The organism is Erwinia sp. B116, assembly GCF_002865965.1.
Classification (GTDB): Bacteria; Pseudomonadota; Gammaproteobacteria; order Enterobacterales; family Enterobacteriaceae; genus Erwinia.
This window is the reverse complement of the sequence record NZ_JRZZ01000004.1, coordinates 26424-80901: the sequence shown is the minus strand read 5'-3', so window position 1 is coordinate 80901 and position 54478 is coordinate 26424. Positions and strand designations below refer to the sequence as shown.

51 protein-coding genes and 2 pseudogenes are annotated in these 54478 nt (G+C 59.6%); 23 read left to right on the top strand and 30 right to left on the bottom strand.

Features of this window, described 5'->3' with window-relative positions; translation table 11 throughout:
* Window positions 1-75: 75 nt before the first annotated feature.
* The 8 genes and pseudogenes from thiP to leuL all read right to left on the bottom strand — a co-directional run.
* Window positions 76-255, bottom strand: a pseudogene (gene thiP, locus NV64_RS23890) (thiamine/thiamine pyrophosphate ABC transporter permease ThiP); the annotation flags it as partial.
* Window positions 231-1217, bottom strand: a complete 987-nt coding sequence (gene thiB / locus NV64_RS04580; RefSeq protein ID WP_101505414.1) for a thiamine ABC transporter substrate binding subunit — start codon at window positions 1215-1217, stop codon at window positions 231-233. The pseudogene thiP and the gene thiB, both read right to left, overlap by 25 nt.
* Before the next feature lie 77 nt (window positions 1218-1294).
* Complete coding sequence (sgrR, locus tag NV64_RS04575; RefSeq protein WP_056235956.1) at window positions 1295-2959, bottom strand: HTH-type transcriptional regulator SgrR; 1665 nt, start codon at window positions 2957-2959, stop codon at window positions 1295-1297.
* Window positions 2960-3216: 257 nt separating this feature from the next.
* Entirely contained in the window at window positions 3217-3822 is a 606-nt protein-coding gene (gene leuD / locus NV64_RS04570; protein ID WP_056235959.1) for a 3-isopropylmalate dehydratase small subunit, read from the bottom strand.
* 9 nt (window positions 3823-3831) lie between these two features.
* A complete protein-coding gene (leuC, locus tag NV64_RS04565) occupies window positions 3832-5232 on the bottom strand; it encodes a 3-isopropylmalate dehydratase large subunit (RefSeq protein WP_056235961.1) in 1401 nt (466 codons plus the stop codon).
* Window positions 5232-6320: a 3-isopropylmalate dehydrogenase gene (gene leuB / locus NV64_RS04560; protein WP_056235964.1), complete on the bottom strand. Its 1089-nt coding sequence runs from the start codon at window positions 6318-6320 to the stop codon at window positions 5232-5234. Before leuB ends, leuC begins: the two co-directional genes overlap by 1 nt.
* Window positions 6320-7891 (bottom strand): 2-isopropylmalate synthase, encoded by a 1572-nt coding sequence (gene leuA / locus NV64_RS04555; protein ID WP_056235966.1) that lies wholly within the window; start codon window positions 7889-7891, stop codon window positions 6320-6322. The genes leuB and leuA overlap by 1 nt, the downstream gene beginning before the upstream one ends.
* A gap of 94 nt (window positions 7892-7985) precedes the next feature.
* Complete coding sequence (gene leuL, locus NV64_RS24455) at window positions 7986-8069, bottom strand: leu operon leader peptide (RefSeq protein WP_099753877.1); 84 nt, start codon at window positions 8067-8069, stop codon at window positions 7986-7988.
* Between the two features lie 722 nt (window positions 8070-8791).
* On the opposite strand from leuL, the gene ilvI reads away from it, so the two are divergent.
* The 19 genes from ilvI (at window position 8792) to lpxC (ending at window position 30581) form a co-directional block, all read left to right on the top strand.
* The gene (gene ilvI / locus NV64_RS04545; protein ID WP_056235973.1) at window positions 8792-10516 is read left to right on the top strand and encodes an acetolactate synthase 3 large subunit; all 1725 of its coding nucleotides are present in this window, start codon (window positions 8792-8794) and stop codon (window positions 10514-10516) included.
* A gap of 2 nt (window positions 10517-10518) precedes the next feature.
* Window positions 10519-11010, top strand: coding sequence for an acetolactate synthase small subunit (gene ilvN / locus NV64_RS04540; RefSeq protein WP_056235976.1), 492 nt, complete (start codon window positions 10519-10521; stop codon window positions 11008-11010).
* Between the two features lie 197 nt (window positions 11011-11207).
* Entirely contained in the window at window positions 11208-12227 is a 1020-nt protein-coding gene (gene cra, locus NV64_RS04535; RefSeq protein ID WP_056235979.1) for a catabolite repressor/activator, read from the top strand.
* 553 nt (window positions 12228-12780) lie between these two features.
* Window positions 12781-13239: a division/cell wall cluster transcriptional repressor MraZ gene (mraZ, locus tag NV64_RS04530; RefSeq protein WP_056235982.1), complete on the top strand. Its 459-nt coding sequence runs from the start codon at window positions 12781-12783 to the stop codon at window positions 13237-13239.
* A 2-nt stretch (window positions 13240-13241) separates the two neighbouring features.
* Window positions 13242-14183: a 16S rRNA (cytosine(1402)-N(4))-methyltransferase RsmH gene (gene rsmH, locus NV64_RS04525; protein ID WP_056235985.1), complete on the top strand. Its 942-nt coding sequence runs from the start codon at window positions 13242-13244 to the stop codon at window positions 14181-14183.
* Window positions 14180-14500: a cell division protein FtsL gene (ftsL, locus tag NV64_RS04520; protein WP_056235989.1), complete on the top strand. Its 321-nt coding sequence runs from the start codon at window positions 14180-14182 to the stop codon at window positions 14498-14500. Before rsmH ends, ftsL begins: the two co-directional genes overlap by 4 nt.
* 15 nt (window positions 14501-14515) lie before the next feature.
* Complete coding sequence (locus tag NV64_RS04515) at window positions 14516-16282, top strand: peptidoglycan glycosyltransferase FtsI (RefSeq protein WP_056235992.1); 1767 nt, start codon at window positions 14516-14518, stop codon at window positions 16280-16282.
* Window positions 16269-17756 (top strand): UDP-N-acetylmuramoyl-L-alanyl-D-glutamate--2,6-diaminopimelate ligase, encoded by a 1488-nt coding sequence (gene murE / locus NV64_RS04510; protein ID WP_056235995.1) that lies wholly within the window; start codon window positions 16269-16271, stop codon window positions 17754-17756. Before NV64_RS04515 ends, murE begins: the two co-directional genes overlap by 14 nt.
* Complete coding sequence (murF, locus tag NV64_RS04505) at window positions 17753-19114, top strand: UDP-N-acetylmuramoyl-tripeptide--D-alanyl-D-alanine ligase (RefSeq protein ID WP_101505413.1); 1362 nt, start codon at window positions 17753-17755, stop codon at window positions 19112-19114. Before murE ends, murF begins: the two co-directional genes overlap by 4 nt.
* Window positions 19108-20190 carry a phospho-N-acetylmuramoyl-pentapeptide-transferase gene (gene mraY / locus NV64_RS04500; protein WP_056236003.1) on the top strand — a complete coding sequence of 361 codons (1083 nt, stop codon included), beginning with the start codon at window positions 19108-19110 and terminating at the stop codon, window positions 20188-20190. The genes murF and mraY overlap by 7 nt, the downstream gene beginning before the upstream one ends.
* Before the next feature lie 2 nt (window positions 20191-20192).
* Window positions 20193-21509: a UDP-N-acetylmuramoyl-L-alanine--D-glutamate ligase gene (gene murD, locus NV64_RS04495; protein ID WP_101505412.1), complete on the top strand. Its 1317-nt coding sequence runs from the start codon at window positions 20193-20195 to the stop codon at window positions 21507-21509.
* On the top strand, window positions 21509-22729 hold the full coding sequence (gene ftsW / locus NV64_RS04490; RefSeq protein ID WP_056236010.1) for a cell division protein FtsW: 1221 nt from the start codon (window positions 21509-21511) through the stop codon (window positions 22727-22729). The genes murD and ftsW overlap by 1 nt, the downstream gene beginning before the upstream one ends.
* Window positions 22730-22732: 3 nt before the next feature.
* Window positions 22733-23791, top strand: coding sequence for an undecaprenyldiphospho-muramoylpentapeptide beta-N-acetylglucosaminyltransferase (murG, locus tag NV64_RS04485; protein ID WP_101505411.1), 1059 nt, complete (start codon window positions 22733-22735; stop codon window positions 23789-23791).
* Window positions 23792-23861: 70 nt separating this feature from the next.
* On the top strand, window positions 23862-25325 hold the full coding sequence (murC, locus tag NV64_RS04480; protein WP_056236015.1) for a UDP-N-acetylmuramate--L-alanine ligase: 1464 nt from the start codon (window positions 23862-23864) through the stop codon (window positions 25323-25325).
* Entirely contained in the window at window positions 25315-26235 is a 921-nt protein-coding gene (locus NV64_RS04475; protein ID WP_056236018.1) for a D-alanine--D-alanine ligase, read from the top strand. Before murC ends, NV64_RS04475 begins: the two co-directional genes overlap by 11 nt.
* A gap of 1 nt (window position 26236) precedes the next feature.
* On the top strand, window positions 26237-27079 hold the full coding sequence (gene ftsQ, locus NV64_RS04470) for a cell division protein FtsQ (RefSeq protein ID WP_056236022.1): 843 nt from the start codon (window positions 26237-26239) through the stop codon (window positions 27077-27079).
* Window positions 27076-28332, top strand: coding sequence for a cell division protein FtsA (ftsA, locus tag NV64_RS04465; protein ID WP_056236023.1), 1257 nt, complete (start codon window positions 27076-27078; stop codon window positions 28330-28332). The genes ftsQ and ftsA overlap by 4 nt, the downstream gene beginning before the upstream one ends.
* A 73-nt stretch (window positions 28333-28405) precedes the next feature.
* Complete coding sequence (gene ftsZ / locus NV64_RS04460) at window positions 28406-29560, top strand: cell division protein FtsZ (protein ID WP_056236026.1); 1155 nt, start codon at window positions 28406-28408, stop codon at window positions 29558-29560.
* A gap of 103 nt (window positions 29561-29663) precedes the next feature.
* The gene (lpxC, locus tag NV64_RS04455; protein ID WP_056236391.1) at window positions 29664-30581 is read left to right on the top strand and encodes a UDP-3-O-acyl-N-acetylglucosamine deacetylase; all 918 of its coding nucleotides are present in this window, start codon (window positions 29664-29666) and stop codon (window positions 30579-30581) included.
* 54 nt (window positions 30582-30635) lie between these two features.
* On the opposite strand, the gene NV64_RS04450 is transcribed toward lpxC, so the two are convergent.
* Window positions 30636-31145 carry a DUF721 domain-containing protein gene (locus tag NV64_RS04450; protein ID WP_101505410.1) on the bottom strand — a complete coding sequence of 170 codons (510 nt, stop codon included), beginning with the start codon at window positions 31143-31145 and terminating at the stop codon, window positions 30636-30638.
* 21 nt (window positions 31146-31166) lie between these two features.
* On the opposite strand from NV64_RS04450, the gene secM reads away from it, so the two are divergent.
* The 3 genes and pseudogenes from secM to NV64_RS04435 form a co-directional block, all read left to right on the top strand.
* Window positions 31167-31670 carry a secA translation cis-regulator SecM gene (gene secM, locus NV64_RS04445; RefSeq protein ID WP_101505409.1) on the top strand — a complete coding sequence of 168 codons (504 nt, stop codon included), beginning with the start codon at window positions 31167-31169 and terminating at the stop codon, window positions 31668-31670.
* A gap of 72 nt (window positions 31671-31742) precedes the next feature.
* Complete coding sequence (gene secA / locus NV64_RS04440) at window positions 31743-34448, top strand: preprotein translocase subunit SecA (protein ID WP_056236036.1); 2706 nt, start codon at window positions 31743-31745, stop codon at window positions 34446-34448.
* A gap of 131 nt (window positions 34449-34579) precedes the next feature.
* A pseudogene (locus tag NV64_RS04435) lies at window positions 34580-34857 on the top strand (transposase); the annotation flags it as partial.
* Window positions 34858-35031: 174 nt separating this feature from the next.
* Here the strand turns inward: NV64_RS04435 and gbpA are convergent.
* The 15 genes from gbpA to NV64_RS04360 form a co-directional block, all read right to left on the bottom strand.
* The gene (gbpA, locus tag NV64_RS04430; RefSeq protein WP_101505408.1) at window positions 35032-36543 is read right to left on the bottom strand and encodes an N-acetylglucosamine-binding protein GbpA; all 1512 of its coding nucleotides are present in this window, start codon (window positions 36541-36543) and stop codon (window positions 35032-35034) included.
* Window positions 36544-37048: 505 nt separating this feature from the next.
* Window positions 37049-37837 (bottom strand): A24 family peptidase, encoded by a 789-nt coding sequence (locus NV64_RS04425; RefSeq protein ID WP_101505407.1) that lies wholly within the window; start codon window positions 37835-37837, stop codon window positions 37049-37051.
* The gene (gene gspM / locus NV64_RS04420; RefSeq protein ID WP_101505406.1) at window positions 37830-38300 is read right to left on the bottom strand and encodes a type II secretion system protein GspM; all 471 of its coding nucleotides are present in this window, start codon (window positions 38298-38300) and stop codon (window positions 37830-37832) included. The genes NV64_RS04425 and gspM overlap by 8 nt, the downstream gene beginning before the upstream one ends.
* A complete protein-coding gene (gene gspL, locus NV64_RS04415; protein ID WP_056236048.1) occupies window positions 38297-39370 on the bottom strand; it encodes a type II secretion system protein GspL in 1074 nt (357 codons plus the stop codon). The genes gspM and gspL overlap by 4 nt, the downstream gene beginning before the upstream one ends.
* A gap of 4 nt (window positions 39371-39374) precedes the next feature.
* Window positions 39375-40391, bottom strand: coding sequence for a type II secretion system protein GspK (locus tag NV64_RS04410; RefSeq protein ID WP_101505405.1), 1017 nt, complete (start codon window positions 40389-40391; stop codon window positions 39375-39377).
* Entirely contained in the window at window positions 40388-40954 is a 567-nt protein-coding gene (gspJ, locus tag NV64_RS04405; RefSeq protein ID WP_101505404.1) for a type II secretion system minor pseudopilin GspJ, read from the bottom strand. The genes NV64_RS04410 and gspJ overlap by 4 nt, the downstream gene beginning before the upstream one ends.
* The gene (gene gspI / locus NV64_RS04400; protein WP_056236057.1) at window positions 40951-41313 is read right to left on the bottom strand and encodes a type II secretion system minor pseudopilin GspI; all 363 of its coding nucleotides are present in this window, start codon (window positions 41311-41313) and stop codon (window positions 40951-40953) included. The genes gspJ and gspI overlap by 4 nt, the downstream gene beginning before the upstream one ends.
* Window positions 41310-41798 (bottom strand): type II secretion system minor pseudopilin GspH, encoded by a 489-nt coding sequence (gene gspH / locus NV64_RS04395; RefSeq protein WP_056236061.1) that lies wholly within the window; start codon window positions 41796-41798, stop codon window positions 41310-41312. Before gspH ends, gspI begins: the two co-directional genes overlap by 4 nt.
* Complete coding sequence (gene gspG, locus NV64_RS04390; protein WP_056236065.1) at window positions 41798-42265, bottom strand: type II secretion system major pseudopilin GspG; 468 nt, start codon at window positions 42263-42265, stop codon at window positions 41798-41800. The genes gspH and gspG overlap by 1 nt, the downstream gene beginning before the upstream one ends.
* 6 nt (window positions 42266-42271) lie before the next feature.
* On the bottom strand, window positions 42272-43477 hold the full coding sequence (gene gspF, locus NV64_RS04385; RefSeq protein ID WP_056236068.1) for a type II secretion system inner membrane protein GspF: 1206 nt from the start codon (window positions 43475-43477) through the stop codon (window positions 42272-42274).
* 1 nt (window position 43478) lies between these two features.
* Window positions 43479-44933, bottom strand: coding sequence for a type II secretion system ATPase GspE (gene gspE / locus NV64_RS04380; protein WP_056236070.1), 1455 nt, complete (start codon window positions 44931-44933; stop codon window positions 43479-43481).
* The gene (gspD, locus tag NV64_RS04375; protein ID WP_056236392.1) at window positions 44930-46870 is read right to left on the bottom strand and encodes a type II secretion system secretin GspD; all 1941 of its coding nucleotides are present in this window, start codon (window positions 46868-46870) and stop codon (window positions 44930-44932) included. Before gspD ends, gspE (NV64_RS04380) begins: the two co-directional genes overlap by 4 nt.
* 23 nt (window positions 46871-46893) lie before the next feature.
* Window positions 46894-47427, bottom strand: coding sequence for a type II secretion system protein N (locus NV64_RS04370; protein WP_082502337.1), 534 nt, complete (start codon window positions 47425-47427; stop codon window positions 46894-46896).
* Window positions 47424-47966, bottom strand: a complete 543-nt coding sequence (locus NV64_RS04365) for a hypothetical protein (protein WP_056236076.1) — start codon at window positions 47964-47966, stop codon at window positions 47424-47426. The genes NV64_RS04370 and NV64_RS04365 overlap by 4 nt, the downstream gene beginning before the upstream one ends.
* Before the next feature lie 251 nt (window positions 47967-48217).
* Window positions 48218-48727: a cytochrome b gene (locus tag NV64_RS04360; protein WP_056236079.1), complete on the bottom strand. Its 510-nt coding sequence runs from the start codon at window positions 48725-48727 to the stop codon at window positions 48218-48220.
* 234 nt (window positions 48728-48961) lie between these two features.
* On the opposite strand from NV64_RS04360, the gene mutT reads away from it, so the two are divergent.
* On the top strand, window positions 48962-49354 hold the full coding sequence (gene mutT, locus NV64_RS04355; protein ID WP_056236081.1) for an 8-oxo-dGTP diphosphatase MutT: 393 nt from the start codon (window positions 48962-48964) through the stop codon (window positions 49352-49354).
* A 33-nt stretch (window positions 49355-49387) separates the two neighbouring features.
* Here mutT and yacG read toward each other — a convergent pair whose 3' ends face one another.
* The 6 genes from yacG to ppdD form a co-directional block, all read right to left on the bottom strand.
* Window positions 49388-49591, bottom strand: coding sequence for a DNA gyrase inhibitor YacG (gene yacG, locus NV64_RS04350; protein ID WP_101505403.1), 204 nt, complete (start codon window positions 49589-49591; stop codon window positions 49388-49390).
* A gap of 10 nt (window positions 49592-49601) precedes the next feature.
* On the bottom strand, window positions 49602-50345 hold the full coding sequence (zapD, locus tag NV64_RS04345; protein ID WP_056236088.1) for a cell division protein ZapD: 744 nt from the start codon (window positions 50343-50345) through the stop codon (window positions 49602-49604).
* A gap of 4 nt (window positions 50346-50349) precedes the next feature.
* Window positions 50350-50961, bottom strand: coding sequence for a dephospho-CoA kinase (gene coaE / locus NV64_RS04340; protein ID WP_056236090.1), 612 nt, complete (start codon window positions 50959-50961; stop codon window positions 50350-50352).
* Window positions 50962-51160: 199 nt separating this feature from the next.
* Window positions 51161-52360: a protein transport protein HofC gene (gene hofC / locus NV64_RS04335; protein WP_101505402.1), complete on the bottom strand. Its 1200-nt coding sequence runs from the start codon at window positions 52358-52360 to the stop codon at window positions 51161-51163.
* Window positions 52361-52503: 143 nt separating this feature from the next.
* The gene (gene gspE, locus NV64_RS04330; protein WP_101505401.1) at window positions 52504-53907 is read right to left on the bottom strand and encodes a type II secretion system protein GspE; all 1404 of its coding nucleotides are present in this window, start codon (window positions 53905-53907) and stop codon (window positions 52504-52506) included.
* Window positions 53904-54350, bottom strand: coding sequence for a prepilin peptidase-dependent pilin (gene ppdD / locus NV64_RS04325; protein WP_101505400.1), 447 nt, complete (start codon window positions 54348-54350; stop codon window positions 53904-53906). Before ppdD ends, gspE (NV64_RS04330) begins: the two co-directional genes overlap by 4 nt.
* Between the last annotated feature and the right edge of the window lie 128 nt (window positions 54351-54478).

Sequence of the window (54478 nt, the reverse complement as noted above, 5' to 3'; positions counted from 1 at the left end):
AATTGCGGTTAACGGCCATCGCGCGGCTAAAGAGGCGTTTTTGTCGGGGCTGAGCGAGTTCGATATCAATCATGAGAAGGAGAAACCGAGCACGTGCCACAGATAGCGGTCCTGCAGCATGCCCCGCCAGTCGGTGGCCGGAGCGCTGAACCACAGCGCGCCAAAGGCCAGCAGCGCCACGGCAACCAGCAGCGTGGCCGCCAGGCCGCCGGGCAGCAGCCAGCCGGGGATCAGCGGCTGACGGCGCGTTGCCATGCGCTAATCCAGCCGCTGCGCTGGCTGGCAACGTCCTGCGGGCTGTACTGCAGTGAGGTTTCCGGTACCGGCAACGTTTTGAAGGCGTCCGGCAGTGCGGTCTGCGCCGCCGGGTACATCCAGTTGCCGGTGGCGATGGTCTGCTGGAAGCCCGGCGTCAGGATAAACTGCATAAACTGCTGCGCCAGCTTCGGCTGCGGGCTGGCCTTCAGCTGACCGGCCACTTCAACCTGCAGATAGTGCCCTTCACTGAAGTTCGCCGCCGCATACTGGGTTTTCTTCTCTTCGATCAGGTGGTAAGCCGGAGAGGTGGTGTAGCTGAGCACCATATCGGCTTCCCCTTTCAGGAACAGGCCGTAGGCTTCGCTCCAGCCCTTGGTGACGGTGACGGTTTTCTGCGCCAGCTTCTGCCAGGCGGCGGGGGCGTCGTTGCCATATACCTTTTGCATCCACAGCAGCAGGCCAAGGCCCGGCGTGCTGGTGCGCGGATCTTCGTAGATCACCTTCAGCGGCCGATCGCTCTCCACCAGCTCTTTCAGGCTCTTCGGCGGATTTTGCAGTCTGGTTTTGTCATAGACAAAAGCGAACCAGCCGTAGTCGAATGGTACAAAGGTGTCGTCGTGCCAGCCGCCGGGCACGGTACTGGCGGCGGTATCCACGTTGCTGGCGGTAAACAGGCCGGTCTTTTGCGCCGCTTCCAGCAGGTTGTTATCCAGCCCCAGCACCACGTCGGCCCTGCTGTTCTTTCCTTCCATGCGCAGGCGGTTAAGCAGCGAGACGCCATCCTCCAGCGCAACAAATTTCAGCTCGCAGCCGCACTCCGCTTCAAAATTTTTCTTCACCGCGGGTCCCGGGCCCCACTCTGCGGCAAACGAGTCGTAGGTGTAAACCGTCAGGGTCGGTTTTGCCGCAAGGGCGGGCAGGGAGAACAGCGCCAGCAGAGGTAAGATTTTTTTCAGCACCAGAGGTTCCTTTATGTGTGGCGGTCTGCCCGCAGACCGCAGAGTGTAGTGACTTCAGCCAGGTAACGAAAGCGCGATTATGCGTCAGGTGGCGCAAACCAGGCGGACTTAAAGTCAAACCAGCCGAGGGTGTTCATCCGCACCCCGCGCATGCTGCGCTGACCGTGCAGCAGCAGCCAGTGGTGGAACAGCGGATGAATATAGTTATCGGCGACCAGCTGTCGGCTCCAGTCGGCCAGATCGAGTTGCTTATCGCGCCACTGCCGTGCGTCCTGCTGCCAGTCGCGGGGCACGCAGTGCTGCAGCAGCGGGATCTCATACAGCAGGGAGAAGACCGAAAATTCCAGCGGCAGGGTGAAGTTGGCGCTGCCCAGCCACAGATCGCTCTCCGCCTCGCCGTTATGCCACGCCTCGTAACCGATCTCCCGCGTGATCAGATCCACGCCGTGGGATGCCAGGATCGGTCGCAGCGCGCTGGCGATCCCCAGATGTTCGATATGATCGCTGTACCAGGTGATAGTCAGCGAGGTCAGCCCTTCGGGTTTTTCCGCCGTGGCCATGTCAAGGCGGTGGTGCCAGCGCGGCAGCAGACCATAGGCCGGGAACCAGTAGCGCTGATAGCCGATGCTGTTCTGACTGAGCAGCGCGATCGGGTTGAAGATGGTGCCGATCCAGCGGCGCAGCTGTTCGTTCTGCCCCCACGCTGAACGCTGGTCAAACAGCAGAAAATAGCAGCCCTCTTCCAGCCGGCTCTCTTCCGCCGATTTCTGATCCTCGCCGTCGCTCTGCAGCTTGACGCCGGAGTAGACCAGCTCGTCGCTGATCTCCGGCAGCACCCAGATGTTGACCTCGTCAATCAGCGCCCGGTAGCCAAAGTAGTCGTCAAAGGCGGCAATGCGCAGCTGGCTGTGCTGGTTGCGTTCCACCGCGTAGGCACCGGTACCCACCGGCTGGCGGGCGAAGTTGCGCATAAACGGCCACTCTTTCGGCAGGATCATCGCGCTGACGCTGCCCAGCAGCCAGGGCAGCCAGCGGTCCGGCTGATGCAGATGGATATCCAGCGTCCATGGCGTGCCGGACTCAATGCGTGCCAGATGGCTGAAGAGCGGCTGGTTCAGCAGCCGTTCCAGCGTGCTGGTGACGTCCTCCATCTGCAGTTCGCGGCCGTGGTGGAAGTGGATCGCCGGGCGCAGGTAGAAACGCCAGTGCAGCGGTGCCAGCTGCTGCCAGTGGTGCGCCACGTCCGGCTCGATTTCCCCGTTTTCCTCGTTTATTTTGGTCAGCCCGCTGAAGATCTGCCGGGCGAGGTGGGTTTCCGAGCGCCTGAGCGGCGTGCCGGGCAGCAGATTGAGCAGCGGGCGATAGTAAAGGACGCGCAGGATATGTTTCCCCTGGCGGAAGCTGCGGCCGAGATGCGACAGCAGCATCTGGCGCACACGGTTTTTATCCCCCACCAGCTGTACCAACTGGTCGATGCGATCCTGTTCCAGCAGATCTTCCGCCCGCTGCTGCTGCAGCGCCAGCCCGGTATAGAGGAAGTTCAGCCTGGAGCGCTTGCCGCGCCCGGCCTCCGCCTGCCACTCCAGCCAGCCGGCCGCCTGCATGGCGTTGAGCAGGTTACGCATATGGCGGCGGGAACAGCTGAGCTGCACGGCCAGATCGCTGAGGGTGGTCTCCTGCGACTGGCCGTCGCAGCTCTGCCACAGGCGAATAAACTGCTGCTGCAAACGCGGTGAGGACATAAAAGGGGAACTCCGGGTTGAAAGCCGTCTGTTTTTTGTTCCCTGTATTATGGCGATAATGGCGACAGATGGAAGAGCGGGAGGCATTCTGATGAATGGCGCTCTGACATCCGCTAGATCGCCCGGTACCGGCCTGCAGCAGGAATCGGGTTTTTTCTGAGTATGGTGCTTTTCACCAGCCAGCGGGCCTGACGGCCCGCTGGCTTTTTTATGGCGCAATCTGCTGCCCGGGGCGGGCGGCAGAGCAACGGGCGGACTTAACGCAGAAACGCCGGCTGGTTTTGCTCGTAGCGGGCGATGGCATCATCGTGCTGCAGCGTCAGGCCAATTGCATCCAGCCCGTGCAGCAGGCAGTGGCGGCGGAAGCTGTCGATTTCAAAGCGATAAGCCCTGTCACCGGCCAGCACCTGCTGGTTTTCCAGGTCGACGGTAAACTGTACGCCCGGCTGCGCGGCAACCATCTGAAACAGTTCGTCGACCTCGGCTTCGCTCAGCGTCACCAGCAGCAGCTGGTTATTGAACGAGTTGTTGGCAAAGATATCGGCAAAGCCAGAACCGACGATCGCCTGAATGCCGTAGTCGGTCAGCGCCCAGGGCGCGTGTTCGCGTGACGATCCGCAGCCAAAGTTTTCGCGGGTCAGCATGATGCTGGCACCGCTGAACGCCGGCTGGTTCAGAATGAAGTCCGGGTTGGGCACCTGGCCTTCGGCATCGCTGTAGCGCCAGTCAAAGAACAGGTTGCGGCCAAAGCCGGTGCGGGTCACCATCTGCAGAAACTGCTTGGGGATAATCGCGTCGGTATCAACGTTGGCCAGGTCCATCGGCAGCACCACGCCGGTGTGCTGAGTAAATTTTTTCGCCATGTTTTGTCCTTACGCCAGTTCGCGAATATCAGCAAAGTGGCCGGCCACCGCTGCTGCCGCGGCCATCGCCGGGCTGACCAGATGAGTACGGCCGCCGCGCCCCTGGCGTCCTTCAAAGTTGCGGTTGCTGGTGGAGGCGCAACGCTCGCCCGGATTGAGGCGATCGTTGTTCATCGCCAGGCACATTGAGCAGCCCGGCAGACGCCACTCAAAGCCGGCGTCGATAAAGATCTTATCCAGCCCTTCGGCTTCCGCCTGCGCTTTTACCGGGCCGGAACCCGGCACCACGTAACCCTGAACGCCGCCGGCGATCTTATGTCCTTTGACCACCGCCGCCGCGGCGCGCAGATCTTCAATGCGTGAGTTAGTGCAGGATCCGATAAAGACCTTATCGATCTTCACTTCGGTCAGGCGCACGCCGGGCTGCAGATCCATATAGGCCAGCGCCTTCTCAGCGGAAGCGCGTTCCACCGGATCGCTGAACGAGGCCGGATCGGGGATCGGATCGCTGACGGCGATCACCTGGCCTGGATTAGTACCCCAGGTAACCTGCGGCGCGATGCCGGCGGCATCCAGCGTGACCACCTTATCAAACGTTGCACCCTCGTCGGTCCTGAGCGTACGCCAGTACGCCACCGCCTGCTCCCACTCCGTCTCTTTCGGCGCAAAACGACGTCCTTTAACATAGTTAAAGGTGGTGTCATCCGGCGCCACCAGGCCCGCCTTCGCGCCCAGCTCAATCGCCATATTGCACAGCGTCATGCGGCCTTCCATGCTCAGGGCGGCCACCGCCTCACCGCAGAATTCGACCACGTGGCCGTTGCCGCCGCCGCTGCCGGTTTTGCCGATAATCGCCAGCGCGATATCTTTCGCGGTGATGCCGGGCGCCGTTTGTCCGCGCACTTCCACCTTCATGGTTTTCGCCCGCGCCTGTTTCAGCGTCTGGGTGGCCAGCACGTGCTCCACTTCCGAGGTGCCGATGCCGAACGCCAGCGCGCCCAGCGCGCCGTGGGTCGAGGTGTGGGAATCGCCGCAGACGATGGTCATGCCGGGCAGTGACAGCCCCTGTTCGGGGCCCATTACGTGGACGATGCCCTGAAACTGATGGCTGAGGTCAAACAGCTGTACGCCAAAGGCCTCGCAGTTTTTGATCAGCATCGACATCTGGATCCGCGCCATCTCGCCGCTGGCGTTGATATCCCGCGACTGGGTGGAGACGTTGTGATCCATGGTGGCAAAGGTTTTAGACGGCTGACGCACCGGGCGTCCGTGCGCGCGCAGGCCGTCAAACGCCTGTGCTGAAGTCACCTCATGAACGAGGTGACGATCGATATAAATCAGCGGCGTTTCACTGGGTGCTTCGTGCACGACATGCGCGTCAAACAGCTTCTCGTACAGTGTTTTCATAATTATGCTTCGCGAATAAACCGGGCAATCACATCGCCCATTTCATCGGTGCCGATCGCCGTGCCACCGCCGGCCAGATCGCCGGTACGGTAGCCCTCTGCCAGCGCGCGGTTAATCGCCTGCTCAATGGCGTCCGCGGCGTCGGCAGCATTCAGGCTGTAGCGCAGCAGCAGTGCCAGCGACAGGATCTGGGCAATCGGGTTAGCGATATTTTTACCGGCGATATCTGGCGCGGAGCCACCTGCCGGTTCGAACAGGCCAAAGCCCTGCTCGTTCAGGCTTGCAGACGGCAGCATGCCCATCGAGCCGGTGATCATCGCACACTCGTCAGACAGAATGTCACCAAACAGGTTCGAGCACAGCACCACGTCAAACTGCGACGGTGCCTTGATCATCTGCATGGTGGCGTTGTCGATATACATATGCTCCAGCGCCACGTCCGGGTAATCCTTCGCGATTTCGGTGACGATCTGACGCCAGAGGATCGAGGACTGCAGCACGTTGGCTTTATCGATCGAGGTCACTTTATTGCGGCGCTTGCGTGCCGACTCAAAGGCGATACGCGCAATCCGTTCGATCTCAAAACGGTGATAGACCTCGGTGTCGAAGGCGCGCTCGTGCATGCCGCTGCCTTCACGGCCCTTCGGCTGGCCGAAGTAGATGCCGCCGGTCAGTTCACGCACCACCAGGATATCGAAGCCCTTATCGGCGATATCGCGGCGCAGCGGGCAGAAATCTTCCAGCCCTTTATACAGGCTGGCCGGGCGCAGGTTGCTGAACAGCTGGAAGTGCTTACGCAGCGGCAGCAGCGCGCCGCGCTCCGGCTGCTCTGCCGGCGGCAGGTGTTCCCACTTCGGGCCACCGACGGAACCAAACAGAATTGCATCTGCCTGCTCACAGCCCTTAACGGTGGCTGCCGGCAGCGGCTCGCCGTGACGGTCGATGGCGATGCCGCCAACGTCATATTCGCTGGTGGAGATGCGCATACCGAAGCGCTGGCGAACCGCGTCCAGTACTTTACTGGCCTGCGCCATCACTTCCGGGCCGATGCCGTCACCGGGTAATACTGCGAGATGATAAGTCCTGGACATTATTCCACCGCTTCCTTCTGATCCTGTTGAGTCGATTTACGCTGCAGTTCCTGCTCGACCTGACGTGCGCGCCAGATATTGTTCAGTGCGTGAACCATGGCTTTAGCCGAGGATTCGACGATATCGGTCGCCAGACCTACGCCGTGGAACTTACGGTCGTTGTACTGCACCACGATATCGACCTGGCCCAGCGCGTCTTTACCGTGGCCTTTGGCCGTCAGCTGATAGCTGACCAGCTCGGCGTCAAAGTCGGTGATGCGGTTGATCGCCTGGTAGACGGCGTCGACCGGGCCGTTACCGGTGGCGGCTTCGGTTTTCTGCTCATCGCCGCAGCCCAGCTGAACGGTGGCGGTGGCGATGACGCTGGAGCCGGACTGCACGTTAAAGGTGTCCAGCTTGAAGTATTCCGGCTCTTCCGACTGTTTGTTGATAAAGGCCAGCGCTTCCAGGTCATAATCAAACACCTGGCCTTTCTTGTCGGCCAGCGCTTTGAACGCCTCATACAGCGCGTCCATATTGTATTCAGACTCGTCGTAGCCCATCTCTTCCATACGGTGTTTTACCGCCGCACGGCCGGAGCGGGAGGTCAGGTTCAGCTGCACCTGCTTCAGGCCGATCGATTCCGGGGTCAGGATTTCGTAGTTTTCACGGTTCTTCAGCACGCCGTCCTGGTGGATACCGGAAGAGTGTGCGAAAGCGTTGGAGCCGATAATCGCCTTGTGCGCCGGGATAGGCATATTGCAGATCTGGCTGACGGTCTGGCAGGTGCGGTAGATCTCCTGATGGTTAATGCGGGTGTGCACGTTCATCAGCTGACCACGGGTTTTAATCGCCATGATGGTCTCTTCCAGCGCACAGTTACCGGCGCGCTCGCCCAGACCGTTCATTGCCCCTTCAATCTGGCGGGCACCGGCGTTGACCGCGGCCAGCGCGTTACCAACCGCCATGCCCAGGTCATCATGGGTATGCACGGACAGAATCGCTTTATCGATGTTCGGCACGCGGTCGCGCAGGGCGCTGAAGATGTTGGCGTACTCGTAAGGCAGGGTATAACCGACGGTATCAGGGATATTGATGGTGGTGGCACCGGCGTTGATCGCCGCTTCCACGACGCGGCACAGATCGTCAATCGGGGTACGGCCGCCGTCTTCGCAGGAGAACTCCACATCGTCAGTGTAGTTACGCGCGCGTTTTACCATCTTCACGGCACGCTCGATTACCTCGGGCAGGGTGCTGCGCAGTTTGGTGGCGATATGCATCGGCGAGGTCGCCAGGAAAGTGTGGATGCGGTAAGCCTCCGCCACGCGCAGCGCTTCATAGGCGGCGTCGATATCTTTTTCCACACAGCGTGCCAGGCCACACACCCGGCTGTTTTTAATCTGGCGGGCGATGGTCTGCACCGATTCGAAGTCGCCCGGCGAAGAGACCGGGAAGCCGACTTCCATCACGTCCACACCCATGCGTTCCAGTGCCAGGGCAATCTGCAGCTTTTCTTTCACACTCAGGCTGGCCTGTAACGCCTGCTCGCCGTCGCGCAGAGTGGTATCGAAAATAATGACTTGTTGGCTCATTGGATAGTTCCTTGTCTTGTCTGCTTCGCCGGTTGCCGCGAGCATAAAAAAACCCGCGCATTGGCGCGGGTTTCTTAGGTTTTGCAAGTCTGAATCAGTGATTGATTCCGCCCACAAGTCTACCGCGCAAAGAGGATGCGTTTAGTAGTAGACCGAGTAGGCGGGTGGAACGAATCATTGGCTCAGACCTCGTAAATTCACAGTGGCTTTATTGATACCTGATAAGGGCGGGGGCTGTCAACTTTCATCACCCTACAATGAGTGCGTGGTGCCGGGCGGGTAAAGAAAATTATTCTGGAGATAGCGCAGGCATCAGAAGAATAGCGAAAGTCGCCAGCGGTTGGGGAAAAATCAGCGGCGGTTTCCTGGCGTGATGGCGGTCTTTTTGTTGATTTATGTTTATGATTTTTAATGCTATTGTTTATTTTCAACCTGAGGGTTGAGAGCCTGATAGTTTACTCTCATTTGGAGATTTATCTCACTGTCTGGTTGAATGCCAGCAGATTAAACTAAAAAAAACCGTCAGTCAGAATGGCCCACCGTGGTTTTACCAGTGCACGGATTTAATAACAAAACGATCGCGCTGAAAAATAACCGCCTTACAGTACTTTTCGCTTTTATTACGCCGCAATCTCAGTGTTATTGTCGATGACAGGGGTAACGCGGCAGAGCCTTACTCACACTATTCCGCACGGTGGGCAGGGTTTGACGTTTGCCTGCCAACTTTTCTACGGTTATGGTATTTGCCATAACCTCAAATCTGAGGCGTCACCCTGTACCTGGATTATGGAAATGAGTTCCATTTTTTCAAGCAGATAAAAAAACAGGTTTTGACCTTATCTGCAGGCCAGACAGTGCCGAACCCAGATAAATCAGTACCTTGAAAGCCTGGAGGCAAAAATGGAGATGTTGTCAGGAGCCGAGATGGTGGTCCGATCGTTGATCGATCAGGGCGTAAAACATGTATTCGGCTATCCCGGCGGAGCGGTCCTTGATATTTATGACGCTCTGCAAACCGTTGGCGGCGTGGATCACATCCTGGTTCGCCATGAACAGGGTGCCGTACATATGGCGGACGGCTATGCCCGCGCCACCGGCGATGTCGGCGTGGTGCTGGTCACCTCTGGCCCGGGTGCGACCAATGCGATTACCGGCATTGCCACCGCCTATATGGACTCCATTCCGATGGTGGTGCTGTCTGGCCAGGTGATGTCCAGCCTGATTGGCTACGACGCCTTCCAGGAGTGCGACATGGTCGGCATTTCCCGTCCGGTGGTTAAGCACAGCTTTATGGTGAAAAGCGTCGAAGAGATCCCGACCATCATGAAGAAGGCCTTCTGGCTGGCGGCCAGCGGCCGTCCTGGCCCGGTGGTGGTGGATCTGCCAAAAGATATGATGAACCCGGCCAACAAGCTGCCTTACGTCTGGCCGGATGCGGTGAGCATGCGCTCTTACAACCCGACCACTCAGGGCCATAAAGGGCAAATCAAACGCGCCCTGCAAACGCTGCTGAACGCGAAGCATCCGGTGATTTACGCCGGCGGCGGCGTGATTAACGCGGCCTGCCATGATGAGCTGCGCGAGCTGGCCGAGAAGCTTAACGTGCCGGTGACAACCTCACTGATGGGGCTGGGCGCGTTCCCTGGCACCCACCGTCAGTGCGTGGGCATGCTCGGTATGCACGGCACCTATGAGGCCAATATGACCATGCACAACTCCGACGTGATCTTCGCCGTCGGCGTGCGCTTTGATGACCGTACCACCAACAATCTGGCGAAATACTGCCCGAATGCCACGGTACTGCATATCGACATCGACCCGACGTCGATCTCGAAAACCGTGGCCGCGGACGTGCCGATCGTCGGCGATGCGAAACAGGTGCTGCAGCAGATGCTGGAGCTGCTGGCGCAGAGCGATGTTAAGCAGAACTACGACAGCCTGCGCGACTGGTGGCAGAGCATTGAGCAGTGGCGCGCCCGTCAGTGCCTGGAATTCGATCGTACCAGCGATAAAATCAAGCCGCAGGCGGTGATTGAAACGATCTGTCGCCTGACCAACGGCGAGGCTTACGTCACCTCTGACGTTGGCCAGCACCAGATGTTTGCCGCGCTCTACTATCAGTTTGATAAACCGCGTCGCTGGATCAACTCCGGTGGCCTCGGCACCATGGGCTTTGGCCTGCCAGCTGCGCTGGGTGTGAAGCTGGCGCTGCCGCAGGAAACCGTGGTCTGCGTGACCGGTGACGGCAGTATCCAGATGAATATCCAGGAGCTCTCCACCGCGCTGCAGTACGGCATTCCGGTGCTGGTGCTGAACCTCAACAACCGTTTCCTCGGCATGGTGAAACAGTGGCAGGACATGATCTACTCCGGCCGCCATTCGCAGTCCTACATGGAGTCGCTGCCTGACTTCGTGCGGCTGGCAGAAGCCTATGGTCACGTCGGCATCTCGATCACCCGCCCGGACGAGCTGGAAGCGAAGCTGACCGAGGCGCTGGAGCAGCTGGGCCGCGAGCGGCTGGTATTTGTTGATGTCAACGTCGACGGGACGGAACACGTCTACCCGATGCATATTCGCGGTGGCGGTATGGACGAAATGTGGCTGAGTAAAACGGAGAGGACATAAGTATGCGTCGTGTATTATCGGTTCTGCTGGAAAACGAATCCGGCGCATTGTCCCGCGTGGTGGGTCTGTTCTCCCAGCGCGGCTACAACATTGAAAGCCTGACCGTCGCCCCGACCGACGATCCAACCCTGTCACGCATGACCATTCAGACCGTCGGCGATGAGAAGGTGATCGAGCAGATCGAAAAGCAGCTGCACAAGCTGGTGGACGTGCTGCGCGTCAGCGAGCTGGGCCAGGGCGCGTTCGTGGAACGTGAAATCATGCTGGTGAAAATCCAGGCCAGCGGCTACGGCCGGGAAGAGGTCAAGCGCAGCGCCGAGATCTTCCGCGGTCAGATCGTTGACGTCACGCCGTCGCTTTATACGGTTCAGCTGGCCGGCACCAGCGACAAGCTGGACGCCTTCCTCAGCACCGTGCGTGAAGTGGCCGAAATCGTTGAGGTGGCCCGCTCCGGTATCGTTGGCGTTTCACGCGGCGAGCGCATTATGCGCTGAAGCGCGGTTTCCTCTGCGTTAAAGCGAACTAACCCGGCGAAATGCCGGGTTTTTTTTATTTTTTTACTTAAAGCACTCGTCGCCGGTGAAAAGCGGTTGCCCGCCAAACTTTTCTGCGGTTAGATGTATTAATGTGTTATCCATAGCCGTAATGTGGCTATTTGCCGCCGTTACCGCGTCTGAAGTGTGGGGTTAGAGTGAAACTGGATGAAATTGCGCGCCTCGCGGGTGTTTCGCGCACGACGGCCAGCTACGTCATAAATGGCAAGGCGAAGCAGTATCGTGTCAGCGATAAAACCGTTGAAAAAGTGATGGCGGTGGTGCGGGAGCACAATTACCACCCCAACGCGGTGGCTGCAGGCCTGCGTGCCGGGCGTACCCGCTCGATCGGTCTGGTGATCCCCGATCTGGAAAATACCAGCTATACCCGCATCGCCAACTATCTTGAGCGCCAGGCGCGCCAGCGCGGCTATCAGCTGCTGATCGCCTGCTCAGAAGACCAGCCCGACAACGAAATGCGCTGCGTGGAACATCTGTTACAGCGCCAGGTGGATGCGATTATTGTCTCCACGTCGCTGCCGCCGGAGCATCCGTTTTATCAGCGCTGGATCAACGACCCGCTACCGATTATTGCGCTGGATCGCGCGCTGGATCGTGAGCATTTTACCAGCGTGGTCGGTGCCGATCAGGACGATGCGCAGGCGCTGGCCGCCGAGTTACGTAACCAGCCGGTGAAGTCGGTGCTGTTCGTGGGCGCGCTACCGGAGCTGTCGGTCAGTTTCTTACGCGAAATGGGCTTCCGCGACGCGTGGCAGGGCGATGAACGCCCGATCGATTTTATCTACGCCAACAGCTTCGAACGCCACGCGGCGGCGGCGCTGTTTGAGAACTACCTGCAGGATCACCCGATGCCGGAGGCGCTGTTCACCACCTCGTTTGGCCTGCTGCAGGGCGTGATGGACGTGACGCTGAAGCGGGAAGGGCGGCTGCCGCAGGATCTGGCGATCGCTACCTTTGGCGACCATGAGCTGCTCGACTTCCTTGAGTGCCCGGTGCTGGCGGTAGGCCAGCGCCACCGCGACGTGGCTGAACGGGTACTGGAACTGGTGCTGGCCAGTCTGGATGAGCCGCGCAAGCCGAAACCCGGCCTGACGCGAATTCGCCGTAATCTTTATCGCCGCGGCCGTTTAAACCGCAAGTCCCCGTCCGGGCAATAGTTCCCCTCCTCTCAGGGCAGCTGCGGCTGCCTTTGTTTTCGCTCACTATTACTTTTTGTTACCTATTTTATCGGCAACCCGTTCCTATTAACTCTGCTGCAACCGGTTACGTGCATTTTTAGTAAATATAGGTATAAACAGGTAAAAGAAAGTCATTTCCGGCGCGGCTGAATGGACACAAAATATATCCGCTGCCCGCCTCCGCCCTTGCCGCTGAGGCCTGCTGCCATAAGGCTGGGCAAATTTTAAGAAAACACCTAAAATGCCGCCTGGGTCGCAAAGCCGGAGATCTCATTTTTATCCGATTAAACTGGCATAAATTTGAGCAATCGTCCGCTGCAGACGAATTTCCTGCCACTATTCATTAGTTTATTTTTATGTGTTGAGCCGGTTAAGGCTTTTTTTAACTAATTCGGCATTTTCTGTTTTGCAGAAATAATGAAAATGAGCCAGGCCTGCGGCTTGACAATGTTTTCCTCCCCTTCGTAAACTCTTTTGGTGGGAATTTGTGGTGTAAAGTGGAGTTCCGGGGCGATGGGGGACTAAAACGGGCATGTTCCGTGGGGCAACGCTAGTCAATCTCGACAGTAAAGGGCGGCTTGCCGTGCCAACGCGCTATCGCGAAACGCTGATCGGGGAATCTGAAGGGCAAATGGTCTGTACCATTGACCTCCATCAGCCATGTCTGCTGCTTTACACCCTGCCCGAATGGGAAATTATTGAACAAAAGCTCTCTCGCTTATCCAGCATGATCCCCGCTGAACGGCGCGTTCAGCGTCTGTTACTCGGGCATGCAAGCGAATGCCAGATGGATAATGCAGGTCGCTTACTGCTGGCGAACACCCTTCGTCAGCACGCGAACCTGACCAAAGAAGTGATGCTGGTTGGACAGTTCAACAAATTTGAACTGTGGGATGAACAGACCTGGTATCAACAAGTCAGGGAAGATATTGACGCAGAGCACACCTCTCAGCAGGCGCTGTCTGAGCGGTTACAGGATTTGTCACTATAGTCATGCAGGATAATTTTAAACACACCACCGTGCTGTTAGACGAGGCGGTAAACGGCCTCAACCTGAAGTCTGACGGGATCTACATTGACGGCACCTTCGGGCGTGGCGGTCACTCACGCCTGATCCTCTCCCAGCTGGGCGAGCAGGGCAAACTGTTCGCTATCGACCGCGATCCGCAGGCGATTGCCGCCGCGGCTGAGATTACCGATCCGCGCTTCAGCATTATCCACGGCCCGTTTTCTGCGCTGGCGGAGTACATGGAAGAGCGCGGTTTGTCCGGCAAGATCGACGGTATCCTGCTGGATTTAGGCGTCTCTTCGCCGCAGCTGGATGACGCCGAGCGCGGCTTCTCGTTTATGCGCGACGGCCCGCTGGATATGCGTATGGACCCGACCCGCGGCCAGTCTGCCGCCGAATGGCTGCTGCAGGCTGACGAAAGCGATATCGCATTTGTGCTGAAAACCTTCGGCGAGGAGCGCTTTGCCAAACGTATTGCCCGCGCCATCGTTGAACGCAATCGCGAGCAGCCGATGACGCGCACCAAAGAGCTGGCCGATGTGATTTACGTTGCCACGCCGGTGAAAGACAAATTTAAGCACCCTGCCACCCGCAGCTTCCAGGCCATTCGAATCTGGGTCAACAGCGAGCTGGAAGAGATCGAGCGGGCGCTGAAGGGCGCATTAACCGCGCTGGCACCCGAGGGACGCCTGTCGGTGATCAGCTTCCACTCGCTGGAAGACCGCATTGTGAAGCGCTTTATGCGTGAACAGAGCCGCGGGCCGCAGGTGCCACATGGCCTGCCGATGACTGAAGAGCAGCTAAGCAAGCTGGGCGGGCGTTACCTTAAGGCGCTGGGCAAAATGATGCCGGGTGAAGCGGAAGTCGCTGAGAACCCACGCGCGCGAAGTTCCGTGCTGCGCATTGCGGAGAGGACCTCAGCATGATCGGTAATGAGCGGCACAGCCTGCCCGGCGTGATCGGCGGCGATATCCTTCGCCACGCTAAGATCCCGCTGATCCTGCTGATCGCGGTGCTGGTTTCCTCAGTGCTGGTGGTGACCACCGCTCATAAAACGCGCCTGCTGACCGCGCAGCGCGAACAGCTGGTGCTGGAACGCGATGCGCTGGATATCGAATGGCGCAACCTGATCCTGGAAGAGAACGCCCTGGGCGATCACAGCCGGGTGGAACGCACATCAACGGAGAAACTTCAAATGCAGCATGTTGATCCTTCGCAGGAACACATTGTGGTTGAACAATAAGGAAATCCGGACTCAATGAGAGCCGCAACCAAGACGCAGAAGTCGAAACGCACGGAAGATCAGGCCAGCTTTGTTAGCTGGCGTTTTGCGTTGCTGTGTGGCTGTATTTTACTGGCGCTGGTCGGGCTGTTGGCCCGCGCGGCGTATCTGCAGGTGATTAATCCTGAACGGCTGGTGCGTGAAGGTGACATGCGTTCGCTGCGCGTGCAGGCCGTACCGACCTCACGCGGCATGATCAGCGATCGTGCCGGCCGCCCGCTGGCGGTCAGCGTGCCGGTTAACGCCATCTGGGCCGATCCGAAGGAGCTGCACCAGAAGGGCGGCGTGACGCTCGACAGCCGCTGGAAAGCGCTGTCGGACGCGCTCTCCATTCCTCTCGACCAGCTGGCCGCCCGCGTCAATGCCAACCCTGACGGGCGCTTTGTCTATCTGGCCCGTCAGGTCAACCCGGCGATTGGCGACTACATCAAGAAGCTCAAGCTGCCGGGCATCTATCTGCGTGAAGAGTCCCGTCGCTACTACCCGGCCGGTCAGGTGACCTCTCACCTGATCGGCTTTACCAATATTGATGGCCAGGGCATTGAAGGCGTTGAGAAGAGCTTCGATAAGTGGCTGACCGGCCAGCCTGGTGAACGTACCGTGCGTAAAGACCGCTACGGCCGCGTAATCGAGGATATCTCCTCCGTTGACAGCCAGGCGGCACACAACCTGGCGCTGAGCATTGACGAACGCCTGCAGGCGCAGGTGTACCGTGAACTGAACAACGCGGTGGCCTTTAACAAGGCTGAATCGGGTACCGCGGTGCTGGTTGATGTCAATACCGGCGAAGTGCTGGCGATGGCCAACAGCCCGGCCTACAACCCGAATAATCTCACCGGCACCACCAAAGACGTGATGCGTAACCGCGCGATCACCGACATCTTCGAACCGGGTTCGACGGTTAAGCCGATGGTGGTGATGACCGCGCTGGAGCGCGGCGTGGTGCGTGAAAACAGCGTACTGAACACCGTACCTTACCGAATTAATGGCCACGAGATCAAAGACGTGGCGCGTTACAGTGAACTCACCCTGACCGGGGTGCTACAGAAGTCGTCTAACGTCGGGGTTTCTCGGCTGGCGTTAGCGATGCCCTCCAGTGCGTTAGTAGAAACTTACTCTCACTTTGGCCTGGGCAAAGCGACCAATTTGGGGTTGGTCGGAGAAAGCAGTGGCTTATATCCTCAAAAACAACGGTGGTCTGACATAGAGAGGGCCACCTTCTCTTTCGGCTACGGGCTAATGGTAACGCCGTTACAGCTAGCGCGAGTCTATGCAACCATTGGCAGCTATGGCATCTATCGCCCGCTGTCGATTACCAAAGTTGACCCGCCGGTGGCGGGTCAACGCGCCTTCCCGGAAGCCACGGTGCGCACCGTCATGCACATGATGGAGAGCGTGGCGCTGCCGGGCGGCGGCGGCGTAAAAGCGGCGATTAAGGGCTATCGCATCGCGATTAAAACCGGTACCGCGAAGAAGGTCGGGCCGGACGGCAAGTACGTGAACAAATACATTGCTTACACCGCCGGCGTAGCGCCGGCCAGCAATCCTCGTTTTGCGCTGGTGGTGGTGATTAATGATCCCCAGGCGGGTAAATATTACGGTGGTGCGGTTTCTGCACCGGTATTTGGCGCGATTATGGGCGGCGTGCTGCGCACCATGAACGTCGAGCCGGATGCTCTCACCACCCCGGAAAAGAACGAGATTGTAACTAACAAGAAAGAGGGATCGAGTGACCGATCGTAACCTGCGCGACTTACTGGCTCCATGGGTGCCTGGTCTGCCAGCGCACCCGCTGCGTGACATGATTCTGGACAGCCGCGCGGCGGCTGCCGGCGATCTGTTTGTGGCGATTAAAGGGCACGCGGCAGACGGCCGCCGTTTTATCCCGCAGGCCATTGCTCAGGGCGTGGCGGCGGTGCTGGCCGAAGCGGAAGGCGCGGCCAGCGATGGCGATGTGGTTGAGATGCACGGCGTGCCGGTGATTTATCTGGCCCAGCTCTCCCAGCGCCTGTCTGCCCTCGCCGGGCGCTTTTATGACCAGCCGGGCGATAAACTGAAGCTGGTGGGCGTTACCGGGACCAACGGGAAAACCACCACCACCCAGCTGCTGGCACAGTGGGCGCAGCTGCTGGGAGAAACCGGCGCGGTGATGGGCACCGTCGGCAACGGCCTGTACGGCCAGCTGACGCCGGCGGAGAACACCACCGGCTCTGCGGTCGACGTGCAGCATCTGCTGGCGTCGCTGGCAGAACAGGGGGCGACTCTGGCCGCGATGGAGGTCTCCTCTCACGGCCTGGTGCAGCACCGCGTGGCGGCGCTGCCGTTTGCCGCCGCTGCCTTTACCAACCTCAGCCGCGATCACCTCGACTATCACGGCGATATGGCCGGCTATGAAGCCGCCAAATGGCTGCTGTTTGCCGAACACCAGGTCGGCCAGGCGATTATCAACGCCGACGATGAAGTGGGGCGCCGCTGGCTGAGCAAGCTGCCGGATGCGGTAGCCGTCACTATGGAAGATAACCTGCAGCCGGGCTGTCATGGCCGCTGGCTGAAGGCCACCGCCGTGGACTATCACGACGGCGGCGCGACCGTCGCCTTCAGCTCAAGCTGGGGCGACGCCACCATTGAGAGCCGCCTGATGGGCGCCTTCAACGTCAGCAACCTGCTGGTGGCGCTGGGCACCCTGCTGGCGCTGGATTACCCGCTGGCAGCGCTGGTGGCGACCGCCGGCCAGCTGCAGCCGGTGACCGGGCGGATGGAAGTCTTCAGCGCCCCCGGCAAACCGACGGTGGTGGTTGACTACGCCCATACGCCGGACGCGCTGGAAAAAGCGCTGGCGGCGGCACGCCTGCACTGCACCGGTAAACTCTGGTGCCTGTTTGGCTGCGGCGGCGACCGTGATAAAGGCAAGCGTCCGCTGATGGGGGCGATTGCCGAACAGTTTGCTGACGTGGTGGTGGTCACCGACGATAACCCGAGAAGCGAAGATCCGGCGGCGATTATCGCCGACGTGCTGAGCGGCCTGCTCGACCCCGGCCGCGCGCTGGCGATGCCGGGGCGCGCGCAGGCGGTCACCCACGCGGTGATGCAGGCGCAGGAGGGCGATATCGTGCTGGTGGCCGGTAAAGGCCATGAGGATTATCAGATCGTCGGCAGCCAGCGCTTTGACTACTCCGACCGCGCTACCGTAGCGCGGCTGCTGGGGGTGCTGGCATGATCGCCATTACCCTGCAACAGCTGGCAGAGATCGCCGGTGGCACGCTGCAAGGCGGCGACCTGAGCGTCAACGCGGTGACCACCGACACGCGTAAAGTGACCGCCGGCTGCCTGTTTATCGCCCTGAAGGGCGAACGCTTCGACGCCCATGACTTCGCCGCTGATGCGGTGAACGCCGGTTCGGCGGCGCTGCTGGTGAGTAAGCGCTTACCCGTTTCCGCCTCACAGGTAGTGGTGGCCGACACCCGCATTGCCCTCGGGCAACTGGCGGGCTGGGTTCGCCAGCAGTCCGCTGCCCGCGTGGTGGCGCTGACCGGCTCTTCCGGCAAAACCTCGGTAAAAGAGATGACCGCCGCGATCCTGCGCCAGTGTGGTGAAACCCTCTACACCGCCGGCAACCTGAATAACGACATCGGCGTGCCGCTGACCCTGCTGCGCCTGACCGCCGAACATCAGTACGCGGTGATCGAACTGGGTGCCAACCACCAGGGCGAAATCGCGTACACCACCGAACTGACCCGCCCGGAAACGGCGCTGGTCAACAACCTCGCCGCTGCGCATCTGGAAGGGTTTGGCTCGCTGGCTGGGGTGGCGAAAGCGAAGGGCGAAATCTTTAACGGCCTGCCGCTGCACGGCACCGCCATTCTCAACGCCGACAGTAACGACTGGCCACACTGGCAGGCCGGCCTGCAGGGTAAAACGGTATGGCGCTTCTCGCCGGACGCGCAGGCCGACAGCGATTTCTACGCCAGCGAGGTGCGTTTTTCGCCGCGCGGCACCCACTTTACGCTGCACAGCCCGCAGGGCGAGGTGGCGATTACGCTGCCGCTGCCGGGCCGCCATAACATTGCCAACGCGCTGGCCGCTACCGCACTGTCGCTCTCTGTCGGTGCTCCGCTCAGCGCGGTGCAAAGCGGGCTGAGCCAGCTGCAGGCGGTGCCGGGGCGGCTGTTCCCGATTGTTCTCAATGAACAGCAGCTGCTACTGGATGACAGCTACAACGCCAACGTCGGCTCCATGACCGCCGCTGCACAGGTGCTCGGTGAGATGCCGGGCTACCGCGTGCTGGTGGTGGGCGATATGGGCGAGCTGGGGGATGAGGCCGCCGAGTGCCACCGTCAGGTGGGGGAAGCGGCGCGTCTGGCCGGGATCGACAAAGTATTGAGCGTGGGCACGCTCAGCCGTGGCATCAGCGATGCCAGCGGCGTGGGTGAACATTTCAGTGACAAAGCCGCGCTCTCAGCCCGCGTCAGCGAGCTGCTGGCACAACATAAAACGATGACCGTATTAGTGAAAGGTTCCCGCAGTGCCGCGATGGAACAGGTAGTACACAGCTTACAGGAGAAAGGCACATGTTAGTCTGGCTGGCCGAGCATCTGGTCTCTTTATATTCCGGCTTTAACGTCTTTTCCTATCTGACGTTTCGCGCAATTGTCAGCCTGCTGACCGCGCTGTTTATCTCACTGTGGATGGGGCCGCGGATGATTGCCCGCCTGCAGCAGATGTCCTTTGGCCAGGTGGTGCGCAACGATGGCCCGGAGTCGCATTTCAGCAAGCGCGGCACGCCGACCATGGGCGGCATTATGATCCTCTTCTCGATTACCGTCTCGGTGCTGCTGTGGGCCTATCCCTCTAATCCGTACGTCTGGTGCGTGCTGTTTGTGCTGGTTGGCTACGGCATCGTCGGCTTCGTCGACGACTACCGCAAGGTGGTGCGCAAGGATACCAAGGGGCTGATTGCCCGCTGGAAATACTTCTGGCAGTCGGTGATCGCGCTGGCGGTGGCGTTTGCCATGTATGCCATCGGCAAAGATACCCCGGCTACCCAGCTGGTGGTGCCGTTCTTTAAGGACGTGATGCCGCAGCTTGGCCTGCTCTACCTGCTGCTGACCTACTTTGTGATCGTCGGCACCAGTAACGCGGTCAACCTGACCGACGGGCTGGACGGTCTGGCGATTATGCCGACGGTATTCGTTGCCGCCGGCTTTGCGCTGGTGGCCTGGGCGACCGGTAACGTGAAGTTCGCCGAATACCTGCACATCCCTTACCTGCGCCATGCCGGCGAGCTGGTGATCGTCTGTACCGCCATCGTCGGGGCCGGGCTGGGCTTCCTGTGGTTTAACACTTATCCGGCGCAGGTGTTTATGGGTGATGTCGGTTCACTGGCGCTGGGCGGCGCGCTGGGCACCATCGCCGTGCTGCTGCGCCAGGAGTTCCTGCTGGTGATCATGGGCGGGGTGTTTGTGGTGGAAACGCTGTCGGTGATCCTGCAGGTCGGCTCGTTCAAACTGCGCGGCCAGCGTATTTTCCGCATGGCGCCGATCCATCACCACTATGAGCTGAAAGGCTGGCCGGAACCACGAGTCATCGTGCGCTTCTGGATTATTTCACTGATGCTGGTGCTGATTGGCCTGGCAACGCTGAAGGTGCGCTAATCATGGCTGACTATCAGGGTAAAAAAGTGGTCATCATCGGGCTGGGGCTGACCGGCCTCTCCTGCGTTGATTTCTTTTTAGCGCGGGGAGTCACTCCCCGCGTGATGGATACCCGTGTCGTGCCGCCGGGGCTGGAGAAGCTGCCGAAAGGAGTGGAGCGCTGGCTCGGATCGTTAAATGACGACTGGCTGCAGAACGCTGACCTGATCGTCGCCAGCCCTGGCATGGCGCTGGCGCACCCGTCGCTGGCGGCGGCACAGGATGCCGGCGTGGAGATCGTCGGTGATATCGAGCTGTTCTGCCGCGAAGCGCAGGCGCCGATCGTGGCGATCACCGGCTCTAACGGCAAAAGCACCGTTACTACCCTGGTGGGCGAGATGGCGAAGGCGGCGGGCTGGCAGGTCGGCGTGGGCGGCAATATCGGCCTGCCGGCGCTGACCCTGCTGACCCAGCCGGCACAACTCTACGTGCTGGAACTCTCCAGCTTCCAGCTGGAGACCACCTCCAGCCTGCAGGCGGCCGCGGCGACCATCCTCAACGTCACCGAGGATCATATGGATCGCTACCCGCTGGGGATGCAGCAGTATCGCGCCGCCAAGTTACGTATTTATGACGGTGCCGCGGTCTGCGTGGTCAACGCGGACGACGCGATGAGCATGCCGGTACGCGGTGCCGATCCGCGCTGCGTCAGTTTCGGCGTCGACGTCGGTGACTACCACCTCAACCGCCAGCAGGGCAGCGTCTGGCTGCGCGCGCGCGGGGAGAAAGTGCTGGATACCGCCGAGATGCACCTGGTCGGCCAGCACAACTACACCAACGCGCTGGCCGCGCTGGCGCTGGCCGACGCCGTCGGCCTGCCGCGCGCCAGCAGCCTGAAGGCGCTGACCACCTTTGGCGGGCTGCCGCACCGCTTCCAGCTGGTGCATGAACACAACGGCGTGCGCTGGATTAACGACTCGAAAGCCACCAACGTCGGCAGCACCGAAGCCGCGCTGAATGGTTTACAGATTAAGGGCACCCTGTGGCTACTGCTGGGCGGGGACGGCAAAGCTGCCGACTTCAGCGCGCTGACCCGCTATCTGCAGGGGGATCGCGTGCGCACCTTCTGCTTTGGCCGCGACGGTGCTGAACTGGCCGCGCTGCGCCCGGAGATTGCCACCCGGACCGACACGCTGGCTGAAGCGGTGCAGCAGATTGCCTCTCAGGTTCAGCCTGGCGATATGGTACTGCTGTCGCCGGCCTGTGCCAGCCTCGATCAGTTTAAGAACTTTGAACAGCGTGGCGACCTGTTCGCTCAGCTGGCGCGGGAGGCAGGCTGATGCGCGTACCGGGTCTGAGCTTCGCAGGATACCTGGCCGGTGGCCTTACCAGCCGCATAAAAGGCTGGGTGATGGGCACGCGGGAGAGCGACACCAACTCGATGGTGTTGTATGACCGCACGCTGCTGTGGCTGACCTTTGGCCTGGCGATCGTCGGCTTTGTAATGGTGACGTCGGCATCGATGCCGGTCGGGCAGCGCCTGAACGACGACCCGTTCTACTTTGCCAAGCGCGATGCGTTCTACATCCTGCTGGCATTCGGCATGGCGCTGGTCACCCTGCGCATCCCGATGGATTTCTGGCAACGCTACAGCAACGTGATGCTGCTGGTGACGGTGGCGATGCTGCTGGTGGTGCTGCTGGTCGGTAGCTCGGTTAACGGCGCATCGCGCTGGATCGCACTTGGCCCGCTGCGTATTCAGCCCGCCGAGCTGTCGAAACTGTCGCTGTTCTGTTACCTCGCCAGCTATCTGGTGCGCAAGGTGGAAGAGGTGCGTCAGAACTTTTGGGGCTTCTGTAAACCGATGGGCGTGATGGTGGTGCTGGCGGTACTGCTGCTGGCGCAGCCCGATCTGGGTACGGTGGTGGTGCTGTTCGTCACCACGCTGGCGATGCTGTTCCTGGCCGGAGCGAAACTGTGGCAGTTCCTGGCGATTATCGGCTCGGGAATTTTTGCGGTTTGCCTGCTGATCGTGGCCGAACCTTACCGTATGCGCCGCGTCACCTCATTCCTCGATCCCTGGGAAGATCCGTTCGGCAGCGGCTACCAGTTAACCCAGTCGCTGATGGCCTTTGGCCGCGGCGAATTCTGGGGGCAGGGGCTGGGAAATTCGGTGCAAAAACTGGAATATTTACCGGAAGCGCACACCGATTTTATCTTCTCCATTCTCGGTGAGGAACTGGGTTATATCGGTGTGGTTTTGGCGTTGTTAATGGTATTCTTCGTCGCTTTTCGCGCGATGTCCATCGGACGCCGCGCTTTAGAGATCGATCAGCGTTTTGCCGGCTTTCTCGCCTGCTCAATTGGCGTGTGGTTCAGCTTCCAGGCGCTGGTTAACGTCGGTGCCGCGGCCGGGATGTTGCCGACCAAAGGCCTGACGTTGCCGCTGATCAGTTACGGTGGTTCGAGTCTGATTATTATGTCGACCGCCATCGTGTTTTTGTTACGTATTGATTATGAGACGCGTCTGGCCAAGGCCCAGGCGTTTACGCGAGGGTAGTCGATGAGTGCAAAGCGACTGATGGTGATGGCTGGCGGAACCGGCGGGCACGTGTTCCCCGGGCTGGCGGTAGCACACCATCTGATGGCGCAGGGCTGGCAGGTACGCTGGCTTGGAACCGCTGACCGGATGGAAGCGGATTTAGTGCCAAAACACGGAATCGACATTGATTTTATTCGCATCAGCGGCCTGCGCGGCAAAGGGCTGAAGGCCCAGCTGATGGCGCCGCTGCGCATCTTTAACGCGTGGCGGCAGGCGCGGGCGATCATTAAGGCCTGGCAGCCGGACGTGGTACTGGGCATGGGTGGCTACGTTTCCGGCCCCGGCGGGCTGGCGGCGTGGAGCTGCGGTGTGCCGGTAGTGCTGCATGAGCAGAACGGCATCGCCGGGCTGACTAACAAGTGGCTGGCAAAGATTGCCACCAAAGTGATGCAGGCGTTTCCCGGAGCCTTCCCGCATGCCGACGTGGTTGGCAACCCGGTGCGCACCGACGTGCTGGCGCTGCCGCTGCCGGCCGAACGGCTGGCCGGGCGCAGCGGCCCGACCCGTGTGCTGGTGATCGGCGGCAGCCAGGGGGCACGGGTGCTCAACCAGACGCTGCCGCAGGTCGCCGCGCTGCTGGGTGAGCAGATTACCCTGTGGCACCAGGTCGGCAAAGGATCGCTGGACAGCGTCAACGCCGAGTACCAGCGGCTGGGCCAGAACGGCCATCGGGTGGCCGAGTTTATTGACGATATGGCCAGCGCCTATGCCTGGGCTGACGTGATCGTCTGCCGCTCCGGCGCGCTGACCGTCAGTGAGGTGGCCGCCGCCGGCCTGCCGGCGATCTTCGTGCCGTTCCAGCACAAAGACCGTCAGCAGTACTGGAACGCGCTGCCGCTGGAGCAGGCCGGCGCCGCCAGAATTTATGAACAGCCGCAGTTCACCGCGGCAACCGTGGCGGATACGCTGGCGGGCTGGGATCGGGTCACGCTGCTGCAGATGGCTGAAAAAGCCCGCGCGGTGGCGATCCCCGACGCAACAGAGCGCGTGGCAGCTGAAGTCAGTAAGGCCGCGCGCTAAACAGATTATGCAGGGGTCAGGCAGGCCTGGCCCGTAATACAGGTGCGGTGACGCACCAGCAGGCGAAGAGATGAATACACAACAACTGGCAAAACTGCGTTCTATCGTGCCCGAGATGCGTCGCGTCCGGCACATCCACTTTGTTGGCATCGGTGGTGCCGGCATGGGCGGTATTGCCGAAGTGTTGGCCAACGAAGGCTATGAAATCAGCGGTTCCGACCTGGCGCCGAACGCGGTAACCCAGCATCTGGCCGGCCTTGGGGCGACCATCTATTTTAACCATCGCCCGGAGAACGTCAGCGACGCCAGCGTGGTGGTGGTTTCGACCGCGGTGTCTCAGGACAACCCGGAAGTGGTGGCGGCGCGTGAAGCGCGTATCCCGGTAATCCGCCGCGCCGAGATGCTGGCCGAACTGATGCGCTTTCGTCACGGTATTGCCATTGCCGGCACCCATGGCAAAACCACCACCACCGCACTGGTTTCCGGCATTTATGCCGAGGGCGGTCTGGACCCGACCTTTGTCAACGGCGGGCTGGTGAAGGCGGCCGGCACCCACGCGCGTCTGGGCAGCAGCCGCTACCTGATTGCGGAAGCCGATGAGAGCGATGCATCGTTCCTCCATCTGCAGCCGATGGTGGCGATCGTCACCAATATCGAAGCCGACCATATGGATACCTACCAGGGCGACTTCGAGGTGTTAAAAACGACGTTTATCAACTTCCTGCACAACCTGCCGTTTTATGGCCGTGCGGTGCTCTGCGTTGATGACGAGGTGATCCGTGAACTGATCCCGCGCGTTGGCCGGCAGATCACCACCTACGGCTTTAGCGATGACGCCGACGTGCGGGTCGAGAACTACGAGCAGCGTGGGGCACAGGGCCACTTTACCCTGGTACGTCATGACAAGCCGCTGATGCACGTGACGCTGAACGCGCCGGGGCGTCATAACGCGCTGAACGCGGCGGCGGCGGTGGCGGTGGCCACCGAAGAGGGCATTGAGGACGAAGATATCCTCAGCGCGCTGCTGAGCTTCCAGGGCACCGGACGTCGCTTTGACTTCCTCGGCGAGTATCCGGTTGAGAACGGTAAGGCGATGCTGGTTGATGACTATGGCCATCACCCGACCGAAGTGGACGTGACGATCAAAGCGGCACGCGCCGGCTGGCCGGATAAGAATCTGGTGATGATTTTCCAGCCGCACCGCTACACGCGTACCCGCGACCTGTATGACGACTTCGCTAACGTGCTGTCGCAGGTCGACGTGCTGCTGATGCTGGACGTCTATGCCGCCGGCGAAGCGCCGATCCCGGGCGCCGACAGCCGCTCGCTGTGCCGCACCATTCGCGGCCGCGGCAAAGTTGACCCGATTCTGGTCTCTGACCACGATGCGGTGCTGGAGATGCTGTTGCCGAAGCTGACCGGCAACGATTTGATTCTGGTGCAGGGGGCGGGCAACGTTGGCCGCATCGCCCGCACGCTGTCTGAACTAAAATTAACGTTGCAGAACAACGGTGAGGAACATCATGGCGGATAAAATAGCGGTATTGCTGGGCGGCACCTCGGCCGAGCGTGATGTGTCACTGTTATCCGGTGCGGCGGTAACCGCCGGTCTGCAGGAGGCGGGCGTTAACGCCCATCCGGTGGACATCCGTGATTTCCCGGTGACGCGTCTGAAGGAAGAGGGCTTTACCAGAGCCTTTATCGCGCTGCACGGTCGCGGCGGAGAAGATGGCACCCTGCAGGGGCTGCTGGAGTACCTGGCGATCCCCTATACCGGCAGCGGCGTGATGGCTTCGGCGATCACCATGGACAAGCTGCGCACCAAATATCTGTGGGCCGGCTGTGGCCTGCCGATCGCCCCCTACGTGGCGCTGACCCGTCAGCAGATGGACGCGGGCATCAGCGGCGAGCTGGAAACGCGCATCGCCGCGCTGGGCCTGCCGCTGTTTGTTAAGCCGAGCCGTGAAGGCTCCAGCGTCGGCATCTCACGGGTCAATCAGGCCACGGAGCTGCCGGCGGCGCTGGCGGAAGCCTTCCGCCACGATGACGAAGTGCTGGTCGAAGCCTTCCTCAGCGGCCCGGAGTACACCGTAGGCGTGATCGGCGACGAAATTCTGCCGTCGATCCGCATCCAGGCCGCCAGCGAGTTTTACGACTATCAGGCGAAATATATCTCTGACGAAACCCAGTACTTCTGCCCGTCAGGGTTGAATGCGGAGCAGGAAGCGGAGCTGAACAGCCTGGTGCTGGCCGCCTGGCGTGCGCTGGGCTGCAGCGGCTGGGGCCGCGTAGATGTGATGATGGGTGGCGACGGACGTTTCTACCTGCTGGAGGTCAACACCTCTCCGGGCATGACCAGCCACAGCCTGGTGCCGATGGCGGCGAAACAGGCCGGGCTGAGCTTCTCGCAGCTGGTAGCGCGCATTCTGGAGCTGGCCGACTGATATGTCTCAGGCGGCTCTGAACGTTCGTAACCGGGAAGCGCAGGAAAAAAAGGCGCGTACCGGGCGCAGTAACGGCACGCGGCTGGCGGGGATCCTGTTCCTGCTGATGGTGGTTGGCGTGATGGCGGCGGGGGGCGTAGTGGTGCTGAAGTGGATGAACGATGCGTCCCGGCAGCCGCTGTCAAAGCTGGTGGTCACCGGCAAGACGCACTACACCACCAACGATGATATTCGCCAGGCTATTTTGTCGCTGGGCGAGCCCGGCACCTTTATGTCGCAGGATGTCGACATCATCCAGCAGCAGATCGAACGTCTGCCGTGGATCCAGCAGGTGAGCGTGCGCAAGCAGTGGCCGGACGAATTAAAGATTCATCTGGTTGAATATGTCGCCGTTGCACGGTGGAATGATGTGCATATGGTTGATGCTGAAGGCAAATCGTTCAGCGTGCCGGCCAGCCACCTCGGCAAAGAGAGTCTGCCGATGCTGTACGGCCCGGAGGGCAGCGAGTCCGAGGTGTTAGCCGGCTATCACGAGATGCGCGACGTGCTGGCGGCCAGCAAATTTACGCTTAAGGCGGCCTCAATGACCGCCCGGCGATCCTGGCAGCTGGTGTTGAGTGATGACACCCGCCTGGAGTTAGGGCGCAACGAGGATATGAAGCGCCTGAAGCGCTTTATTACCCTGTACCCGACGCTGCAGCAGCAGGGGCAGGCAGAAAATACGCGTATCAACTACGTTGACCTGCGTTACGACTCTGGCGCGGCAGTAGGATGGACACCGATAATTACTACGAGTGCTGACGGCGAACAGCAGCAGACTCAGGCACAGGCTAAACAACAATGATCAAGTCGACGGACAGAAAACTGGTAGTTGGACTCGAGATTGGCACCGCGAAGGTTGCCGCCCTGGTAGGGGAAGTTCTGCCCGATGGCATGGTCAATATTATCGGGGTGGGCAGCTGCCCGTCTCGTGGCATGGATAAAGGTGGCGTGAACGACCTTGAGTCGGTGGTGAAGTGCGTGCAGCGCGCCATCGATCAGGCGGAGCTGATGGCGGATTGCCAGATTTCCTCGGTCTACCTCGCATTATCGGGTAAACACATCAGCTGCCAGAACGAAATAGGGATGGTTCCTATTTCCGAAGAGGAAGTAACCCAGGAAGATGTCGAGAACGTAGTGCACACTGCCAAATCGGTACGCGTGCGCGACGAGCACCGCATTCTCCATGTGATCCCGCAAGAGTACGCCATCGACTATCAGGAAGGGATCAAAAATCCGGTGGGTCTGTCCGGCGTGCGCATGCAGGCTAAGGTGCACCTGATTACCTGCCACAATGATATGGCGAAGAACATCGTGAAAGCGGTGGAGCGCTGTGGCCTGAAGGTCGATCAACTGATCTTTGCCGGGCTGGCGTCCAGCTTTGCGGTGCTGACCGAAGACGAACGTGAGCTGGGCGTCTGCGTGGTCGACGTCGGCGGTGGCACCATGGATATCGCCGTCTACACCGGCGGCGCACTGCGTCATACCAAAGTGATCCCTTATGCGGGCAACGTGGTGACCAGCGACATCGCCTACGCTTTTGGTACGCCGCCGACGGATGCTGAAGCGATTAAAGTGCGCCACGGCTGTGCGCTCGGGGCTATCGTCGGTAAAGATGAGAATGTTGAGGTGCCGAGCGTCGGTGGCCGGCCTCCACGCAGCCTGCAGCGTCAGACGCTGGCGGAAGTGATCGAGCCACGCTACACCGAACTGCTTAACCTGGTGAACGACGAGATCCTGCAACTGCAGGAGCAGCTTCGCCAGCAGGGCGTTAAACACCACCTCGCGGCCGGCATCGTACTGACCGGCGGCGCGGCACAGATTGAAGGATTAGCGGCTTGCGCGCAGCGGGTGTTCCACACCCAGGTGCGTATCGGACAGCCGCTGAATATCACAGGATTAACGGATTACGCGCAGGAGCCTTACTACTCGACGGCGGTAGGCCTGCTGCATTACGGAAAAGAATCTCACCTCAGCGGTGAGGCGGAAGTTGAAAAAAGAGCCTCAGTGGGTAACTGGTTCAAAAAAATCAACAGCTGGCTGAGAAAAGAGTTTTAATTTTTACTAAAGGCGATCATGCTAGAGCAATGCGTGATCTCCAGGCGTACAGGCACATAAACGGAGAGAAATTATGTTTGAACCAATGGAATTAACCAATGACGCGGTGATTAAAGTCATCGGCGTCGGCGGCGGCGGCGGTAATGCCGTAGAGCATATGGTGCGTGAACGTATTGAAGGCGTAGAGTTCTTCGCCGTAAACACCGACGCTCAGGCACTGCGTAAAACGGCCGTTGGCCAGACCATTCAGATCGGTAACGGGATTACCAAAGGTCTGGGTGCCGGTGCCAACCCGGAAGTGGGCCGTAACTCGGCTGAAGAAGATCGTGAAGCACTGCGTCAGGCGCTGGATGGCGCGGACATGGTGTTTATCGCCGCAGGTATGGGTGGCGGCACCGGTACTGGTGCAGCTCCGGTCGTGGCTGAGGTGGCTAAAGAGCTCGGTATTCTGACCGTCGCGGTGGTGACCAAGCCGTTCAACTTCGAAGGCAAAAAGCGCATGGCGTTTGCTGAACAGGGGATCGCCGAGCTGTCCAAGCACGTTGACTCACTGATCACCATCCCCAATGACAAGCTGCTGAAGGTGCTGGGCCGTGGTATTTCACTGCTGGACGCTTTTGGCGCGGCCAACGACGTGCTGAAGGGCGCGGTGCAGGGTATCGCCGAGCTGATTACCCGTCCGGGTCTGATGAACGTCGACTTTGCTGACGTGCGCACCGTGATGTCCGAAATGGGCTACGCGATGATGGGCTCCGGGGTCGCCTGCGGTGAAGACCGTGCGGAAGAAGCCGCTGAAATGGCGATCTCCAGCCCGCTGCTGGAAGATATCGACCTTTCCGGCGCGCGTGGCGTACTGGTCAACATCACCGCCGGCTTCGACCTGCGTCTGGATGAGTTCGAAACCGTGGGTAACACCATCCGTGCCTTTGCATCGGATAACGCGACCGTGGTGATTGGTACTTCACTGGATCCGGAAATGAATGATGAACTGCGCGTCACCGTGGTGGCAACCGGCATCGGCATGGACAAACGTCCAGAAATTACCCTGGTCACCAACAAGCAGTCTGCACAGCCGACCATGGATCGCCGTTACCAGCAGCACGGTATGGCACCGCTGCCGCAGGAACAGAACCCGGCGGCCAAAGTGGTCAACGACTCTGCTACCCAGACTAACAAAGAGCCTGATTATCTGGATATTCCGGCCTTCCTGCGCAAGCAGGCGGACTAAGAATTTCCTGATAGTAGGGAATTTGCACTCTTTGTGCTAAACTGTTCGCCCGCCAGTAAGCTAAACTGGTGGTCGGATGGTAATTTTTTTGCGAGATAATGCGATGATCAAACAACGGACATTAAAACGTATTGTTCAGACGACCGGCGTCGGTTTACACACCGGCAAAAAAGTCACGCTGACGTTACGCCCTGCGCCGGCTAACACCGGGGTCATCTATCGTCGCACTGACTTGAATCCACCGGTTGATTTCCCGGCTGATGCCAAATCCGTGCGTGATACCATGCTCTGTACTTGCCTGGTCAATGAGCATGACGTGCGTATTTCGACAGTCGAACACCTGAACGCCGCTCTGGCAGCACTCGGCATCGATAATATTGTGGTGGAAGTTAACGCGCCTGAAATCCCGATTATGGATGGCAGCGCCGCGCCCTTTATCTATCTGCTGATGGATGCCGGCATCGAAGAGCTGAACAGCGCGAAGAAATTTGTGCGCATCAAACAACCTGTCCGGGTTGAAGATGGCGACAAATGGGCTGAACTGACCCCGCATAATGGTTTCTCACTGGATTTCACCATTGATTTTAACCATCCTGCGATCGACGCCAGCACCCAGCGCTACCGTATGGACTTCTCTGCCGAAGCCTTTACGCGCCAGCTCAGCCGTGCTCGTACTTTCGGTTTTATGCGCGACATTGAAGCGCTGCAGTCGCGTGGTCTGTGCCTGGGTGGCAGCTTTGACTGTGCCATCGTGGTCGATGACTACCGCGTGCTGAACGAAGACGGCTTACGCTTCGAAGATGAGTTCGTGCGCCACAAAATGCTCGACGCCGTTGGCGACCTGTATATGTGCGGCCACAACATTATCGGTGCACTGACGGCGTTTAAGTCTGGCCATGCGCTGAACAATAAACTGCTGCAGGCGGTTCTGGCGAAGCAGGAAGCCTGGGAATGGGCAACGTTCGAAGACGAAGCTGAACTTCCGGTGACGTTCAAGGCACCTAACCTGGTTCTGGCCTAAGCCAGAACCGGTAGTATCTGGTGACTGACACAGGCTGTGTGGTCAACGGGTAAATTAACGACTGGTTGAGCGGGTACTCTCTCCGGCCAGCGAGGCCAGTCGTTCTAAAATCTTCTTCAGTTTTTCCGGGCTGTTACTGGCCACCGCACGCAAACTTTCCGCACTCTGCTCCGTCATCTTTCTCAGCACCGGTTTTTCTTCGGTAGTCGCCTGAGCGCTGTTTTCTTGCACGGTTTTAAGCCCTTTTGAGGCCAGCGACGGATTAATCCTGATGTCGATTGCCGTCAATGATGGTAATATTTGCGCACGTAAAGCTGATAACAGACTGGCCTGTTCATAGCGTAAGCGCATCAGCCAGCTGGCATTAGCCGTTTCGATCACCAGAATCCCCTGACGGAAGTTGGCCACGCGGCACCATGGGTGCAGCTGAGCGGGCAGAACCCCCTGAACGGCGCGATTCAGCTTATTCAGGGCGATGGCACGCTGCTGCACATGTTGCAACACGCTCTGCTCCTGGGCGAGATCGAAAAAACTTTCAATTGATTGTGGGCGACTATCACGCATAGTTAGCTCCGGCGGAACACAGTGATCGGTATTCTGAGTCGTTGGCGACAATTTGGCAGACGTTACTTCTGGCCACATCTCCTGCTGGGGATGGTCGCGGCCAGTCTCGGCCTGCCGCAGGCGTCCGCACACGACCACACTACTTTATCAGAAACCTCGTCGCGCAGCCTGAATATCAGCAGCGTGGCGCGCAGCCACCATCTGGCGCTGCTGCAGGAGAGCGTCCGCCGCCCCAGCTTTAACGTTGATTACTGGCACCAGCACGCGATCCGCACGGTAATCCGCCACCTCTCGTTTACGCTGACGCCGTCGGTTTCTCCGGCCACCGTTGCTGAACGGCCGCTGGAAGCCCACAAGCTGGCGCTGCTGGATACCTTAAACGCCTTACTGACCCACGAAGCGCGGCCGCCGGTGATTATCCGTCGTACCGCCGAGCGCGAAGTCTCCGTTTCCTCTCTGCATCATCCCGGCCTCTGGCTGGCGCAGGTTCGCGGCATCCGTGCCGGACCTGCTTCTCTGGTTTAACTCACCCAAACGATCGTTAACCCCTTTTGAGTGACCGTCGCACATCGCGATGGCAGAGAGAATCTATCTATTATGATTAGCAAATTATTGACCAAAGTCTTTGGCAGCAGCAATGACCGTACCCTGCGCCGTATGCGCAAAGTAGTTGAGCAGATCGGCAAGATGGAGCCGGATTTCGTCAGGCTGACGGATGAAGAGCTGCAGGCTAAAACCAACGAATTCCGTGCCCGCCTGGAGAAAGGCGAATCGCTGGAGAGCCTGATCCCGGAAGCCTTCGCCACCGTGCGCGAAGCCAGTAAACGCGTGTTCGGCATGCGCCACTTCGACGTGCAGCTGCTGGGCGGTATGGTACTGAACGACCGTTGCATCGCCGAAATGCGCACCGGTGAAGGTAAAACCCTGACCGCTACCCTGCCTGCCTACCTGAATGCCCTGAGCGGCAAAGGCGTGCACGTGGTGACGGTCAACGACTATCTGGCCCAGCGTGACGCCGAAAACAACCGTCCGCTGTTCGAGTTCCTTGGCCTGAGCGTCGGCATCAACCTGCCGGGCATGCCGGCACCGGCCAAACGTGCCGCCTACGCTGCTGATATTACCTATGGTACTAACAACGAATACGGCTTCGACTACCTGCGCGATAACATGGCGTTCAGCCCGGAAGAGCGCGTACAGCGCAAGCTGAACTATGCGCTGGTGGATGAGGTTGACTCCATTCTTATCGATGAAGCGCGTACCCCGCTGATCATCTCCGGCCCGGCGGAAGACAGCTCCGAGCTGTATATCAAGGTTAACAAGATTATCCCTAACCTGATCCGTCAGGAAAAAGAAGACTCCGACAGCTTCCAGGGCGAAGGCCACTTCTCGGTGGATGAGAAATCACGCCAGGTGCACCTGACCGAGCGCGGTCTGGTGGCGATTGAAGGGCTGATGGTCAGCGAAGGCATCATGGAAGAGGGCGAGTCGCTCTACTCGCCGGGCAACATTATGATGATGCATCACGTGACCGCCGCGCTGCGCGCCCACGTGCTGTTCACCCGCGACGTAGACTACATCGTCAAAGACGGCGAAGTGATCATCGTTGATGAACACACCGGCCGTACCATGCAGGGCCGCCGCTGGTCTGACGGCCTGCATCAGGCGGTGGAAGCCAAAGAGGGTGTGGATATCCAGAACGAGAACCAGACGCTGGCCTCGATCACCTTCCAGAACTACTTCCGCCTGTATAATAAACTGGCCGGTATGACCGGTACCGCCGACACCGAAGCCTTTGAATTCAGCTCAATCTACAAGCTGGATACCATTGTGGTGCCGACCAACCGCCCGATGCAGCGTAAAGATTTGCCGGACCTGGTCTATATGACCGAGCTGGAGAAGATCGGAGCGATTATCGAAGACATCCGTGAACGTTCCGCCAACGGTCAGCCGATCCTGGTCGGTACCATCTCGATTGAAAAATCGGAAGTGGTGTCCAACGAACTGACCCGCGCCGGCATCAAACATGAAGTGCTGAACGCCAAGTTCCACGCCCGCGAAGCGGATATCGTGGCGCAGGCCGGTCAGCCGGGTGCGGTCACCATCGCCACCAACATGGCCGGTCGTGGTACCGATATCGTGCTGGGCGGCAGCTGGCAGGCAGAGATTGCCGACCTGACCGACCCCACCGCCGAGCAGATTGAAGCGATCAAGAGCGCGTGGAAAGTACGCCATGAAGCGGTACTGGCCTCCGGCGGCCTGCACATTATCGGTACCGAGCGCCATGAGTCGCGCCGCATCGATAACCAGCTGCGCGGCCGCTCCGGCCGTCAGGGTGACCAGGGTTCATCCCGCTTCTACCTGTCGATGGAAGATGCGCTGATGCGTATCTTTGCCTCGGACCGCGTCTCCAACATGATGCGTAAGCTGGGCATGAAGCCGGGCGAAGCGATTGAGCACCCGTGGGTGACCAAGGCGATTGCCAACGCGCAGCGCAAGGTGGAGAGCCGCAACTTCGATATTCGTAAGCAGCTGCTGGAGTATGATGACGTGGCTAACGACCAGCGCCGCGCTATCTACACCCAGCGTAACGAGCTGCTGGACGTGTCGGACGTCTCTGAAACCATCAGCAGCATTCGCGAAGATGTCTTCAAAGCCACCATCGACGGTTCGATTCCACCAGAGTCGCTGGAAGAGATGTGGGATGTGCCGGGCCTGCAGGAGCGCCTGAAAAACGATTTCGATCTCGACCTGCCGATCGGTGAATGGCTGGAGAAAGAGCCGGAATTGCATGAAGAGACGCTGCGCGAGCGCATCATGGATGAAGCCAAGGCGCAGTACTTGCGCAAAGAAGAGGTTGTCGGCACCGAGATGATGCGCAACTTCGAAAAAGGCGTGATGCTGCAGACGCTGGATTCGCTGTGGAAAGAGCACCTGGCGGCGATGGACTACTTGCGCCAGGGTATCCACCTGCGCGGCTATGCGCAGAAGGATCCGAAGCAGGAGTACAAGCGTGAATCCTTCGCCATGTTCGCCGCGATGCTGGAATCACTGAAGTATGAAGTGGTCAGCACCCTGAGCAAGGTACAGGTGCGTATGCCGGAAGAGGTGGAGCAGATGGAAGAGCAGCGCCGCCAGGAAGCCGAGCGTCTGGCGCAGCAGCAGCACCTGAGCCACGTTGACGATGCAACCGAGGAAGCGCAGGCGCTGGCCGCGCAGACCGGTGAACGCAAGGTCGGCCGTAACGACCTGTGCCCGTGTGGTTCCGGTAAGAAATATAAGCAGTGCCACGGCCGTCTGAGCTAATCTCCTCAGCGTGTGCTAAAGCAGGGCCGGATGAAAATCCGGCCCTTTTTTTATTGGTGCTGCGTCTGGCGACAACCCAACCTGACCTGGCCAATGGGTTTTTTCATGGATGCACTCTCCAGCGGTGGTCTGAGTTTACCTGCCGCGTCCTGGGCAAGTGGGCCTTTGAACATGGTATGAGCTGGGGATTATTCAGCCGGGAAAACCAACACAGAACGGGGTTATTGAGAGCCTTGATCGAGGCTCTCATGATGAATGTCTGAATGAGTGCTGGTTCATCGATATCATTCACGCCAGGAAAATCATTAATGACTGGCGGCAGGACTGTAATGAACGCAGTCACCTTTCAGCCCTGAAATATCATACGCCATCAGAATTTGCAGCAGCCCGGCGAAACGGAAAATCTTAAGGTAAACAAACCGATACCACTAACTGATGGTTGTATCTGTTACTGTGCGCAGGTCGAGGAAGTGATATCGAGCGCTTAAAAGTAGTCATTATCTCAAACCAGCGCGTCAGGAAATAAAAAAAGGCAGCCGGTGAGGGCTGCCATATAGATTAACTTAATCTGGTGAGGGGGAGGTTACTTCTTCACCGGACCGACTTCATTCCAGGCGTCCTGCCAGTTTGAACCGATACCCGGCTCGTAGTGGTTTGCACTGGCGGAATAGATGTTACACCAGCCGCCAACGGCACCAGGCTTACATTCGTACACGGTATTATTTTTCGGCTGCAGCACTTTGGTACCGGATTTGTATTTACCCAGGCCATCAGGGAACTCAAAATCAACGTCACCGGAGACAGGTGCTTTGAGCATGATATCCTGCTCTTTCTGAATAACGGTTGATTTACCTTCTTCCGTCGCCAGTACTACCAGCTTGTGCATGCCTGCCGAAGCGTTAAGCACTTTAGCAGTCACACTTGCAGTACCGTCGGTGATAATGGCAGAACCCAGCCCAACCTGGTTACCGTCCTTATCGAACACCTGAGCGTTGACCGCCAGTTTTCCTGTCGCAGTGACATCAAGTGTCACGTTTGCTGCGCCATCATCAAGCTGGTAGCTGTCCTTGATATTGCTCAGCTCAATTGAAGCAGGATCCTTATGCTCAGAATGTGGAGAGACCTGAGCGCTGGTGACCCTGCTACCTTTCTTCACGAAGATATGGTTAACGCCGGCGATCGGATTTACTTCACCCTTGCTGTTTTTAACGCCTGCACGAATCTCATCCGGATACGTTGCGTTAATTAACTCTGCCAGTGCTTTTGCCCACACCTCTTTCTTGCCTTCGGCATCGGTGTTAATTTTCAGTCTGATGGTTTGATCGTTTAATCCCAGGTTTTTACCAAAGAAGCGGGCATCGACGTAGTCACCAGCGTACAGATCTTTATTAGCCTGAATTTTTCCGATGTCTTTTTCCCAGATGGACGGCACTTCATTACCAAAGTCTGCGTCGATGGTTTTGTAGAAGCTCATGGCGGTGTTATCCACTTCCCAGCTGGCGTAAATAACCTGGTAGCCGCTACGCTCGGGAACGTCACACTCATGTGTGACCTCTGTACCATTCGGGCCTGGCTTGCCATTAGGCAGCTGACCGCCCATCGGAACTACGCAGAATGGCGTCAGTTCAAAGGAGTCACGGGTTAACGGACTGGACTGATCCCAGTCTGGTTTCGTGATGAAATATTTAAAGTCTGTCGTGTTATGTTCAGCGGTAAAAGTCCAGGTGAAGTTATTTTTACCCGCGTGCATGCTGTTTTTTTCCCAGCGAACAGGCGTCTGCACATCGAGTGGTTGCCCCAGGTATTTTCCACCGCTTGGCAGCTGACCGTCTGGTGGCGTGCCTGGCTTAGGGAAGCCTTTTTCAGACTCGCCCACGCTCTGTGGCTCATTGATTACGCCACCACAGGACTGATCGTTGTTCAGCTTACACATATAGTCACGGGAAGGTGGATTGCTGATGTAACCGTGTGCCAGCGCACTGCCACTGATCAGAAGAGCGGAGACCGCCAGAGCAACTTTACTGAGTTTCATAATAAAAAACATTCTCTGTAAGATAATGAAAATAAAAAGCATCTGCGCTTTTACGAGATGCATCGCTAATTTGCCGGACCAGAATAATCAGTACCTTGCTAAAAGGGATACTTAACAAAACTTAGAGTCTTTATTCAGGGTGATTTCTAAATTAGTTGTTTTTTATCAGTGTCTTAATTATTCCCATGGTGAGGTTTTTAATGCTTTTTTCCAGGTGGGAGAGGCTTAATCAATGGCTGTCGTCAAACGTTATTGGCTCGACAGGGGTATTAATGCCTGCTTAAAGCAGGATAAGGGATATTATCTGGAATCATGCAATGGAAGACGTTTGGGCGAGAAGAGCGAAAGTACTGTTCAGACGTCACGGAAGCAGGGTTCGATTACACCGCCTGCCATATCCACCCGCTTTTTGTCACGCAGCTACCGGGATAACTTCAGCCAGCCAGTGGCCTGGCCACAGCAGTGGATGCACGCCGGCAGAGTGACAGGGTTAACGGCATAACGGGTCTGGTACAGCAGGCTGAACTCAACGCCCCTGGCGGGCGTTGTGTCAGCGGAAGGTATGGTTTCAGAGGGAGAAGGGCAGCAGATCGCTATTTTCTGCAATAAACAGCAACCCGCCCGCCGCCGCGAGGCAGGGGCCAAAGGGCAGCGGTGCATTGAACGAGCGACGGCTCAGCAGGTGTGAACAAGCCAGCCAGACAATACCGCTGGCAGAAGCCAGCAGCAGCAGCAGCGGCAACGGCTGCCAGCCCAGCCAGGCACCCAGCGCGGCCAGCAGCTTGGCATCGCCCATTCCCAGCGCTTCCTTACCTCGCAGCAGCCGGTAGCTGGTTGCCAGCAGCCAAAGCGAGAGATAACCGGCCATCGCTCCCGTCACGCTTTGTTCAAGCGTGATATCAGGCAGCCAGCCCGCCAGCTGGCAGACTATCCCCAGCCACAGCAGCGGCAGCGTCAGCGCATCCGGCAGCAGCTGGTGATCGCGGTCAATCAGCGACAGCGCGAGTAAAAACCAGCCCAGTAACAGTGCGGCGGCCAGCCGTCCATCTGCGGGAAAAACCCAGGCCATCAGCAGGCTCAGCAGCACGCAGGCCAGTTCGATCAGCAGATAGCGCAGGCCAATCTGCTGCCCGCAGCAGCGGCTGCGACCGCGCAGCCACAGCCAGCTGAGCAGCGGCAGATTGTCGTACCAGGCGAGGGCTACGCGGCAGCGTGGGCAGTGTGATGCTGGCAGCCACAGGCTAAATTCCGGCCCCTCCTGTTGCAGCACCATGCGCGGCAGCCGCCACACCACCATATTCATCAGGCTGCCCGCACAGGCACCCAGCAGGGCGATCGGCAGGAAGATCTCATTCATGGCGCTGCAGTACCAGCTGAACCAGGGTGATGCCTTCTGGTCCGTTTTCCAGCTGCAGCCGCACGGCGCGTACGTAATACTCCTGCTCCAGCTGCTGCAGCCAGCGGCTCAGGCGCGGCAGGTCAGTGGTGCCCGGGCTGAACAGCAGCTGGCGGGCATCGCATCCGGCCACCGTCAGGGGCAGCCCCTGTTCTGCTGCCAGCGCCAGTACCTCATCCTGCCAGCCCGGGCTGCGCTGGCGCTGCTGGCGTGCCAGCAGCGGCTCCAGCGCCGCGACCTGCTGTTGCATTCCGGCCAGCTCAGTCTGCGCACGCCGGGCCTGCTGCCGGGCGTCAAGCTGATAGTGCCGGGCAGCCTGTAAGCTGAGCCACAGCAGGGCCAGTAAGGCAACAGCGGCGAGCAGAAGCAACAACCCGCGTTCACGCGGCGGGCGGGACAAAATCTTTTGCAGGCTTTTGCTCATGGTTTCCTGCCAATGGTCATGATGTTCTCCTGAATCTGTATCATTAGCGCATCGTCGCTTAACGCAGCGGGCAGCGTTCTGGCAAAGCTTAAATGAAGCTGCTGCTGCTTTTCATCCCAGCGCAGCGTTTGCAGCGGATTATCTTGCAGCGTTGCGAGCGTGGTCGCAGCGTCGGCCAGCAGCCGCAGCGGTCCGTCTGCAGCGGGTGCCGCGCTGAGGGCATTCAGCCGTTCCGTCATGCGTGCCGCCGGTCGTGCCGGCTTTTCGTCCGGGAAATAGCGTTGGTACAGCGCCAGGCTTTGCCGCCCGGCCTGTTTCAGCTGGGTGCCGGCCTGCCAGCCGGACCACAGCGGCGGGATCAGCAGCAGCAGGACGCTGCACAGTGCGCAGGCCAGCGCGAAGGTACCGGCAGGGCGCAGCGGCAGCCGGACGGCAAATTCACCCTGCAGCAGATTGATCCGCTGCTGGCACGCCAGCTGATACAGCTGCCCGGCCGACGCCGGCCCGTCAGCTGCCTGCTGCCCGCTGTCGGCCACCAGGGTGGCCAGCAGCGGTGCGTGCAGCTGTAACGGGGCCAGCTGTTGTTCATTCAGGCTGATGCCCTGCCAGCGATGATGGCGGATCAGCCAGCGATCGCCCAGCCTCAGCGCCTGGTGTTCACCCGGCACCAGCGCATCGGGCAGGGCACGGGTCACTGCAATTCCCCGGCTGCGCAGGTGAGCCAGCAGCTGATGCAGCCACTGGCGGTCAACGGCAGCCAGATGAACCTGCTCACCTTCCTGCTGCAGCACCACGGTGTGCAGCATCTCCGGTTCGCTCAGCGCCTGGTTTTCCAGCTGCCAGCTCAGCGTCTGCGGCGTGATATGGCGTAACGTGGCCTGGTGAAAAATAATCTGACTGGCGGGCAGCAGCAGCACCGTGCCGGAAACGGCGACGGGTAGCGGGGTGTGCTGATCGCCGCTGTGCAGGCGGCCATCCACCTCCCGGTAATACCAGGTGAAGCACCTGGGATCGTGGCTGGTACAGTGAATAACCAGCGGCCGCGGGTCTTTAGAGCGGGACTTATCCATTTTTTTAATCGCTTAGTCCATAAAGTCGGTCAGAAACATGAAGACGCTTGTCGCGCAGGAGTAACCGGCTACGCAGACTGTTGCTGTATTGCGCTTCTCCGGTCCACATCAGCAGCTCCCAGGCCGTGCTTTTGGTGTCCACGGTGCTCAGCAGCAGGGCCGGATTATCTGCTGCATTGTTCTGCCCGGAGGCAGCCAGCATGGCGGTCAGCGTCTTCCAGCCCGCCGGGGGGCGCCGGCTCAGCAACTCGCCAGCCTGGGCCGCAGACAGTGCACCGTCAAACAGGGCGGTAAACAGCGGCAGTTGCTCTTCGGTCAGTCCGTTAATATTGATCCGCAGGCTGTCAGAGGGCAGGGTACAGACCAGCGGAGCCAGCCTGGCCCAAAGCGCGGCGTCGATGCTGCTGGCCGGGTCGCGCAGCTGGCTGGGTTCAATAAACGCCCCCTTGTGCAGTTGCGCGCTCAGCGCCAGCGTCAGTTGCCGTGCTTTGTCGGGCAGTACGTCAAGTTCCCGGAGCAGGCGGATAAACAGGCGCTGTGCTGCCGTCAGCGGCGAATCAACGGAGGAGTGCGCCGTGCTGTTCAGCTCGTTGCCCGGCACCGCAGGCGTGACAGGATTACCTGAACCCGCCGTGGACTTGTCCTCTCTCTGTGCGCCGCCTGCATGCTGCAATACGGTAGCGGCTGCGCTGTTGTTCAGGCCGTTTGCCGGAGCGGCGTTGCTTTTACGGCCCAGCGCGTTGAGGTTGAAGCAGGCCTGACGATCGCGCCACTGGTAGTGGATCACACTATCCTCAAGCTGTAGTTGCTGCGGCTGCTGCGCGCTGGGCGGCGGGGGTTGCAGCAACAGCCACTCTTCCGCCCCGCGCAGCGACCAGGCGGATTGCAGCATAAAGCGTCCGCTGTATGCCCCGTGCAGCGCCTGCTGAAAGCGATCCTGCGCGGTCACCGCCAGCAGCGTCATCAGTGCAATCAGCAGCAGCACGGTGAGTACGGCCATTCCCCGCTGGCGTTTGTTCATCCGTGGTTTTCCTGTAGCAGCGCGATATGTTTGAACTCACCCCAGGGCTGCATCGTCAGCGTCACTTCGATCGCCTCCGGCAGGCTGTGGGTGGCGGGCCAGTCGGTATGCCAGCTGCCGCCGGCCCAGAAGCGCAGCTGCAGCGAGCTGATCCCGCTGAACTGTGCGCCTGTCTGCCCGTCGCTGAGACTGACCCGCGTCAGCGTCCCGGCAGAAAAACGCCAGGCAACACGCTGCAGTGAGGAACGCTGCGTCTGCAGCGGATTCAGCCAGTTGCGGCGGGTCAGACGCAGCCGTTCTTCATCGTGATTACTGGTGAAAAAGGGGACGTCACCGGCAGGCACCTGCGCCGGATGTGCCGGGATCGCAGCCTGTGCCAGATCGCGGCTGAGCAGGGCAATAATCCGCACCTCATCGTTCAGGCGCGAGCTGTGCTCCTTCAGCTGTTCACCGTTGCGCAGCATCCCCTGCAACAGCTGATAGCCGACCAGACCGACCACCGAGAAGATGGCCAGGGCTACCATCATCTCCAGCAGGGTAAAGCCTTGCTGAATGCGCCTCATGGCCGGCTTCGCCAGCCGTGCAGCCGGGCCAGTGCCTGGGGAGCCTGACGGTTAAGTCGTACTTCCACCTCCAGAGCGCGGATCTGCGGATCGGCGGTACTGACCCCGCGCCAGCGCCAGAACCACTGCTCGCCGGCCATGGTCATATCGCCGTTATGCCAGTTTTCTGCGGGCCACTGCGCATCCAGCTGCAGGCGTTTCAACTGATAATCGGCCACCTGATACGCCAGCTGCTGGTGCTCCAGATGTCCCAGGTGGTGCAGTTGCCCGCTGCTGGTTCGCAGCAGCGCCAGCCCGGCAATTGCCAGCAGCGCCATCGCGACCAGTACCTCCAGTAGCGTCATGCCACGACAGTTCATTCATTCAGCTCCTCTGATGCCCGGCCGTTATGCCAGGTGATAAATCGTGACGCAGCATCCTGCGCCTGCAGTTCAAACGTCAGCGCGGGCGTATCGCCATCGGGTGAAAACAGCAGTGTGGCAGGCAGCTTCAGCGGGCGGCCTTGATGCAGCAGCCGCAGACGGATGGTCTGCGGCAGCCTGAAATGGCTCAGCCTGTGGCTGAGCGGCTGCCAGTGATAGCCGGGCAGAAAGGCGGCATGCTGACCCGCTCCCTGCGCCAGCCGCTGCAGCTGCCAGCCGTCGCTTCTGACTTCAAGGCGTAAAAACTGGCCTTCTGTGGCCGCCTGTCCGGCGGCATGATTCAGGGTAAGGGCCAGCCTGCCGGCCTGCTGACGGGCGTCCTGCGAGGGCAGCGTGGCGACAATCAGCCCGGCAACCACCCCCAGCAACAGCATCACCAGCATGATCTCCAGCAGGGTAAAGCCTGCTGCGCGCTGCGCCATTAGCCCTCCTCTTGCCCTTCCGGCTGCCAGTTAGTCACGTCATCGTCGGTGCCGGGTTCGCCGTCCGGCCCGGCGGAGAACACGTCAACGGCACCATGCTCGCCGGGGCTGAGCAGCTGATAGGGGTTGCCCCACGGATCTTCAGGCAGGCGGCGGATATAGCCATCGCTGCGATAGTTGCGCGGCTGTGGGGCCAGCTGTGGCTCGCGGACCAGCGCCTGCAGTCCCTGTGCGCTGGTGGGGTAGCGGCCGTTATCCAGCTTGTACATATCCAGCGCGTTCTCCAGCGTGACGATATCGCTGACCGCTTTCTGCCGGTCGGCGCGGTCTTTATTGCCCATCAGGCTGGGGATCACCAGGCTGGCGAGAATACCGAGGATCACGATCACCACCATGATCTCCAGCAGGGTAAAACCCCGCTGTTGCCGGGAAAGTGAAGAGGGGTGTGTCTGTTTTGGGTTTTTCATCACGTATTAACCTACCAGGTTGTTAAGTTGTAAAATCGGCTGCAGGATGGCAAGGACGATAAACAGCACCACGCCAGCCATCACCACCACCAGCAGGGGTTCAAACAGGCTGACCGCCAGCGTCATCTGGCCGATAAACGCCCGATCCTGCATCTCTGCGGCGCGGGTCAGCATGCTGTCCAGCTCACCGCTCTGCTCGCCGCTGGCGATCATATGGCGCATCATCGGCGACAGCAGGTGGGTCTGTTCCAGCGCCTGGGTAAAGGCGCTGCCTTCACGCACCCGCTGACCTGCCTCCTGCAACTGCTGACGGATATAGTCGTTGTTCAGCACCGTGGCAGCGATCTGCATACTTTCCAGCAGCGGCACCGCGCTGTTGGTCAGAATGCTCAGCGTGCGGGCGTAACGCGCCATATTCAGATCCAGCATGATGCGGCCCAGCAGCGGCAGCCGAAGCTGCAGGCGGTGCCAGCGCAGGCGGCGCAGCGGGTGGCGCACTGCCAGCCGGAGCAGCAGCATCAGCAGCAAACCGCCCGCCAGCAGCGGCAGCCCGACTGCGCGGGTCACGTCGCTGAGGGTCATCAGCAGGCGCGTAGAGAGCGGCAGCGCCTGCTGCATATGAGAAAACTGCTCCACCACTTTGGGCACCACGGCGGTGAGCAGAATCGCCACCACGCCGATCGCTACCGTGGTCAGCAGCAGCGGATAGATCATCGCCTGGGTCAGCTTGCTCTTCAGCTGATGGGCTTTTTCGCAGTAGTCGGCCAGCTGCTCCAGCACCCGGGGCAGATTGCCGGAGGCTTCGCCCGCAGCAATCATCGCCCGGTACAGCGGGGTGAAAATTCGTGGGTAAAGCGCCACCGCCTCGGCCAGTGACGCCCCTTCCAGCAGCGCCTGTCGCAGATGGTTGAGCAGTGCCCGCTGCGCCGGTTTTTCGCTCTGGGTTGCCAGCGCCTGCAGCGCCTGCGGCAGCGGCAGCCGGGCAGCGGTCAGGGTGGCCAGCTGGCGTACCAGCAATACCAGTTCGTTGCCGGAGAACGGCTTACGCTGGCGGGAAAAGCGTGACGACAGCGCAGAATCGGTGGGTTTCAGCACCAGCGGCGTCAGCTGTTTATCTCGCAGCTGCTGGCGCGCATCGCGCGGGCTGTCCGCGTCGATTTCGCCGCGCTGGCGCACGCCCTGTGCGTTGACGGCGCGGTAGTGAAAACGCATCTCAGCTACCTTCCTGGCTGACGCGCAGCACTTCTTCCAGCGTGGTGATGCCGTCCAGCGCCTTGCGCAGGCCATCCTGCTTTAGCGTGGTGTAGTGCGGCAGCGGCAGCGTTTTCTGCCCGCAGCTCAGGGCCTGGCGCAGCGCGTCGTCCAGCACCAGCAGTTCATGAATGCCGGTGCGCCCGCGGTAGCCGGTGTGGTGGCACTGCTCGCAGCCGCTGGCGGCATACAGCCCGCTGTCGGTGGCGTTCATTACCTGGCTCAGCAGCGGATACTCGGCCGCATTGATGGCCCGTGGCTGGCGGCAGTGGCGGCAGAGCTTGCGCACCAGCCGCTGTGCCAGCACGCCCTGCAGCGAACTGGCCAGCAGAAAGGGCTCCACGCCCATATCCTGCAGGCGCTCGATGGCGCCGGGCGCGCTGTTGGTGTGCAGCGTTGAGAGCACCAGGTGGCCGGTCAGCGAGGCCTGCACGGCGATCTGTGCCGTCTCGCTGTCACGGATTTCACCGATCATCACCACGTCGGGGTCCTGACGCAGAATGGCCCGCAGGCCGCGCGAGAAGGTCATATCGACCTTGCTGTTGACCTGTGTCTGACCGATGCCGTCCAGTTCGTACTCCACCGGATCTTCAATGGTCATAATGTTTTTCTCTTCGCTCCACACCTGGCGCAGCGCGGCGTATAAGGTGGTGCTTTTTCCCGAGCCGGTTGGCCCGGTGACCAGCAGAATGCCGTGCGGCGAACTGAGCAGCTTACTCAGCGCCGTACAGATCTCACCGGTCATGCCGATATCCGCCAGCGTCAGCTTGACGCTCTGCTTGTCCAGCACGCGCAGCACGATGCGTTCGCCGTAGTTTGAAGGCAGGGTGGAGACGCGCACGTCGACGCTTCTGCCGCCGAGACGCAGCGAAATACGGCCATCCTGTGGAATGCGTTTCTCGGCGATATCCAGCCGGGCCATCACCTTAATGCGCGACAGCAAAAAGCGGCTGAGCTGCGGCGGCGGTGACAGGACCGGGCGCAGCATGCCGTCGATGCGGAAGCGGATATTCAGTCGTTTCTCAAACGGCTCAATATGCACATCGGAGGCCCCCTCCTTAATCGCCTCGCTGAGGATGGCGTTAATCAGGCGGATCACCGGTGCACCGTCGTCGCTGTCGAGCAGATCGTTATCCTGCGGCAGCGTATCGACCAGCTGGTGCAGGTCGAATTCGTCGCTCAGCGTGTCGGCAATCTCACGAGACTGCGTATTCTGCTGGTAGATCTGCAGCACCTGCTGCGCGAAGGCTTCTGCGGTTAACAGCTGCAGGCTGGCTTCCGGCAGCACGCGCAGGGCTTCCAGCACGGCGGTGAGTGCGCTCTCCTGGCGATAACCAATCTGCGCTGGCGTGGCGGCAGTATCGGCCACCACCTGATGCTGCTGTACCCAGCTGTACGGAAACGGCTGCGGCATCATGGCTGCTCCGCGGCATAAAAATCAGCGATGCTGGCACGTATCTCTTTCAACGCCTGGTTGTTAAGGCTCGCCGATAGCCGATCGTTCAGCGCGCTGTCTGCCAGACTGTCCGGGCGGACTTTCGCTTCTTCATGACGGAATTTCGCCAGCTGCTGGTCGCTGGTGCGGTCGAAGTTCTCCTGCTGGCGAATAATGGTCGGACGAATAAACAGCATCAGGTTGCGCTTGCTGCGCTTGTCGCTGTCAGAGCTGAATAATTTGCCCAGCAGCGGGATACGGCCAAGGAAGGGCACGCTGCTTTGGCTGTTGCTGTTGCTGCTGTCCAGCAGCCCGCCAACCACCACCGTATGGCCGCTGCCGACCAGCACCGCATTTTTCACCAGACGGGTATTGAAGGTTGCGCCTAATTTATCGTCGCCGCTGCCTTCGCTTACGCTGGAGACCTCCTGTTCAATCTCCATCATCACCGATTCACCCTGATTAATTTGCGGCTTAACCTTCAGCTTGATGCCGACGTCCTTGCGTTCGACGCTGTTGAAAATATGATCGCCGGAGGTGGTCTGGCTGCCGCTGAGCACGGGGACGTTCTGGCCTACGGTGAATTCGGCTTCCATATTGTCGAGGGTAACGATACTCGGCGTGGCGAGGATATTGTTCTGGCTGTTGGTTTGCAGCGCGGTAAACAGCCCGGCCCAGTTACCGCGGTAGAAGCCGGCGGCCAGGCCGTTCACGCCTTTCATTGCCTTAGCGAACCCCCCCGGATTCAGGCCGCCAATCGGTACGTGTGTATTGGTAAACTGCGTGCCACCGCCAAATTTATTAAACCACTGCACGCCCAGCGCCATGCCATCGGCATCCTGCATCTCCACGATAATGGCTTCCACCAGCACCTGAGAACGGCTGATATCCAGCCGGGTGATGATCTCCTGCAGTTCGCTCATCACATCGGGTGGTGCATTGACGATCAGTGAGTTGGTGTGCGCATCGGCTTTCACCACAATGTCCTGAATCATGCTGACCGTCGGTGATTTACCGTCCGTCTTGTTCTGCAGGTTGGTGCTGACCCCGGTCAGCACTTCCACCAGGTTTTCGGCTTTAGCATGCTGCAGGTAAAATACCCTGGAGTTGCTGCGGTGCTGTTCTTCAGCATCCAGTGACAGCGCGGTATCACGCAGCGACTGGCGTGCCTGCTCGCTACCGCTAATTAACAGCGTGTTGGTGCGCGGATCCGCGACGGCTCTGGCAGCGTGTTTATCCTGCTGCTGGCCGTTCGGCCGGGAAATGCCGTTGAGGATCTCCGCCACCTGGCTGGCAGAGGCATGTTTCAGCGGCACGTTTTCCAGGCTGTTATCGGCGGGCAGATCGACGCTCTCTACAATCGCCATCAGCTGCCTGACCACCGCAGCACGTCCGGTCATCAGCAGCGCATTGCTCGGATCAAAATGCACCACGCCGCCCGCGCTGCTGTCGTTTAGCTGGCGCAGCAGCGGGGCCAGTTCTTTGGCGGTGACGTACTGCAGCTGTACTACCCGGGTCACCAGTTCATCACCGGCATCGCCCTGCTGTCCGGCAATAAAGGGGACGGCGGAACCTTTGGCATTTTTAGACGGGATCACTTTCGTGACGCCATTTTTCATCTCAATGGCGGCAAAACCATAAACTTCCAGCACGCTGAGGAAAAACTGATAATACTGCTCGTTGTCCAGCTCATCGTAGCTGCGCACGCTGATCTGCCCGCGTACGGCGGGATCGATAATGATGGTTTTACTGAGGTTTTTGCTGACCGTATTGATAAACTCATTAATGTCGGTGTGCTGAAAACTGGCTTTCAGTCCTTCGGCCTGTGCATTAGCCGCCAGCAGCAGCGCCAGAGTAACGGCCGCAACGCGCGGCGCTCGGCGGGCATGTCGCCAGCCGGGCAAAGAGAATAGTTGCATGATGTACACTCATAACGTCCTGGTTAGTCCGCCATCTTTAGCGAGGCGTATTTTCCCTGGTAGTGGATGATGGCCCGGTCAGGGAAAATGCGGATAAGCTCTGCGCCGCTTTCCGGCAGCGGGTCGCCCGGGCTCAGGCTGTATTGCCTGCTGTTGCTTTGTACAATCAGTAGCGAGCGCTGTGGCAGACTTGAACTGATAATGCCGGTAACCTGCACTGGCAGGTTGCTGGCGGGGGCATTGAACAGACGGGCATCGTCGCTGCTCATCAGCGCATCGTCGCGGCGGAGCCACCTGTCGTCACCGCCGCCCGGCGTCGGGTCATCGGGTTGAAATAAATGCTGTATTTTTTCTACATCACCTGAATAATCCTGGTTCTGTTCCGGCAGGTGGAATGCTTCCGGGGTGGCGAAGGGCGTATTAAAATGCAGGTGCACCGATCGCTCAGCCAGAAACAGTGCGCAGCACAACATAATGATGCCCAAGGCAACCAGCATGAAAAGCTGCCAGTTAGCCGAAAGCACAGAGAGCGATAAATGCCTTTTGCTTAACATCATTTAAACCAGTAAACGGCCAGAGACAGCATGAAGAAAGAAAACATGAAAATGTAAGGTGGCGTATCACCGGGACGCGTTTTTTTCTCTACAGGCTGTTCTTTATTTTCTTCCTGCTGGGGCGTTTCTTTGCCAGCGTAATTTTTTTTTTCATCTTTCGCGACATCAGAATGACTATCCCTCACCACCGTTCGCCACAGGTTTTCATTAAGCTTAAGACCGTAATAGGGTATGGTAACCAGCAGGTTTGCCGGTAGCCCATTACGCTGAAATAGCGAGCGCAACTGGAAGGTCAGCTGGTGATAATTGTTATCACTGATCCGCTGATGGTTTTCATACCAGACGATATTAATGATTTCGCGCTTGGCATTCACTTTCTTGATCAGGCATATTAACAGCCTTTTCTGTGACTCATTCAGATCGAGGGTGATTCCCATTGAAGGGATCGCCATGGTGTTCATGTTGCAATCAATAACCATAAATTCTTCAAAGCACAGAGTTTCTACATCGAGTAATTCCATGCACTCTTCGACGCTCAGCATCTTTTATCCTTTTTCCGTGTGTCTTTTCGGGCTGTAGATGCTAATTTGGTGTCAGTCAGTCTGCAAGGTAATGGCCAGCATGTGAAATGCCTTAAAATATCTATCATGATGTTTTTGAAGGGTTTTATTTTTGGTTTTTCTGTCATTTTTAATGAATTAAAAAGGAGTTAAACATCGGGGATCCCTTTTTCCCAGCATTAACACCTGTCATACACTCTGTCGTGCCCTGTCAGTGTATTGGCGGTTGATGGTCAGGGCAGCATTCTGCGCATGATGCCATGGCCTGCCAGCTGGTGTTTGATCACCGCAAGAATATGCATGATGACCAGCAGTGCCAGCGAGGTGCAGGAAGCCATATGCACGCTGTGGAAGAAATGCGTCAACTGCGGGTCGGTTAAGGGTGCCGGAATACTGAAAAGATTGAATACATTAATACTGCGCTCCATCATCAGAACGCCGGTGACCAGCACTACGCTGATGTTGGTGTAGAGAATAAGATGTACGGCTTTGGCTATTTTATGCGTTTTGCGCTGTGCCGGGGCGACCGCCGGGTCCTTATGCTTCAGGCAGAAGATAATACGCAGGATAAAGAACGGAATAAAACAGGTGGTGAGCGAGACGTTGATAAACCCGATCAGTTCTGCGGTGGCGGCCGACGGCCTGCCCAGAGGAATGTAAAAACCGCTGATAGTTGCCCAGACGATCACAATGGCTGACAGCCAGTGTAGGTAAATTCGCGGCAGACTATATTTCTTATCCATGATCTGTTCCTGATATAAAAATTGAGTGTGATTAATTATTCGAGCTCACTCTATTTTTTTATCTGCCGCTTGCCAAATATGATTGACTTATTTTCTCTTATTTTAATAGTGATAAGTGAATTGGCTACTGGCACAGGGATTAATCCGTTGTCTGCACGCGCGGCCCGGCGGCCTGTTGCATCGCCAGAGGAGAGAATGGTAGATTCGCCTACTGGTCTTAATCGAGTGAAAATAATGAAACAGTTACAGGTCGCGGTGGGGATTATCCGCGATGCACAACAGCGTATTTTTTTGACCCAACGTGCTGCTGATTCACATATGGCAAACAAATGGGAGTTCGCCGGCGGTAAGCTGGAGCCGGGTGAAAGCGCCGGCGAGGCGCTGAAGCGTGAGCTGAATGAAGAAGTCGGTATTGAGGTCACGGGCTATCAGCCCTACACCACCGTCGAACACAGTTTTAATGACCGGCACGTGACGCTGCACTTCTTCCTGGTGGAGCAGTGGCAGGGCGAGCCGTACGGCCGGGAAGGGCAGCCGCAGCGCTGGGTAGCACAGAGTGAGCTGGACGCCGCCGAGTTTTCACCGGCCAACGCTGAGGTCATTGCGCGCCTGCAGCGCGGTATGTAGCCGAAAACAGGCCGCGCCAGGCGGCCTGCAGAGTCAGTCTCGAAACCCTTCCTGCTCGCTCCAGTCTTCGCTTTCGTTAAGATCGCCGCTGCTGGCAATGCGCTTCTCTTCCGCCGCCCATTCGCCGAGGTCGATCAGCTGGCAGCGCTTGCTGCAAAACGGACGCCAGCGGCTTTGTTCATTCCAGATTACCGGCTTCTGGCAGGTCGGGCAGTTTACCGTCGTAACATCACTCATTCTTTGCTCCTTAACAGCAGGCCAGGTCAAAATCGAGCCGCGCGGGCACTTCGCCGCGCTCGCTGTCCAGCGGCATAAAGCGGATCGCGTAGCGGCTCTTATGGCCGGAAACCTGCGGGTACAGTGAATCTTCCAGCTGCAGCTGCAGGCGCAGCAGATCGGCACCTTCGGCGTTATCCTGGAAAAAACCGTTCAGACTGGTGTGGTTGCGGAAGCTGCCGGACTGACGGATCAGATCCAGAATCAGCGTCAGCGCCTCACGGATTGGCGCCAGAGAGGTCATCCAGCGCGCCACCTGTTCATCGCGAACCTGCTGGTCGACGTGCAGCCAGATGTGCAGCGTCGGCAGATCGAAGCTGCAGCAACCGCCCGGAATGCTTAAGCGCTGGCGCACCAGGCTAATCAGCCGGTCTTCGCGCAGCTGCTGGCCAATGCGCGGTGCCGCCATCAGCGCGGTGGCCCGGCTTTTCAGATCCTGGCGCAGCCCGTCAATCCGGCTGAGATCGACGCCGGGAACGTCCGTCCACTGCTGCAGCTTCTGCTGCTGACGGTCCAGCTCTTTCACAATATCGGTACGCAGCTCGCCGCGCTCAAACACGTCCAGCAGCTCGGCCGCGTTGCGGAAGAAGGTCAGCGCGCTCAGATGGTCGGTAACCTGCTGGCTGGCGACCAGCTGGGCGAGTAAAAACTCAATGCGCAGCCAGGTGCGCATTTTTTCGTTTAAAGGGTACTCAAAAAGAACCGTTGTGCTCATGCTGTTAATCCCGATCGCTTGCCGCCGCCAGCGCCAGATAGCGCTGGTTTAGTTCGGCAACGTGCTCTTTCACCGCATCCGGTGAGGCACCGTTATCAATAATGTCGTCGGCCACCGCCAGGCGCGCTTCGCGCGTTGCCTGGGCAGCCAGAATATTTTCGGCCTGTTGCCGGCCAATGCCGTCGCGCGCCATAGTGCGGGATAGCTGAGTTTCTCTGTCCACGTCAACCACCAGGACCCGGCTGGCCAGATGCTGCAGATGGTTCTCAACCAGCAGCGGCACCACCCACAGGCACCAGGCTGAACGCGCTAATGCTAACTGGCGCTGCGTCTCCGCGTGAATCAGTGGATGTAAAAGATTGTTAATCCAGCGTTTATCCTCTGGCGAACTGAAGATTTTCTGTCGCAGAACGGCGCGGTTTAGTCCGCCGTCGGCCAGCAGGATCGCATCGCCGAAGCGCGCATGGATAGCGGCCAGCGCCGGCTGGCCGGGCTCAACGACCTGGCGTGCAATGATGTCGGCATCGACAATATCAATGCCCAGCGCCGCAAAGGCGTTGGCGACGGTACTTTTTCCGCTGCCGATGCCGCCGGTCAGCGCCACGATATAGCGCACAGGTTACCTCCCGTCGTCCTGCGAAGGGCTGCGTGCGGCGTTAACAGGGGATTTCCGTGCGGACGTCAGCAAAATCGGGGCACACATCACAGGACAGGGTTACAGAAAGATTTAGCCGATTGTAGCGTAATTCGTTAAATTTTCGCAGTCCTGGCGGCGCGTTTTTGGCGGCATTTGTAACATTCTGACAGGCAGCCTTTTACCCCAGCGCGTCGCCCAGGTTGAACACCGGCAGATACATCGCCACTACCAGAGTGCCGACGATAGCGCCGGTCACCAGCATCATCAGCGGCTCCAGCGCCGCCGCCAGCGCATCGGCCAGCTGGTGGGAGCGGGTTTCATGCCAGCTGGCCAGCCGTGCCAGCAGCGCATCCAGCGAACCGGACTCTTCACCCACCTTAATCAGCTGGCAGCAGAGCGGCGTAAACAGCGTATGCCCCCGCAACGCCTGATGCAGGGGGTGACCTTCGGCAATATGCTGTTGCAGTTGCTGAACCGCCTCACGCCACAGGCCGGCGCGCAGCGTTTTTTCCACCGCCTGCAGGCTGTCGAGCAACGTCAGCCCGGCGTGCTGGGTGAGCGCCAGAGTGGTGAAGATCTGGCTGAGCTGGCTGCCGCGCCACAGCGGTGAAACCAGCGGCAGCCGCAGCAGCAGCCGCTGCTCGCCCCTGCGCCACGGGGGCGATCGCCGCCGCTGCCAGCGCCAGGCCAGCCCGCAGGCCAGCGTCAGGCCCACCAGCAGCGGGGCCTGGCGGCTGAGCAGGCCGGAGAGGGCGATCACCGCAGCGGTAAACGGCGGCAGCGGCGCGTTAAAGGTACGGTAGATCGCCACAAACTCCGGCAGTACAAACAGCAGCATGCCGCCGGTGACCAGCAGCGCCACGGCCAGCACCAGCAGCGGGTAGCGCAGCGCTTTCTTAACCTTCTGCTGCAGCTGCTGCTGGCGTTCCTGCTGTTCTGCCAGCTGCAGGCAGCAGGCATCCAGCTCCCCGGTCAGTTCGCCGATGCGGATCAGCGCCGGATAGAGCGGCGGGAATACGTCAGGCCAGGCTTCCAGCGCCTCAGAGAAGGGGGTACCGCTGCTGATACGCTGTTCCAGCTGCCGCAGCAACGCCTGCCAGCCCGCTTCCGGGTGCCCCTCCGCCAGCAGCAGCAGCCCGCCCGCCAGCGGCATACCGGCCTTCAGCAGCGTCGCCAGCTGGCGGATAAACGCCGTTTTCTGCTGCCAGCGCCAGCTGCCGCTGCGGTAACGGCGGCCACGCGAAATATGCAGCGGCAGCTGCCCGGCAGCGGCCAGCCGTTCGGTCACCTCAACCGCGCTGGCGGCAAAAACAGCCCCCTGGTGCAGGGCACCTGCCGCATCCAGCGCCTGCCAGCGGAACAGCATGCGCGGGATCATCGCAACAGCCCTGCAGACCAGGCCGACGCGGCCTGTTTTGCGCCGCTTACCGATACGGGCAGGGCTGGCCAGGTGCAGCCGGTGTATGCAGTAAAGGTAGGTTTAACAGGATGCCCGCAGGTTTTTAGCCGCATGAAAGCCATCTATTCTCCTCCGTTTCCCGCCACCCGGGTCAGCTCCTCCAGCGTGGTGTCGCCGCGGTTGACGCAGTGCAGCCCTTCGGTAAACAGCGTGTTCATACCCTGCTGGCGGGCAATTTCCGCCAGCGTCTCCGGGCTGGCGTTTTGCGCCAGCGCGTTCTGCAGTCGCCCGCTGACCGGCAGCAGCTCAAACAGCGCCAGCCGGCCGTAGTAGCCGGAAAAACAGCGCTCGCAGCCCACCGCCCGCCAGTTCTGCACCGTCCCCGGCCAGATATGCGCGGGGAAATGCCCGGTGGCCTCCGCCGGCTGGCGGCAGTGCGGGCAGAGCCGCCGCAGCAGCCGCTGGGCGATCACCAGCTTCAGCGCCGAGGCCAGCAGGTAACCGGGCACCCCCATCTGCCCCAGACGCACCAGCGTTTCGGTGGTGGAGTTGGTGTGCAGGGTGGAGAGCACCAGGTGGCCGGTCTGCGCGGCCTTCACCGCGATCTCGGCGGTTTCGCCGTCGCGGATCTCGCCGATCATGATCACGTCCGGATCCTGGCGCAGCAGCGATCGCAGCACCCGGTGAAAATCCAGCCCCGCTTTGGGGTGGATCTGGGTCTGGTTGACGCCGGCCAGTGGGATCTCAATCGGATCTTCCACGCTGCACAGGTTGCGCGAGGCGATATTCAGCCAGCTCAGCCCGCTGTAAAGGGTAAAGGTCTTGCCGCTGCCGGTGGGGCCGGTGACCAGAATCAGCCCCTGCGGCCGGGACAGCGCCTCGCGGTAGCGCTTCAGCAACGGCGCAGGCATCCCCAGCTTGTCCAGCGAGATCGCCTGCGCGTCGCTCTGCAGCAGCCGCACCACCGCTTTCTCACCGAAGCGGGTGGGCAGCGTCGACAGCCGAAACGACGCGGTGGCCTCATTCATCTGCAGCGAGAACTGCCCGTCCTGTGGCACCCGGCGTTCGGCAATATCGAGGCTGGCGAGGATCTTCAGCCGGGCGATCAGCGGCGCGCTGCCGGCGTTGCCGCTGCCCGGCAACGGCTGCAGCACGCCGTCCACCCGCAGGCGGATGCGCACGCCGCTCTCCTGCGGTTCAATATGCACGTCGGAAGCGCGTTTCTGTAACGCCATCTGCAGCAGCGCGTTGACCTTATCCACGGTACCGCCGTCGTGCTCCTGATGCTGCTCTTTTGCCACGTGGCGGGCGGCGGGAGCTTCCCGCTGGATAAACTGCTCCAGCCGGGCCTGCGGCCAGCACTCCACTTCAATCGCGCAGTTAGTGGCGAAGCGCAGTGCGGTCATCATCTCGTTCGAGGGCGTTTCGGCCAGCGCGATATGCAGCCGCTGCGGGGTACACTCGACGATTACCGCCTGATAGCGCTGGCAGATCGATTCAACGGCGCGACGGGTGGCGGGGCTCATGGTTTCTCCTCCACGTCATCGAAGCGGAACAGCGCCTGGCAGGCCTCTTTCAGGCTGGCGTTGTCGCTGGCGCAGCTGCGCTGCCAGCTGAGCATGCCGTCTTCGCTGTGCCACTGCGGTTTCAGCGTAACGCTCAGGCCCTGCAGGTTCTCCTGGCCGGTCAGCAGCAGGGTACCTGCCACCACGGTCAGCTGTGACACGTAGCGGGAAGTGCGCGCGGCCGGAACACCGTTGGTCCCGGCGCTGCAGCTGCCGGCACCGCCGTGCTCAATGGCGCACAGCTCAACGGCGGTTTTATACGGCATCGCGGTTTGCAGCATATCGGTCAGCGCCGCCTTCTGCAGATAGCCCTGATAAGCGGGCAGCCCGATGGCGCTGAGAATGGCGACGATCGCGATGACGATCATCAGTTCAATCAGGGTAAAGCCCTGTTGCAGACGCATGGTAAACCTCCTTGTGGTTAACAGAAGGGCACCATAGCGCCGGGAAAAGGGGGCAGCCAGCGGCCGGTTGCGGGGTTCAGAGGCGCTGCGCAAACAGAATTTGTAGCTTGCAGCTTTCACTCTCATAG

Coding starts and splice junctions, on each gene's coding strand:
- gspI (WP_056236057.1), bottom strand. CDS start 41,313: ATGAACTGTCGTGGCATGACGCTACTGGAGGTACTGGTCGCGATGGCG.
- gspM (WP_101505406.1), bottom strand. CDS start 38,300: ATGAGCAAAAGCCTGCAAAAGATTTTGTCCCGCCCGCCGCGTGAACGC.
- NV64_RS04475 (WP_056236018.1), top strand. CDS start 25,315: ATGGCGGATAAAATAGCGGTATTGCTGGGCGGCACCTCGGCCGAGCGT.
- gspF (WP_056236068.1), bottom strand. CDS start 43,477: ATGCGTTTTCACTACCGCGCCGTCAACGCACAGGGCGTGCGCCAGCGC.
- ftsW (WP_056236010.1), top strand. CDS start 21,509: ATGCGCGTACCGGGTCTGAGCTTCGCAGGATACCTGGCCGGTGGCCTT.
- gspH (WP_056236061.1), bottom strand. CDS start 41,798: ATGGCGCAGCGCGCAGCAGGCTTTACCCTGCTGGAGATCATGCTGGTG.
- ilvN (WP_056235976.1), top strand. CDS start 10,519: ATGCGTCGTGTATTATCGGTTCTGCTGGAAAACGAATCCGGCGCATTG.
- murD (WP_101505412.1), top strand. CDS start 20,193: ATGGCTGACTATCAGGGTAAAAAAGTGGTCATCATCGGGCTGGGGCTG.
- lpxC (WP_056236391.1), top strand. CDS start 29,664: ATGATCAAACAACGGACATTAAAACGTATTGTTCAGACGACCGGCGTC.
- ftsA (WP_056236023.1), top strand. CDS start 27,076: ATGATCAAGTCGACGGACAGAAAACTGGTAGTTGGACTCGAGATTGGC.
- gspL (WP_056236048.1), bottom strand. CDS start 39,370: ATGGATAAGTCCCGCTCTAAAGACCCGCGGCCGCTGGTTATTCACTGT.
- ftsL (WP_056235989.1), top strand. CDS start 14,180: ATGATCGGTAATGAGCGGCACAGCCTGCCCGGCGTGATCGGCGGCGAT.
- yacG (WP_101505403.1), bottom strand. CDS start 49,591: ATGAGTGATGTTACGACGGTAAACTGCCCGACCTGCCAGAAGCCGGTA.
- gspG (WP_056236065.1), bottom strand. CDS start 42,265: ATGAAAAACCCAAAACAGACACACCCCTCTTCACTTTCCCGGCAACAG.
- NV64_RS04360 (WP_056236079.1), bottom strand. CDS start 48,727: ATGGATAAGAAATATAGTCTGCCGCGAATTTACCTACACTGGCTGTCA.
- leuD (WP_056235959.1), bottom strand. CDS start 3,822: ATGGCGAAAAAATTTACTCAGCACACCGGCGTGGTGCTGCCGATGGAC.
- NV64_RS04515 (WP_056235992.1), top strand. CDS start 14,516: ATGAGAGCCGCAACCAAGACGCAGAAGTCGAAACGCACGGAAGATCAG.
- ilvI (WP_056235973.1), top strand. CDS start 8,792: ATGGAGATGTTGTCAGGAGCCGAGATGGTGGTCCGATCGTTGATCGAT.
- murF (WP_101505413.1), top strand. CDS start 17,753: ATGATCGCCATTACCCTGCAACAGCTGGCAGAGATCGCCGGTGGCACG.
- NV64_RS04450 (WP_101505410.1), bottom strand. CDS start 31,145: ATGCGTGATAGTCGCCCACAATCAATTGAAAGTTTTTTCGATCTCGCC.
- NV64_RS04425 (WP_101505407.1), bottom strand. CDS start 37,837: ATGAATGAGATCTTCCTGCCGATCGCCCTGCTGGGTGCCTGTGCGGGC.
- mraZ (WP_056235982.1), top strand. CDS start 12,781: ATGTTCCGTGGGGCAACGCTAGTCAATCTCGACAGTAAAGGGCGGCTT.
- murG (WP_101505411.1), top strand. CDS start 22,733: ATGAGTGCAAAGCGACTGATGGTGATGGCTGGCGGAACCGGCGGGCAC.
- gspE (WP_056236070.1), bottom strand. CDS start 44,933: ATGATGCCGCAGCCGTTTCCGTACAGCTGGGTACAGCAGCATCAGGTG.
- zapD (WP_056236088.1), bottom strand. CDS start 50,345: ATGAGCACAACGGTTCTTTTTGAGTACCCTTTAAACGAAAAAATGCGC.
- mutT (WP_056236081.1), top strand. CDS start 48,962: ATGAAACAGTTACAGGTCGCGGTGGGGATTATCCGCGATGCACAACAG.
- secA (WP_056236036.1), top strand. CDS start 31,743: ATGATTAGCAAATTATTGACCAAAGTCTTTGGCAGCAGCAATGACCGT.
- murC (WP_056236015.1), top strand. CDS start 23,862: ATGAATACACAACAACTGGCAAAACTGCGTTCTATCGTGCCCGAGATG.
- ppdD (WP_101505400.1), bottom strand. CDS start 54,350: ATGCGTCTGCAACAGGGCTTTACCCTGATTGAACTGATGATCGTCATC.
- NV64_RS04365 (WP_056236076.1), bottom strand. CDS start 47,966: ATGCTGAGCGTCGAAGAGTGCATGGAATTACTCGATGTAGAAACTCTG.
- gbpA (WP_101505408.1), bottom strand. CDS start 36,543: ATGCATCTCGTAAAAGCGCAGATGCTTTTTATTTTCATTATCTTACAG.
- rsmH (WP_056235985.1), top strand. CDS start 13,242: ATGCAGGATAATTTTAAACACACCACCGTGCTGTTAGACGAGGCGGTA.
- ftsQ (WP_056236022.1), top strand. CDS start 26,237: ATGTCTCAGGCGGCTCTGAACGTTCGTAACCGGGAAGCGCAGGAAAAA.
- NV64_RS04370 (WP_082502337.1), bottom strand. CDS start 47,427: ATGATGTTAAGCAAAAGGCATTTATCGCTCTCTGTGCTTTCGGCTAAC.
- NV64_RS04410 (WP_101505405.1), bottom strand. CDS start 40,391: ATGAACAAACGCCAGCGGGGAATGGCCGTACTCACCGTGCTGCTGCTG.
- gspE (WP_101505401.1), bottom strand. CDS start 53,907: ATGAGCCCCGCCACCCGTCGCGCCGTTGAATCGATCTGCCAGCGCTAT.
- gspD (WP_056236392.1), bottom strand. CDS start 46,870: ATGCAACTATTCTCTTTGCCCGGCTGGCGACATGCCCGCCGAGCGCCG.
- leuL (WP_099753877.1), bottom strand. CDS start 8,069: ATGATTCGTTCCACCCGCCTACTCGGTCTACTACTAAACGCATCCTCT.
- leuA (WP_056235966.1), bottom strand. CDS start 7,891: ATGAGCCAACAAGTCATTATTTTCGATACCACTCTGCGCGACGGCGAG.
- sgrR (WP_056235956.1), bottom strand. CDS start 2,959: ATGTCCTCACCGCGTTTGCAGCAGCAGTTTATTCGCCTGTGGCAGAGC.
- hofC (WP_101505402.1), bottom strand. CDS start 52,360: ATGATCCCGCGCATGCTGTTCCGCTGGCAGGCGCTGGATGCGGCAGGT.
- gspJ (WP_101505404.1), bottom strand. CDS start 40,954: ATGAGGCGCATTCAGCAAGGCTTTACCCTGCTGGAGATGATGGTAGCC.
- ftsZ (WP_056236026.1), top strand. CDS start 28,406: ATGTTTGAACCAATGGAATTAACCAATGACGCGGTGATTAAAGTCATC.
- leuB (WP_056235964.1), bottom strand. CDS start 6,320: ATGTCCAGGACTTATCATCTCGCAGTATTACCCGGTGACGGCATCGGC.
- mraY (WP_056236003.1), top strand. CDS start 19,108: ATGTTAGTCTGGCTGGCCGAGCATCTGGTCTCTTTATATTCCGGCTTT.